This is a genomic window from Bradyrhizobium sp. USDA 376, assembly GCF_054063675.1.
Genome location: NZ_JBSSGN010000001.1, coordinates 5,552,111 through 5,607,613, shown reverse-complemented (window position 1 = coordinate 5,607,613; position 55,503 = coordinate 5,552,111). Strand labels below are relative to the sequence as shown.

55 protein-coding genes and 4 pseudogenes (2 of these 59 only partly in view) are annotated in these 55,503 nt (G+C 64.5%); 22 read left to right on the top strand and 37 right to left on the bottom strand.

Features of this window, described 5'->3' with window-relative positions; translation table 11 throughout:
- From ACVJ19_RS25780 to ACVJ19_RS25765, 4 genes are all read right to left on the bottom strand, one after another.
- On the bottom strand, positions 1-180 hold the 5' portion of the coding sequence (locus ACVJ19_RS25780) for a potassium transporter Kup (protein ID WP_453951910.1). It extends 1,719 nt beyond the left edge of the window; the window shows 180 of its 1,899 coding nt (coding positions 1-180); the start codon lies at positions 178-180; its stop codon lies beyond the left edge, outside the window.
- 256 nt (positions 181-436) lie between these two features.
- A complete protein-coding gene (locus ACVJ19_RS25775) occupies positions 437-1,267 on the bottom strand; it encodes a flagellar motor protein MotB (RefSeq protein ID WP_453951909.1) in 831 nt (276 codons plus the stop codon).
- Between the two features lie 24 nt (positions 1,268-1,291).
- A complete protein-coding gene (locus ACVJ19_RS25770) occupies positions 1,292-2,065 on the bottom strand; it encodes a motility protein A (protein ID WP_407112827.1) in 774 nt (257 codons plus the stop codon).
- A 203-nt stretch (positions 2,066-2,268) separates the two neighbouring features.
- Positions 2,269-3,093, bottom strand: coding sequence for an SDR family NAD(P)-dependent oxidoreductase (locus tag ACVJ19_RS25765; RefSeq protein ID WP_453951908.1), 825 nt, complete (start codon positions 3,091-3,093; stop codon positions 2,269-2,271).
- Between the two features lie 101 nt (positions 3,094-3,194).
- Here ACVJ19_RS25765 and ACVJ19_RS25760 point away from each other — a divergent pair, with 101 nt between their 5' ends.
- Positions 3,195-3,488 (top strand): hypothetical protein, encoded by a 294-nt coding sequence (locus ACVJ19_RS25760; RefSeq protein WP_453951907.1) that lies wholly within the window; start codon positions 3,195-3,197, stop codon positions 3,486-3,488.
- Positions 3,489-3,504: 16 nt separating this feature from the next.
- On the opposite strand, the gene ACVJ19_RS25755 is transcribed toward ACVJ19_RS25760, so the two are convergent.
- The 4 genes from ACVJ19_RS25755 to ACVJ19_RS25740 form a co-directional block, all read right to left on the bottom strand.
- On the bottom strand, positions 3,505-4,224 hold the full coding sequence (locus ACVJ19_RS25755; RefSeq protein WP_038966252.1) for an RraA family protein: 720 nt from the start codon (positions 4,222-4,224) through the stop codon (positions 3,505-3,507).
- 120 nt (positions 4,225-4,344) lie between these two features.
- Positions 4,345-5,226 carry a CDP-alcohol phosphatidyltransferase family protein gene (locus tag ACVJ19_RS25750; RefSeq protein ID WP_453951906.1) on the bottom strand — a complete coding sequence of 294 codons (882 nt, stop codon included), beginning with the start codon at positions 5,224-5,226 and terminating at the stop codon, positions 4,345-4,347.
- Between the two features lie 85 nt (positions 5,227-5,311).
- A complete protein-coding gene (locus ACVJ19_RS25745; RefSeq protein WP_453955207.1) occupies positions 5,312-6,115 on the bottom strand; it encodes a phosphatidylserine decarboxylase in 804 nt (267 codons plus the stop codon).
- The gene (locus ACVJ19_RS25740; RefSeq protein ID WP_453951905.1) at positions 6,099-8,054 is read right to left on the bottom strand and encodes an ABCB family ABC transporter ATP-binding protein/permease; all 1,956 of its coding nucleotides are present in this window, start codon (positions 8,052-8,054) and stop codon (positions 6,099-6,101) included. The genes ACVJ19_RS25745 and ACVJ19_RS25740 overlap by 17 nt, the downstream gene beginning before the upstream one ends.
- 201 nt (positions 8,055-8,255) lie before the next feature.
- Here ACVJ19_RS25740 and ACVJ19_RS25735 point away from each other — a divergent pair, with 201 nt between their 5' ends.
- On the top strand, positions 8,256-8,861 hold the full coding sequence (locus tag ACVJ19_RS25735) for an LOG family protein (RefSeq protein WP_453951904.1): 606 nt from the start codon (positions 8,256-8,258) through the stop codon (positions 8,859-8,861).
- Here the strand turns inward: ACVJ19_RS25735 and ACVJ19_RS25730 are convergent, their stop codons facing one another.
- The 5 genes and pseudogenes from ACVJ19_RS25730 to cysS form a co-directional block, all read right to left on the bottom strand.
- Positions 8,862-9,239, bottom strand: coding sequence for a VOC family protein (locus ACVJ19_RS25730; protein ID WP_453951903.1), 378 nt, complete (start codon positions 9,237-9,239; stop codon positions 8,862-8,864). It lies immediately after the preceding gene.
- Between the two features lie 139 nt (positions 9,240-9,378).
- A complete protein-coding gene (gene cimA, locus ACVJ19_RS25725; protein WP_453951902.1) occupies positions 9,379-10,977 on the bottom strand; it encodes a citramalate synthase in 1,599 nt (532 codons plus the stop codon).
- A complete protein-coding gene (locus tag ACVJ19_RS25720) occupies positions 10,974-11,465 on the bottom strand; it encodes a GNAT family N-acetyltransferase (protein ID WP_453951901.1) in 492 nt (163 codons plus the stop codon). The genes cimA and ACVJ19_RS25720 overlap by 4 nt, the downstream gene beginning before the upstream one ends.
- Before the next feature lie 115 nt (positions 11,466-11,580).
- Positions 11,581-11,724, bottom strand: a pseudogene (locus ACVJ19_RS25715) (CysS/YqeB C-terminal domain-containing protein); the annotation flags it as partial.
- A gap of 372 nt (positions 11,725-12,096) precedes the next feature.
- Positions 12,097-13,203 (bottom strand): annotated as a pseudogene (cysS, locus tag ACVJ19_RS25710) (cysteine--tRNA ligase); the annotation flags it as partial.
- 283 nt (positions 13,204-13,486) lie between these two features.
- Here cysS and ACVJ19_RS25705 point away from each other — a divergent pair.
- Positions 13,487-13,792, top strand: coding sequence for a hypothetical protein (locus ACVJ19_RS25705; RefSeq protein ID WP_453951900.1), 306 nt, complete (start codon positions 13,487-13,489; stop codon positions 13,790-13,792).
- A gap of 154 nt (positions 13,793-13,946) precedes the next feature.
- On the top strand, positions 13,947-15,146 hold the full coding sequence (locus tag ACVJ19_RS25700) for a DUF2865 domain-containing protein (protein WP_453951899.1): 1,200 nt from the start codon (positions 13,947-13,949) through the stop codon (positions 15,144-15,146).
- Positions 15,147-15,200: 54 nt separating this feature from the next.
- Here ACVJ19_RS25700 and ACVJ19_RS25695 read toward each other — a convergent pair whose 3' ends face one another.
- On the bottom strand, positions 15,201-16,109 hold the full coding sequence (locus tag ACVJ19_RS25695) for a DUF2189 domain-containing protein (protein ID WP_456739454.1): 909 nt from the start codon (positions 16,107-16,109) through the stop codon (positions 15,201-15,203).
- A gap of 530 nt (positions 16,110-16,639) precedes the next feature.
- Between ACVJ19_RS25695 and ACVJ19_RS25690 the strand changes: the two genes are divergently transcribed.
- From ACVJ19_RS25690 to ACVJ19_RS25670, 5 genes are all read left to right on the top strand, one after another.
- Positions 16,640-17,473 carry a cytochrome c oxidase subunit II gene (locus ACVJ19_RS25690; RefSeq protein WP_453951898.1) on the top strand — a complete coding sequence of 278 codons (834 nt, stop codon included), beginning with the start codon at positions 16,640-16,642 and terminating at the stop codon, positions 17,471-17,473.
- A 78-nt stretch (positions 17,474-17,551) separates the two neighbouring features.
- Positions 17,552-19,330, top strand: coding sequence for a cbb3-type cytochrome c oxidase subunit I (locus tag ACVJ19_RS25685; protein WP_453951897.1), 1,779 nt, complete (start codon positions 17,552-17,554; stop codon positions 19,328-19,330).
- Positions 19,327-20,031: a cytochrome c oxidase subunit 3 gene (locus ACVJ19_RS25680; RefSeq protein WP_453951896.1), complete on the top strand. Its 705-nt coding sequence runs from the start codon at positions 19,327-19,329 to the stop codon at positions 20,029-20,031. The genes ACVJ19_RS25685 and ACVJ19_RS25680 overlap by 4 nt, the downstream gene beginning before the upstream one ends.
- Positions 20,032-20,045: 14 nt before the next feature.
- Positions 20,046-20,768 (top strand): heme-copper oxidase subunit III family protein, encoded by a 723-nt coding sequence (locus ACVJ19_RS25675; protein WP_453951895.1) that lies wholly within the window; start codon positions 20,046-20,048, stop codon positions 20,766-20,768.
- A 9-nt stretch (positions 20,769-20,777) separates the two neighbouring features.
- Entirely contained in the window at positions 20,778-21,170 is a 393-nt protein-coding gene (locus ACVJ19_RS25670; protein WP_453951894.1) for a cytochrome C oxidase subunit IV family protein, read from the top strand.
- 169 nt (positions 21,171-21,339) lie between these two features.
- On the opposite strand, the gene ACVJ19_RS25665 is transcribed toward ACVJ19_RS25670, so the two are convergent.
- From ACVJ19_RS25665 to ACVJ19_RS25655, 3 genes are read right to left on the bottom strand one after another with little or no spacing between them, the layout of a single operon-like run.
- A complete protein-coding gene (locus ACVJ19_RS25665; protein ID WP_453951893.1) occupies positions 21,340-23,097 on the bottom strand; it encodes an NAD+ synthase in 1,758 nt (585 codons plus the stop codon).
- 20 nt (positions 23,098-23,117) lie between these two features.
- Positions 23,118-23,471, bottom strand: a complete 354-nt coding sequence (locus ACVJ19_RS25660) for a diacylglycerol kinase (RefSeq protein WP_211403330.1) — start codon at positions 23,469-23,471, stop codon at positions 23,118-23,120.
- A gap of 4 nt (positions 23,472-23,475) precedes the next feature.
- The gene (locus ACVJ19_RS25655) at positions 23,476-24,864 is read right to left on the bottom strand and encodes a class II 3-deoxy-7-phosphoheptulonate synthase (protein ID WP_453951892.1); all 1,389 of its coding nucleotides are present in this window, start codon (positions 24,862-24,864) and stop codon (positions 23,476-23,478) included.
- Positions 24,865-25,044: 180 nt separating this feature from the next.
- On the opposite strand from ACVJ19_RS25655, the gene ACVJ19_RS25650 reads away from it, so the two are divergent.
- Entirely contained in the window at positions 25,045-25,941 is an 897-nt protein-coding gene (locus ACVJ19_RS25650) for an alpha/beta hydrolase family protein (protein ID WP_453951891.1), read from the top strand.
- A gap of 7 nt (positions 25,942-25,948) precedes the next feature.
- Here ACVJ19_RS25650 and ACVJ19_RS25645 read toward each other — a convergent pair whose 3' ends face one another.
- A complete protein-coding gene (locus ACVJ19_RS25645; RefSeq protein ID WP_453951890.1) occupies positions 25,949-26,212 on the bottom strand; it encodes a hypothetical protein in 264 nt (87 codons plus the stop codon).
- Positions 26,213-26,398: 186 nt separating this feature from the next.
- Positions 26,399-27,883, bottom strand: coding sequence for an aldehyde dehydrogenase family protein (locus ACVJ19_RS25640; protein WP_453955205.1), 1,485 nt, complete (start codon positions 27,881-27,883; stop codon positions 26,399-26,401).
- A gap of 113 nt (positions 27,884-27,996) precedes the next feature.
- Here ACVJ19_RS25640 and ACVJ19_RS25635 point away from each other — a divergent pair, with 113 nt between their 5' ends.
- Positions 27,997-29,079 (top strand): substrate-binding domain-containing protein, encoded by a 1,083-nt coding sequence (locus tag ACVJ19_RS25635; RefSeq protein WP_453951889.1) that lies wholly within the window; start codon positions 27,997-27,999, stop codon positions 29,077-29,079.
- 78 nt (positions 29,080-29,157) lie between these two features.
- On the top strand, positions 29,158-29,532 hold the full coding sequence (locus ACVJ19_RS25630) for a winged helix-turn-helix domain-containing protein (RefSeq protein ID WP_453951888.1): 375 nt from the start codon (positions 29,158-29,160) through the stop codon (positions 29,530-29,532).
- A 13-nt stretch (positions 29,533-29,545) separates the two neighbouring features.
- On the opposite strand, the gene ACVJ19_RS25625 is transcribed toward ACVJ19_RS25630, so the two are convergent.
- Together ACVJ19_RS25625 and ACVJ19_RS25620 are read right to left on the bottom strand one after the other, a co-directional pair.
- Positions 29,546-29,923 (bottom strand): hypothetical protein, encoded by a 378-nt coding sequence (locus ACVJ19_RS25625; RefSeq protein ID WP_453951887.1) that lies wholly within the window; start codon positions 29,921-29,923, stop codon positions 29,546-29,548.
- Positions 29,924-30,079: 156 nt separating this feature from the next.
- Positions 30,080-30,655: a hypothetical protein gene (locus ACVJ19_RS25620; RefSeq protein WP_453951886.1), complete on the bottom strand. Its 576-nt coding sequence runs from the start codon at positions 30,653-30,655 to the stop codon at positions 30,080-30,082.
- Positions 30,656-30,819: 164 nt separating this feature from the next.
- Here ACVJ19_RS25620 and ACVJ19_RS25615 point away from each other — a divergent pair, with 164 nt between their 5' ends.
- A complete protein-coding gene (locus ACVJ19_RS25615) occupies positions 30,820-31,758 on the top strand; it encodes a LysR family transcriptional regulator (RefSeq protein ID WP_453951885.1) in 939 nt (312 codons plus the stop codon).
- Between the two features lie 54 nt (positions 31,759-31,812).
- On the opposite strand, the gene ACVJ19_RS25610 is transcribed toward ACVJ19_RS25615, so the two are convergent.
- The 5 genes and pseudogenes from ACVJ19_RS25610 to ACVJ19_RS25590 all read right to left on the bottom strand — a co-directional run.
- Positions 31,813-32,397 (bottom strand): TIGR00645 family protein, encoded by a 585-nt coding sequence (locus ACVJ19_RS25610; protein WP_453951884.1) that lies wholly within the window; start codon positions 32,395-32,397, stop codon positions 31,813-31,815.
- Positions 32,398-32,446: 49 nt separating this feature from the next.
- A complete protein-coding gene (locus tag ACVJ19_RS25605; protein ID WP_453951883.1) occupies positions 32,447-33,085 on the bottom strand; it encodes a YjbE family putative metal transport protein in 639 nt (212 codons plus the stop codon).
- A complete protein-coding gene (locus ACVJ19_RS25600) occupies positions 33,082-33,444 on the bottom strand; it encodes a hypothetical protein (RefSeq protein WP_453951882.1) in 363 nt (120 codons plus the stop codon). The genes ACVJ19_RS25605 and ACVJ19_RS25600 overlap by 4 nt, the downstream gene beginning before the upstream one ends.
- A gap of 2 nt (positions 33,445-33,446) precedes the next feature.
- Positions 33,447-33,902, bottom strand: coding sequence for a TerB family tellurite resistance protein (locus ACVJ19_RS25595; RefSeq protein WP_453951881.1), 456 nt, complete (start codon positions 33,900-33,902; stop codon positions 33,447-33,449).
- Positions 33,903-34,336: 434 nt separating this feature from the next.
- Positions 34,337-34,435: pseudogene (locus ACVJ19_RS25590) on the bottom strand (nuclear transport factor 2 family protein); the annotation flags it as partial.
- A 160-nt stretch (positions 34,436-34,595) separates the two neighbouring features.
- Here ACVJ19_RS25590 and ACVJ19_RS25585 point away from each other — a divergent pair.
- Positions 34,596-34,781, top strand: coding sequence for a hypothetical protein (locus tag ACVJ19_RS25585; RefSeq protein ID WP_453951880.1), 186 nt, complete (start codon positions 34,596-34,598; stop codon positions 34,779-34,781).
- Positions 34,782-35,123: 342 nt separating this feature from the next.
- Positions 35,124-36,263, top strand: coding sequence for a hypothetical protein (locus ACVJ19_RS25580; protein ID WP_453951879.1), 1,140 nt, complete (start codon positions 35,124-35,126; stop codon positions 36,261-36,263).
- A gap of 162 nt (positions 36,264-36,425) precedes the next feature.
- On the opposite strand, the gene gor is transcribed toward ACVJ19_RS25580, so the two are convergent.
- From gor to rpiA, 3 genes are all read right to left on the bottom strand, one after another.
- Positions 36,426-37,814 carry a glutathione-disulfide reductase gene (gene gor / locus ACVJ19_RS25575; RefSeq protein WP_453951878.1) on the bottom strand — a complete coding sequence of 463 codons (1,389 nt, stop codon included), beginning with the start codon at positions 37,812-37,814 and terminating at the stop codon, positions 36,426-36,428.
- A gap of 132 nt (positions 37,815-37,946) precedes the next feature.
- Positions 37,947-38,498 (bottom strand): DUF2059 domain-containing protein, encoded by a 552-nt coding sequence (locus tag ACVJ19_RS25570; RefSeq protein WP_453951877.1) that lies wholly within the window; start codon positions 38,496-38,498, stop codon positions 37,947-37,949.
- A gap of 11 nt (positions 38,499-38,509) precedes the next feature.
- Complete coding sequence (gene rpiA / locus ACVJ19_RS25565; protein ID WP_453951876.1) at positions 38,510-39,214, bottom strand: ribose-5-phosphate isomerase RpiA; 705 nt, start codon at positions 39,212-39,214, stop codon at positions 38,510-38,512.
- A 164-nt stretch (positions 39,215-39,378) separates the two neighbouring features.
- Here rpiA and ACVJ19_RS25560 point away from each other — a divergent pair, with 164 nt between their 5' ends.
- From ACVJ19_RS25560 to moaA, 3 genes are all read left to right on the top strand, one after another.
- Positions 39,379-40,068: an HAD family hydrolase gene (locus tag ACVJ19_RS25560; protein WP_453951875.1), complete on the top strand. Its 690-nt coding sequence runs from the start codon at positions 39,379-39,381 to the stop codon at positions 40,066-40,068.
- Between the two features lie 156 nt (positions 40,069-40,224).
- A complete protein-coding gene (locus ACVJ19_RS25555; protein ID WP_453951874.1) occupies positions 40,225-40,713 on the top strand; it encodes a hypothetical protein in 489 nt (162 codons plus the stop codon).
- A 108-nt stretch (positions 40,714-40,821) separates the two neighbouring features.
- Positions 40,822-41,856, top strand: coding sequence for a GTP 3',8-cyclase MoaA (gene moaA, locus ACVJ19_RS25550; protein WP_453951873.1), 1,035 nt, complete (start codon positions 40,822-40,824; stop codon positions 41,854-41,856).
- 173 nt (positions 41,857-42,029) lie between these two features.
- Here the strand turns inward: moaA and ACVJ19_RS25545 are convergent, their stop codons facing one another.
- From ACVJ19_RS25545 to ACVJ19_RS25535, 3 genes and pseudogenes are all read right to left on the bottom strand, one after another.
- On the bottom strand, positions 42,030-44,279 hold the full coding sequence (locus tag ACVJ19_RS25545) for an ABC transporter substrate-binding protein (protein ID WP_453951872.1): 2,250 nt from the start codon (positions 44,277-44,279) through the stop codon (positions 42,030-42,032).
- A gap of 148 nt (positions 44,280-44,427) precedes the next feature.
- Positions 44,428-45,958 (bottom strand): annotated as a pseudogene (locus ACVJ19_RS25540) (aldehyde dehydrogenase family protein).
- A gap of 8 nt (positions 45,959-45,966) precedes the next feature.
- On the bottom strand, positions 45,967-46,839 hold the full coding sequence (locus ACVJ19_RS25535; RefSeq protein WP_453951870.1) for an NAD(P)-dependent oxidoreductase: 873 nt from the start codon (positions 46,837-46,839) through the stop codon (positions 45,967-45,969).
- 107 nt (positions 46,840-46,946) lie between these two features.
- On the opposite strand from ACVJ19_RS25535, the gene ACVJ19_RS25530 reads away from it, so the two are divergent.
- The 4 genes from ACVJ19_RS25530 to ACVJ19_RS25515 all read left to right on the top strand — a co-directional run bounded on the left by ACVJ19_RS25530 (position 46,947) and on the right by ACVJ19_RS25515 (position 51,678).
- Positions 46,947-47,870 (top strand): LysR family transcriptional regulator, encoded by a 924-nt coding sequence (locus tag ACVJ19_RS25530; protein ID WP_453951869.1) that lies wholly within the window; start codon positions 46,947-46,949, stop codon positions 47,868-47,870.
- Positions 47,871-48,143: 273 nt separating this feature from the next.
- Positions 48,144-48,683: a TRAP transporter small permease subunit gene (locus ACVJ19_RS25525; protein WP_145831530.1), complete on the top strand. Its 540-nt coding sequence runs from the start codon at positions 48,144-48,146 to the stop codon at positions 48,681-48,683.
- The gene (locus ACVJ19_RS25520) at positions 48,680-50,281 is read left to right on the top strand and encodes a TRAP transporter large permease (RefSeq protein ID WP_453951868.1); all 1,602 of its coding nucleotides are present in this window, start codon (positions 48,680-48,682) and stop codon (positions 50,279-50,281) included. Before ACVJ19_RS25525 ends, ACVJ19_RS25520 begins: the two co-directional genes overlap by 4 nt.
- A 107-nt stretch (positions 50,282-50,388) precedes the next feature.
- Positions 50,389-51,678 carry a M20/M25/M40 family metallo-hydrolase gene (locus ACVJ19_RS25515; RefSeq protein WP_453951867.1) on the top strand — a complete coding sequence of 430 codons (1,290 nt, stop codon included), beginning with the start codon at positions 50,389-50,391 and terminating at the stop codon, positions 51,676-51,678.
- Positions 51,679-51,693: 15 nt separating this feature from the next.
- Here ACVJ19_RS25515 and ACVJ19_RS25510 read toward each other — a convergent pair whose 3' ends face one another.
- The 5 genes from ACVJ19_RS25510 to ACVJ19_RS25490 form a co-directional block, all read right to left on the bottom strand.
- Positions 51,694-51,990 (bottom strand): type II toxin-antitoxin system RelE/ParE family toxin, encoded by a 297-nt coding sequence (locus ACVJ19_RS25510; RefSeq protein WP_453951866.1) that lies wholly within the window; start codon positions 51,988-51,990, stop codon positions 51,694-51,696.
- The gene (locus ACVJ19_RS25505; RefSeq protein ID WP_453951865.1) at positions 51,980-52,255 is read right to left on the bottom strand and encodes a type II toxin-antitoxin system ParD family antitoxin; all 276 of its coding nucleotides are present in this window, start codon (positions 52,253-52,255) and stop codon (positions 51,980-51,982) included. The genes ACVJ19_RS25510 and ACVJ19_RS25505 overlap by 11 nt, the downstream gene beginning before the upstream one ends.
- 99 nt (positions 52,256-52,354) lie before the next feature.
- Entirely contained in the window at positions 52,355-53,707 is a 1,353-nt protein-coding gene (locus ACVJ19_RS25500) for an ATP-binding protein (protein WP_453951864.1), read from the bottom strand.
- A 1-nt stretch (position 53,708) separates the two neighbouring features.
- Positions 53,709-54,383, bottom strand: a complete 675-nt coding sequence (locus tag ACVJ19_RS25495; protein WP_453951863.1) for a response regulator transcription factor — start codon at positions 54,381-54,383, stop codon at positions 53,709-53,711.
- A 183-nt stretch (positions 54,384-54,566) separates the two neighbouring features.
- Positions 54,567-55,503, bottom strand: the end of a protein-coding gene (locus ACVJ19_RS25490; RefSeq protein ID WP_453951862.1) for a DUF7379 domain-containing protein. Its footprint extends 2,420 nt past the window's final position; 937 of the gene's 3,357 nt are visible here — the last part of the coding sequence; the start codon falls outside the window, past its right edge — the gene reads right to left on this strand; the stop codon is at positions 54,567-54,569.

Sequence of the window (55,503 nt, the reverse complement as noted above, 5' to 3'; positions counted from 1 at the left end):
CACCATGACCCGCGAGACCGGTTCGCCATGGGCCGCGCCCTTCATCGCCTCGTGGAATGCATAGAGCGGCGAGGTGCCGATATCGCCAAAGACGACGCCAATGCTCCCGAGCGTAAGGGCCCAAAAGCCTGATGTGACCGGCCCGTCCTGGGTCTCGGTCGATGTGATGCTCGCCGTCATGAAGGTGGAAAACGCTTCTTCCCTGGATTTGATCCGGCGCCTTTTGACGCTTCCTGCGCGCCTGTCAATCGGACACAGCATAGCAGGCACTGGGCCGGATGCTGTGACGGCGCGGCCACGCTCGTCGCCAGCGCGACGAGATGCCTCAGGTAGGATGGTAGTGCAAGGGGGCTTATCGTTTGGGCATGATCTCCGCGCAAACGCGTCCCGCGTTTGTCGCGAGGGAGAACCGGTACCCACTTCTCCGGATCATGCCCTAAGGCTTCAAATTCGGCGGCAGCGGCGGATCTTCGCGCATCAGCGTGATGGTCACGCGCCGGTTGGCGGCGAGCGAGGGATCGTCCGGAAACAGCGGCTGGGTGTCCGCCTTGCCGGAAACCGCGAAGATGTGGGAGGCCGGCAGGCCCTCGCGCTCGAGGATCTGGCGCACGGCATTGGCGCGGTCGGCCGATAGATCGAAGGCGCCGTATTCGCTGCGGCTCGGCACGAATCCGGCCGCGGTGTGGCCGGCGATGGAGACGCGCAGCGGCGTGGCCTTGAGCGGGACCGCGAGCTTCTCGATCAGACGGCGGGTGCGGTCATAGGGTACCTTGGAGCCGTCGGCGAACATCGAACGGCCGTCCTGGTCGACGATCTCGAGATTAAGGCCCTGCTTGGTCTCCTCGAACATGATGTGCTTGGACATCTCGGTCAGTTCCGGCATGTCCTGCAGGGCCTGCCGCAGCGAGGCCGCGGCGAGCGCGAAATTGCGGTCGATCTTCATCTTGGCGCCCGACGTGCGGTCGCGATCCTCCTGGTCCGGCGTCGGCGTGTTGGAGGCATCCTCGGGCTGGATGTGATCGACGTTCTTCAGCCGCGGGCGCGTCGGCAGGCCGTCGGACTCGACGATGCCGGCGTAGCGCGCCTCGCTCTGCACGCCGAAGGCGTCGCGCATCGAGCCGGCGACGATCTTCAGCTTGTTGGCATCCTGCGTCGAGAACGCGACGAGCATCACGAAGAAGCTCATCATCAGGCCCATCAGATCGGCGAAGGTCACGAACCAGCCGTGACCGCCGCCGTGAGCATCGCCGCGCTTCTTCTTGGCCATCTCTGTCGATCCCGGGGAGCGGCCTTACGCCGGTACCGGCTCGCCGTCGGCGTGGCGATGCTTCTCCGGCAGATATGCCAGCAGCATTTCGCGCACCAAGGTCGGGCTCTTGGAGTCGCGGATCATCAGGATTCCGTCGATGATGAGGGTGCGGTTGGTCTCTTCGTCCAGCAGCTTGCCGTGCAGCTTGTCGGCGATCGGCAGACAGAACAGGTTCGCGACCAGCGCGCCGTAAAGCGTAGCGAGCAGCGCGGTCGCCATGAACGGGCCGAGCTTGGAAGGATCGGTCATGTTGGCGAACATCTGCACCATGCCGATCAGGGTGCCGATCATGCCGAAGGCCGGGGCGCAGTCGCCGATGGCGCGGTAGATCTTGCTGCCCTCGTCGAGATGCATCAGGAAATTGTCGCGGTCGCGCTCGAGATTGTCGCGGATGAAGTCGAGGTCGTAGCCGTCGGCGACGTAGCGGATGCCCTTGGCGAGAAAGGGCTCGTCGGTCTCGACCTTTTCGAGCCCCACCGGGCCCTGCTTGCGGGCGATCTCGGCGATGCGGGCGAGCTCGTCGACGAGGTCGTGCGCCGACAGCCGGCTCATGGTGAAGGCGAACTTGGCGCCGAGCGGAAGGCCGTGCAGGAGCGCCGAGAGCGGAAAGCGGATCATGGTCGCGGAAATCGAGCCGCCAAAGATGATGATCATCGCATGTTCGGAGATGAACATGTGCAGGTCGCCGCCCATGAAGATCATCGCCACGATGACGATGGTGCCCGCAGTGAGCCCGACGCTCGTCATGATATCCATGGAAGACTCCAACGCGAACACAACAACGGCCGTCCTGGCCGCTGGCGCGGCCCAACCCCGAACCGCATCGGAAACCCTAGAGGGCCGCCCTTAAAGCCGCGTAAAGGTTAAGTCCGGACGGTGCGGCCGGCCGTGTCGCAGCCGGTTGCGATCGCCGTCCGGCGACACGAATCTCAATACTTCGGTAACCATGACCGGGCGCGCTAGGACGACAGGCGCGTCAGCTCCAGGCTGAGCGCGCGCAGGCGCTTGCGCGCGTCGGCATCGTAGGCCTGCGGATTTGCGCGCGCCTCGTTCATGCCGCTGAAGAACAATCCGCTCTTATCAGCGACGTCGTCGCCCTCGACGAGGTGCAGGATCGCCGCACCGCCTTGCTCCACCGTGGACATCGGCGTGATGCCACCGGCGCGCACCATCGTGGTGTTCATGTAGGTCGCGGGATGCAGCGCGTTCACGGTGATGCTGGCGCCCTTCAATTGCTGCGCCAGATCGATCGTGAACATGATCTGCGCGAGCTTGCTCTGCGCATAGGCCCGCGAACCGCTGTAGCCCCTGGTAATCATGACGTCGTCGAAATCGATCGGGTGCTGGCCGAGCGAGGCGACGTTGACGATGCGCGAAGGCGCCGCGGTCATCAGCAACGGCAGCAGCAGATGGACGAGCAGGAAACCGGCAAGATAGTTCACGGCAAATCGGAGCTCGTGACCATCGACGCTCACCTGCCGCTGCGGTCCGTCATTCTGCGAGCCGATGCCGGCATTGCTGACCAGAACGTCGAGGCGCTGGTGATCCCGCTTCACGGCCTCCGCGAGCGCGCACGTGCCCGACATCGACGACAGATCAGCCTGGTAGAAAGTCGGAGCGATACCGCCGGCCTTCAATATCTCGTCGCTCAGCGTCTTCGCACGCGCCGCATCGCGGCCATGGATCAGGACCCTCGCACCTTCTTCAGCCAGCCGGCGCGCGACGTAGCGGCCGACGCCGTCAGTGGAACCGGTTATCAGGATCGTTCGGTCCTTCATCGTCATTGTGACGTCCTCGGACTGCGGCCCTGCGTCACATCCGTGACGAGGGATCATGGGGTATTCTGCGTGGGTACGGCATGCTCCATCACAGGAGCCGATTTGCCATGTTGACGCTGTTCAGTCTTCTCACCGCGCTGCCGGCGGTGCTGGCGTTCCACCTGCTCGAGCCGGAACTCGTACTGCCGGCGTTCAGTGTGCTGCTCTTTGTCGAGGCTGCCTTCGCTGTGATCGCAGCACGGTTGATTCACTGCCCCGACAGCGCAGACGACCTTACCCTGTGGGATCTTGCCGGCGGCTTCACCCTGATCGGATGCGCCGCCGCTGTGCTCGGCGAGCCGGATCAGGCCGCCCTGTTTCTGACGGAACAAGGCGATCTACGGCCGGCGTCGCGGCCGTAGATCACCCAATCATCCGTCAGTGGATCTCCGCCGAGCGCTTCAGCGCGGCCTTCAGCTTCTCCAGCGAGAAGTCGGGGCTGCGGGCGATCTCCAGGATCGGCGTCTCGCGGCGGCCGCACAGTTCGGCGGCTTCCGGCAGCTTTGCGGCGACGTCGAGCGGGATTACGATCGCACCGTGCTGGTCGGCGTGGATGAGGTCGTCCGACTTCACGGTCATGCCGGCGACGCGCACCTCGCCGCCAAAGCTCTCGGCGTGCACCCAGGCGTGCGACGGGCCGATCGAGCCGGCGAGCGCCTGGAAGCCAGGAGCCCATTGCGGGATGTCGCGGATCGAGCCGTCGGTGATGACGCCGAGGCAGCCGAGCGCCTTGTGGACGTTGCTCTGCACCTCGCCCCAGAACGCGCCATAGCCGACATCGGGGCCGTCGATGTCCTGGATCACCGAGATGCGCGGACCGTGCCCGGTGCCGACATATTCGTAATATTCGATGCGGCGCTTGGACTGCTCTTCAGCCGGCAGCGAGGATTTCAGCACCGAGCGGATCGCGACCGTGCGGGCATAGCCAACGATCGGCGGCAGGTCGGGAAACGGGCAGACCAGCTGCTTGGTGGTGTAGCCGATCAGCCGGCGCTCGGGCGCCACGATCTCCATGGCGTTGCAGATCGTCGGGGTGTCGTAGCGGCCCAGCGCTTCGAGGACGGAAGCGGGCAGCGGCCCGGTCGCGGTATCAGTCACGGCATTCTCTCCCAGATTGGCGGCTGATTGACGCGATGCCGCCGGCACGGGGCGATATAGCCGAGATCAGGCCTCAACCCAACTCAGAGGGCCTCATGGCAGATATCCGCGCGGGGCTGCTCAGTGCAGCCGTCCGGGCCGGTCCTCGTCGTGCGGCGGCTCCGACAAATTCGCCAGCGTCGGCGCCGAGGGCGGCGACGGGATCTCGCCACCGGACGGCGCGGCGGCTTCCATCGCGCGCGCCTGGTCGCGATAGGATTTGTAGCCGAGCGGCAAAGCGAGAAGATACAGCACCGTGCCGATCGACAGCACGTGCCAGGGATAGGCGATCAGGAGCGCGATGAAGACGATCACCGCCACGAAAGCCGGCAGCACCAGCTCGGGCGGCACGCGCATGCGCTTGGTCTTGCCGGAGAACACCGGCAGGCGCGACACCATCAGGAAGGCGATCAGGAGCGTATAGGCCGCCGTCACCGCCGCGGGCAGCCGGCCAAGATCGAGGAACGCGACATAGATCGGCAGCAGCACCGTGATCGCGCCGGCCGGCGCCGGCACACCAGTGAAGAAATTGGCGGCGAAGGCCGGCTTGTTCGGATCGTCCATGGTGGCGTTGAAGCGCGCAAGACGGAGACCGCCGGAGATCGCGAACACCATGGCGGCGATCCAGCCGGCATTGCCGAGTTCGTGCAGCTGCCAGAAATACAGCATCAGGCCGGGCGCCACGCCGAAATTGACGAAGTCGGCGAGACTGTCGAGCTCGGCGCCGAACTTGGACTGGCCCTTGATCATGCGCGCGATGCGGCCGTCGATACCGTCCAGCGCGGCCGCGAACACGATGGCGTAGACGGCGAGCGACATCCGCCCCTCGATCGACAGGCGGATCGAGGTCAGGCCGGCGCAGATCGCCAGCAGCGTGATGACGTTGGGCACCAGCATCCGCACCGGAATGGGGCGGAACCGCCGGCGGCGTACATCGGGATCTCTCACGTCATAGGGCGTCATGGCTCGTCCTTATCTCAGGGCGAGATATAGCAAGCCCCGTTCGCCTCCGCCATTGCGGCGGAAGGCCCGCAAGGACCGACTTTGGTTAATTGGCGCGGAAGGCGTAGCTCGGGTCGTCGCCGGCAAGGTCGGCCAAAATGGTCTCGCCGGCGATCGCAGTCTGCCCTTCCGAGACCAGCGCCTTGGTGCCGACAGGCAGGTAGACGTCGAGCCGCGAGCCGAAGCGGATCAGGCCGAAGCGCTCGCCGGCGCCGATCGCCTGCCCTTCCCTGACGAAACAGACGATGCGCTTGGCGACGAGCCCTGCGATCTGCACCACGCCGATCCGCGCATTGGGCGTCGAGATGACGAGCGAGTTGCGCTCATTGTCCTCGCTCGCCTTGTCGAGCTCGGCATTGATGAACAGGCCGGGCCGGTAGGCGATGCGGTCCACCCTGCCCGCGATCGGGCTGCGGTTCACGTGGCAGTTGAACACGCTCATGAACACCGAGATGCGCGGCAGTGGCCGGTCGCCGAGCCCGAGCTCGGCCGGCGGCAGCGCCATGGTGATCATCGAGACGCGGCCGTCGGCCGGCGACACGATGAGCCCCTCGCGCACCGGCGTCACCCGCACGGGGTCACGGAAGAACAGCGCGCACCAGACTGTCAGGATCGTGCCGATCCACCCCAAAGGCGACCACAGCCAGAACAGGATCAGGCTCGCCAGCGCAAAGGCGCCGATGAAGGGATAGCCCTCCTTGTGGATCGGCGGGATCTGACGCTGGATCGAATCGAGAATGGACATCGCTATCTGCCGCCTGGAGTTGTTGGCACGCGGGGCTTCCCCGCGCGGTGGGCGCCTGTTTAGGCCAGAGTTGGGACCGGAGACAAGGTCACTCCGCGGCCGCAGGCGTCGTCAGGACGTCGGCGACCGGCGGCGGCTCCCGGTTGGGCGCCTCGCTGGTATCGGCCATTTTGGCCAGTTTCTCGCGCGCCGCCTCGGCCTCGCGCTGCCTGTTCCACATGCTGGCGTAAAGGCCGCCCAGCGCGAGCAGTCTGGCGTGGGTGCCGCGCTCGGCGATCCGGCCCTGGTCCAGCACGATGATCTCGTCGGCACCGACGATGGTCGAGAGCCGGTGCGCGATCACCAGCGAGGTGCGGTTCTTGGCGACGCGGTCGAGCGCGCCCTGGATCTCGTGCTCGGTGTGGGTGTCGAGCGCCGAGGTCGCCTCGTCCAGCGCCAGGATCGGCGGCGCCTTCAACACAGTACGCGCGATCGCGACGCGCTGCTTCTCGCCGCCCGACAGTTTCAGGCCGCGCTCGCCGACCTGGGTCTCGTAGCCCTTCGGCGCCATGCGGATGAAATGATCGATCTGCGCAAGGCGCGCCGCCTCCTCGACCTCGGCATCGCTGGCGTCCCAGCGGCCATAACGGATGTTGTAGCGGATGGTGTCGTTGAACAGCACGGTATCCTGCGGCACCATGCCGATGGCGGCGCGCAAGCTGGCCTGCGTGACCTCGCGGATGTCCTGGCCGTCGATCAATATCTTGCCGCCGGACACGTCATAGAGGCGGAACAGGAGCCGCGAGATGGTCGACTTGCCCGCACCGGAGGGACCGACGATCGCAACGGTCTTGCCGGCCGGCACCTCGAAGCTGATGCCTTTCAGGATCGGCCGCGTCGGCTCATAGGCGAAGCGCACGTCCTCGAACCGCACCGTACCGGCGGTAATGGCCAGCGGCTGCGCGTCGGGCGCGTCCTTGATCTCGGCCTCGCGCCCCAGCACATTGAACATCTTCTCGATGTCGATGATCGCCTGCTTGATCTCGCGATACACCATGCCCATGAAGTTCAAGGGTTGGTAGAGCTGGATCATCATGGCGTTCACCAGCACGAAATCGCCGACCGTGTTGGTGCCGTTGCGCACGCCGATCGCGCACATCAGCATGGTCGCAGTCAGTCCCATCGTGAAGATCACGGCCTGGCCGGTGTTGAGCACGGCGAGCGAGGTATAGGTGCGGACGCTCGCCTCCTCGTAGCGCTCCACCGACCTGTCGTAGCGCTGCGCCTCGCGCGTCTCGGCGCCGAAATATTTCACGGTCTCGTAGTTGAGCAGCGAGTCGATCGCCTTGGTGTTCGCCTCGGTGTCGGAATCGTTCATCTTGCGGCGGATGCCGATCCGCCACTCGGTCGCGATGTAGGTGTAGTACATGTAGACCGCGACCGTGATCAGCGTCGCCACCACGTAGCGCCAGTCGAACTGCCAGAGCAGCACGGCCATCAGCAGCGATACTTCGACGATGGTCGGGATCAGCTGCAGGATCACCATACGCACGATGACCTCGATGCCCTCGCGGCCGCGCTCCAGCACGCGCGTCAGGCCGCCGGTCTTGCGCTCCAGGTGAAAGCGCAGCGACAGCTCGTGCATGTGGATGAAGGTGATGGTGGCGAGCTTGCGCACCGCGTGCATGGCGACGCGGGCGAAGATGCCGTCGCGCCATTGCGTCAGCACCGCCATCAGGATGCGCATCACGCCGTAGCTCGCGGTCAGCAGCAGCGGCGACGCGATCACCCAGAGGTGCCAATTGTCGGCCGCCACAGGCGCGGTGTTGGCGCCGGTCAGTGCATCGGTGGCCCATTTGAAGCTGAACGGCACGGCGAGCGTGATCAGCTTGGCGGCAAGCAGCAGCACCAGCGACCAGACCACGCGCATCTTCAGGTCGAAACGGTCGCCCGGCCAGATATAGGGCCACAGATGCGCCAGCGTGCCCATCAGCGTGGCCCGCTCCAGCGGTCCCCCGGGAGGATCAGGAACGTCGGCGCCGTCGAACGATTGGGGTTGGTCCATCAACAAACCTGAAAGCCCGCCGGATGCGGGCGTCGCTGCGATTAACGATTTTCGCCTGTCATATAGAGCCTTCCCGATGGTCGCGCACCCCGCCAGATGGCGAATCTTCGATTGTTTCTCGCCATTTACCGGTAGATTTCCGGACAGTCCGAATCGCCGATTGGGCTTGACGCCTCTTCGCTGCAATGCATCATGGCACCAATGAGCACTATCAAAACCGTCTGTGTCTATTGCGGCTCCGGCCCCGGAACCAATCCCCGCTTCACCGAAGGCGCCAAGGCGTTCGGCAAAGCCCTCGCCGAGAACAACATCCGCCTCGTCTATGGCGGCGGCTCGCTCGGCCTGATGGGCTCGGTCGCGACCTCCGTGCTCGATAACGGCGGCACCGTCACCGGCATCATTCCCGAATTCCTGCGGTTGCGCGAGAACGCGCTGACCCGCGTGCAGGAGATGATCGTCACTCCCGACATGCACGAGCGCAAGCGGCTGATGTTCGAACGCTCCGATGCCTTCGTGGCCCTGCCGGGCGGCGTCGGCACGCTGGAGGAGCTGGTGGAGCAGCTGACCTGGAAACAGCTCGGCCGTCACGCCAAGCCGGTGCTGCTCGCCAATATCGACAATTTCTGGGAGCCGCTGTTCTCGCTCTTGTCGCACATGCGCCAGACCGAGTTCATCCGCGCCGGCCTGACGGTCGACATCATCAAGGCCGATCGCGTCGAGGAGATCCTGCCGAAGCTGAAGGCGGCCGCGGCACAGATCGCCGAAGAGCAAAAGCAGCTCGCCCCGGAAGTCGCGCGCAAGCTCTGATCAATCCTGCGGGAACGTCACCGCCTCGATCCGATTGCCGTCGGGATCGGTGACGAAGGCTGCGTAGTAACGCACGCGGTCATGAGGACGGATGCCGGGCGCACCGTCGGAAGCGCCACCGGTCGCAAGCGCGGCCGCATGGAATGCATCGACCTCGCCGGTCGTCTTCGCTCGCAGGCAGATGTGCGCGCCGCTTTCCGGCGCGACGCGCGGCAGGGCCTCGCGCAAATTAATCCAGAATTTCGGATAGGCTTTGCCGAAGCCGACCGTCCGCGGCCGCGTGACGAGGCGGGTGAGGCCGAGAGTGGCGAGCGTTGCCTCGTAGAATCTTGCGGCGCGATCGAGATCGCTGACGCCGACGGAGATGTGGTCGATCATGCCTTGCCCTCTCCTCATCCCAACTGTCATCGCCCCGCTCGACCGGGCGATCCAGTACTCCGAGACGCCGCGGCGTTACGGAGAAGCCGCGGCGTACTGGATACCCCGCTTTCGCGGGGTATGACAGCCGTCGTGGGGCTTACGCCGGCGCGCCCGATTTCACGAGCTTGTAGATCACCGAATCCATCAGCGCCTGGAACGAGGCGTCGATGATATTCGGGGATACGCCGACCGTGGTCCAGCGGTCTCCGTTCTCGTCTTCGCTCTCGATCAGGACGCGCGTGACCGCGCCGGTGCCGCCATTGAGGATACGCACGCGGTAGTCGATCAGCTTCAAGCCCTCGATATATTTCTGGTACTTGCCGAGGTCCTTGCGGAGCGCAACGTCGAGCGCGTTGACGGGGCCGTTGCCCTCGGCGGCCGAGATCAGATGTTCGCCCGCGACGTCGACCTTGACCACGGCCAGCGCCACCGTGACGCGTTCGCCGAGCGCGTTGTAGCGCTGCTCGACATTGACGTCGAACTGCTCGACCTCGAAATAATGCGGCACCTTGCCGAGCGTGCGCCGCGCCAGGAGATCGAACGAGGCGTTGGCGGATTCGTAGGCGTAACCCGCGGCCTCGCGCTCCTTCAGCTCCTCGACGAGACGCGTCAGCTTCGGATCGCTCTTCTCGTAAGCAATGCCGGCCCGCTCGAGCTCGGCGATGACGTTGGAGCGGCCGGCCTGGTCGGACACCAGCACCTTGCGATGATTGCCGACCAGCTCCGGCAGCACATGCTCATAGGTCTGCGGATCCTTCAGCACGGCAGAGGCATGGATGCCGGTCTTGGTGACGAAGGCGCTCTCGCCGACATAGGCCGCATGCCGGTTCGGCACGCGGTTGAGCATGTCGTCGAGCGTGCGTGACACTTTCACCAGCGTCGCCAGCTTCTCGGACGTGACGCCGATCTCGAAGGCGTCCGCAAACTCCTTCTTCAATTTCAGCGTCGGGATCAGCGAGCAGAGATTGGCGTTGCCGCAGCGCTCGCCGAGGCCGTTCAACGTGCCCTGGATCTGCCGCGCGCCGGCGCGCACCGCGGCGAGCGAATTGGCCACCGCCTGCTCGGTGTCGTTATGGGCGTGGATGCCGACGTGATCGCCGGGGATGTGCCTGGTCACCTCGGTGACGATGGCCTCGACCTCGTTCGGCATGGTGCCGCCGTTGGTGTCGCACAGCACCACCCAGCGCGCGCCGGCCTCATAGGCAGTCTTGGCGCAGGCGAGTGCGAATGCGGCGTCTTCCTTGTAGCCGTCGAAGAAGTGCTCGCAGTCGAGCATCACTTCGCGGCCAGCCGCCTTTGCGGCGGCGACGCTGTCGCGGATCGAAGCGAGGTTTTCCTCCTTGGTCGTCTCCAGCGCGACCCGCACCTGATAGGCCGAGGATTTTGCCACGAAGCAGATCGCATCCGCTTTCGCTTCCAAAAGGCCAGCGACACCGGGATCGTTGGAGACCGAGCGCCCTGCCCGGCGCGTCATGCCGAAGGCGGTGAAGCGTGCATGATTGAGCTTCGGCCTGGAGCCGAAGAACTCGGTGTCGAGCGGATTGGCGCCGGGATAGCCGCCCTCGACATAGTCGATGCCGAGATCGTCGAGCATCGCCGCGATGACCTGCTTGTCGGTCAGCGTGAAATCGACACCGTTGGTCTGCGCCCCGTCGCGCAGCGTGGTGTCGAACAGATAGAGACGCTGCTTGTTCATGGCGCCGCTCCGAGCGTCTTCTTCATGGTGGTGTTGGCGAGCCATTCGTCGTTGATGGTGACGCTGTTGCGCTGCTGGGCTGTGTAGCCGCGCTTGGCGAAGAAGCCCTCCGCGGTGTCGCTGGCGTCGACCGAGAGACTCTTGGCACCGCGGCCGCCGGCGAGCTTCTCCAGCGCGTCAACCAGCATGGTCGCGATGCCCTGCCCGCTGACGGCCGGATGCACGTAGAGCATGCGGATGTGATCGGCGCCGCGCAGCGAGGCGAAACCGACGGGCGAGCCCTCGAGCGTCGCGATCAGCGTCAGGTCGGACGCGAGCTGCTTGCCGAACTCCTCGTCCTCCGCCGCCTCCATCCAGGCCTGCTGCTGCGCCTCGCTGTAGTCGTCGCCGGTCAGCTGCTCGATGCTGGCGGTGAAGATCGCAGCGAGCACCGGCACGTCATCAGGCAGGAAGGGCCGCAAGGCGGGCTTCGGCAAAGTCTGTCCCATCGTCTTCACCACATCCCATAGAGTTTCAACGCGATCGCCACAGCGGCACCGAGCAGCAGGATCTTCAGCGCGATGTAATAGAGCCAGTGCCGCGGAAAAGGCGTGTCGGGCCGCTTCATCGCGCGACCTCCCAGGTCGTCCCGTCCTTGGAGTCCTTGATCGCAATGCCCATCGCGGCGAGCTGATCGCGGATCCGGTCTGATTCTTTGAAGTCCTTCCGAGCTCGTGCAGCCGCCCGCTCGGAAATGAGCGCATCAACGGCGGCCACATCGAGCTCCGCAGATTTCTCTAATGGGACCAGCTCAATGTAATAGTGATGGCGCTCCTTCGCTTTGACGCCGATCTTCGCTAGCTCAGACTCGGCTTGCTGCACAATGTCGGGAAGATTGTTGGCCATCCCAGCCCTAAGCTTCAGCACATGAGGCATCGCTTCGAAAAGCGAGCCGGGCTTTACGTTCGAACCGGATACGTTCGTGTCCTCGAGAGCACCAATAGTTTCACCATTGAGCAGCCCCAAGAACTCGCAATTCTGAAAGAACTCGGGAGTGAGCCCCTCCGCACTTGACCTTTCCGAGAATTGCTTTCGCAACACAGCGACAGCATTCGGCGTATTCAGATCATCGCGAAGCGAATCGACGAGATCTTGCGTCGGCGTCGGCGCAATTTTTCTGAACTTTCTCTGCTGATAATCGTGTTGAGCTGCGGAGCCCGAGTACATTGCAGCCCAAAGACCAATCTCTTGGCGAGATTGCTCAAGGCGAGCAACGGTCCAATCAATCGGTTGCCGATAATGCGTTTGCAGCATCGAATACCTAATTACGGGCCCCGTCCACGAACCCAGCAATTCGCGAATAGTGACGAAGTTGCCGAGGCTCTTCGACATCTTCTCACCCTCGACCTGCAGGAAGCCGTTGTGCATCCAGGTGTTCGCCATGCGCTCACGGTGGAACGCGCAGCAGGTCTGCGCGACCTCGTTCTCATGATGCGGAAACACGAGATCGATGCCGCCGCCATGGATGTCGAAATGCTCGCCGAGATGCTTCCAGGCCATGGCCGAGCACTCGATGTGCCAGCCCGGGCGCCCCTCAGCCGCAATGCCGGCCGGCGACGGCCATGACGGCTCGCCGGGCTTGGACGGCTTCCACAGCACGAAGTCGGTGTTGCCCTTCTTGTAGGGCGCGACATCGACGCGGGCGCCGGCGACCATCTCGTCCAGCGAGCGATTGGACAGCGCGCCATAGCGCGGCAGCGTGGAGTTGGCCGCGTTCATCGCCTGCGGCGAGAACAGCACGTGGTCGTCGGCGGCATAGGCAAAGCCGCCCTTGAGCAGCCTTTCGATGATCTCGCGCATCTCGGCGATATGCTCGGTCGCACGCGGCTCGACGCTCGGCCTGAGCGCAACGAGCGCATCGACGTCGGCATGAAACTGCCTGCCCGTCTCTTCGGTAACCTTGCGGATCGCCTCGTTCAGCGGCAGGCCGGGAAAGTCGCGCGCAGCGCGGTCGTTGATCTTGTCGTCGACGTCGGTGATGTTGCGGACATATTTGACGTGCGCCTCGCCATAGAGGTGGCGCAGCAGCCGAAACAGCACGTCGAACACGATCACCGGCCGCGCATTGCCGATATGGGCGAAGTCATAGACGGTCGGTCCGCAGACATACATGCGGACGTTCTTCGGATCGAGCGGTACGAACGGCCGCTTCTCCTTCGTCAGCGTATCGTAAAGGCGTAATTCCATATGGACACCCGTCGGCTGTTGGCCGGGCGTCCAGTGCTCTCAATGTGTTTGAGAAAAGACGGCTCCAGCCAGCGAATCGCTAGCTCGTAATCTCGCAAATGATGCAAATGGCGAGGAGACCGTTCATGCGGGAACATATGGGCTATGAGGCCACCTTCCGTCAAGGGAGCCGCGAAAATGCCGCCTTCTGCCCGCAATGCGCGCCGACCCGCCGCAATGGTTCCATTCCCCTTAACCTTTTGAGTTTATTAAGCGCGAGCGGTCTCCAGCCCCCGGTACCCCCATGCGATCCCTGTTCGCGCTCGTCTCCTGTGCCTCCCTCGTCGCGGCCTCCGGCGCATTCGCCGAGACGCGCGTCTTCATCATCGCCAACCAGGCGGACGGCTACGGCGTCGACCAGTGCCTGGCCAGGGGCGACAAATGCGGGGCGCAGGTCGCACGGACCTACTGCCAGTCACGGGATTTTGCCCAGGCATCAAGCTATCGCCGGGTCGATCCCGACGAAATTACCGGCTCTGTCCCCAAAACCGGCGCAAACTGCTCCCATGGCCATTGCAACGAATATGTCGCAATCACCTGCCAGCGCTGAATTCCCTCGGAGCTGGCGGACCTTAGGACCAGTCTTCGGCCCCCGAAACGACGTGACGATGCCGCAGGAAGCGGCTATTGGAGGGCGCGCTTCGGCCCCCAAGTTACTTTGGAAAGTCACTTGGAAAGTCACGCTGGGCCGTGACCTCGCTAGAATGGCGGATATGCCTGAATTTTTGTCTCTCTCCCGTGCCCGCTCCCTCCTTGCCTGCACCGTGCTCCTGAGCACCATCGTGCTCGCCAATGGCGCTTTCGCGCAGGCCGGCCCGCCCGGCCCGCCGCCTCAGCCCGGCCAGAACGGGCTTGGCCCCAATCCGATGTGCGCGCGGCTGGAAGGCCAGCTCGCTGCGCTCGATCGTGGCGGCGGCGGCGGTGATCCCGCGCGCGAAGACCAGATCCGCCGCTATCAGGATTCCCAGGCCAAGCAGCAGGCCGAGCTCGACCGCGTCACGATGCAGGCCAAGCGCATGGGCTGCGACTCCTCCGGCTTCTTCTCGCTGTTCAACGGCCAGTCAGCGCAGTGCGGGCCGGTCAACACCCAGATCCAGCAGATGCGCGCCAATCTGGATCAGATCACCGGCAATCTCGAACGCCTGCGCGGCGGCGCCGGTGGCTTCAGCCCTGAGCGCGACAACCAGCGCCGCTCGGTGCTGATGGCGCTGGCGCAGAACAATTGCGGCCCACAATATGCCAACGCCGTGCAGTCGCAAGGCGGCGGCAACTTCCTGAGCAACCTGTTCGGTGGCAACAACAACCCGAACAATCCGCAAGCCGTGCCGCCCTCCGACCTCGGCCCGCAATCCGGCACCTTCCGCACCGTGTGCGTGCGCACCTGCGACGGCGCCTATTTCCCGATCTCCTTTGCCACCGTGCCGGCGCGCTTCCCCGACGACGAGAAGACCTGCAAGGCGCTGTGCCCGGCCGCCGAGGCCGTGCTCTACACCCATCGCAATCCCGGCGAGGACATGAACTCGGCGGTCTCCATCGGCGGCCAGCCCTACACGGCGCTGCCGACCGCGTTCAAATTCCGCAGCGAGTTCAACCCGTCCTGCTCCTGCAAGGCGGCCGGACAGACCTGGGCGGATGCGCTCAAATCGGCCGACGACAAGGCCGCGGCCGAGCAGCAGGGTGACATCATCGTCACCGAGGAGAGCGCCAGGAAGATGCAGCAGCAGCGCCTCAACAAGGGCGCGCCGCAGCCTGCCAACGCCAAGAAGGGCGCGGCGCCCGCGCCGACGACGGCCACCGCACCGGCCGCGACACCACCGGCAGACACCGGCACGGCTGCGCCGAGTTCAGAGAACAAGCCGATCCGCTCGGTCGGCCCGACCTTCCTGCCGCAGCAGCAGAAGTAGGCCCTAGCCCGTCATGCCCTGCGAAGGCGGCCGCCAGGCGCGGCCGTTTCGCTGTTACTGCTCGCCCTCGCGGCTCCACGGGAAGAGATTGGCCGGAAAGTCCGCTGCATAGCGCTTTCCCTTCGGGGGCGGCGGCAGCTCGTCCGGTGGATTCGGATTGGGCTCGACCACCCGCCGATAGAGGTGCCAGGTGGCATGACCGAGCACCGGCAGAACAACGGCGAGACCGACGAAGAGCGGCAGCGAGCCGATCACGAGCAGCGCCGCCACGATGAGGCCCCATCCGGCCATCGCAACCGGATTCTCCGCCACCGCCCGGAGCGACGTGCGGATCGCGTCGATCGCAGTCGCATGCCGGTCGAGCATCAACGGAAACGACACGACGCTGACGCACAAGGCCACAACCGCGAACAGGAAGCCGACACCGCAACCGACGAGGATGAGCGACCAGCCTTCCGGTGTCGTCAGCACGCGCGTTGCGAAGTCGGGAATGCTTGCGGCCGCCGCGTGACCGAAGATCGTGACGTAGATTGCGTTCGCGACACCGATCCAGGCCCCGAACAGGACCAGCAGGAGCACGCCGAGCTCGACCATGGCACCGAACGACGGCGCGCGCAGCACCTTGATCGCATCCCACGCATCGACCTCCTCGCCACGCTCGCGACGCCGGCTGAGTTCGTAGAGACCGATCGCGGCAAAGGGCCCGATCAAGGCGAAGCCGGCGGCCAGCGGAAACAGTAGCGGCAGCACCGAATAGCCGAGAACCATCCTGAACAGGACGAGACCGAGAACGGGATAAATCACGCACACGATGATCGCGTGGCTCGGCATCGCCTGGAAATCCTCCCAACCCAGGCGCAGGGCCTCGGTCAGGTCGGAAAAGCTGATCTTGCGAATGGGATAGGAGGCCGCTTCGCCGAACACGTGCCGCCTGATGAGGTTGGGGGAGTACAGAGTGGCCATGAACGGACCCTCCCGTGCTGAAAATCGCGGTTTTCGATAACACGCGCTTTTCAGCCACGCGTGTCCGCCTGACGAGCAGGAACCGCGATGGGTCGGGTACGGCAACCCAGGTTCAGCGAACGAGCCTGGCCGGACGGAACCCGTCGCGACCTGCCTCGCAAGCTTAGCGCGCGCGGAGCACAGCTGCACTCACGGTTGGGTGAATTGTGCACCAGCGCAGATTTGTGCGTTGCATCAGCCAGACCCAACATGCGCACCTGATGCCATGCCGATTTGCCGAGCGATGGCAACCACGCCACGTCGGTGCACCTCCATTGCTCTATTGACGCCGGATAGGGCTGGTATCATTTTAGACGCAGACGCCCTTAGAGTTGATGGTCGCGAGCGTTCTCTTTCGCGACCAGTGGAATGGGCGAGGCAAAAGGCCGGCGATGGCAAAGATGCCAACCAAGAAAGGCCAGCCATCGCGACAGACATGAGCTCCGCCCCGGATTCGTATCCGCAGCCTTCGATGGCAAGGATGGATCAGGATGGCTGTCGCACTGATACTGCTTCTGGTCGCAATCGGCTCGGTGCTGTTTCACATCTACAGCCCGTGGTGGTGGACGCCGATCGCCACCAACTGGGCCTATATCGACCACACCATCAACATCACGTTCTGGATCACGGGCTTCGTTTTCGTCGCGGTCATCGCCTTCATGGCTTACTGCGTCTTCCGCTTTCACCACAAAGAGGGAAGACGGGCTGACTACAATCCGGAAAACAAAAAGCTCGAGTGGTGGCTGAGCGTCGGGACCGGCGTCGGCGTCGCGGCCATGCTGGCGCCTGGCCTCGTGGTCTGGCACCAGTTCGTGACGGTGCCTGCGGATGCCACCGAGGTCGAGGTCATGGGCCAGCAATGGCAGTGGAGCTTCCGACTTCCAGGCAAGGATGGAAAGTTGGGCACATCCGATGTCCGCAGCATCGCTGCCGACAATCCGATGGGGCTCAATCGTGACGACGCACACGCGCAGGACGACGTCGTGATCGAGAACGGCGACCTGCACCTCCAAGTGGGAAAGCCGGTCAAGGTTCTGCTCCGCTCGGTCGATGTCCTGCACGATTTCTACGTGCCCGAGTTCCGGGCCAAGATGGACATGGTCCCAGGCATGGTGACCTATTTCTGGATGACCCCGATCCGAACCGGAACGTTCGATGTTCTCTGTGCAGAGCTTTGTGGCGCTGCTCACTATCAGATGCGGGCCAAGGTCATCGTCGACGAAGAGCGTGAATATCACGCTTGGCTGGAGCAACAAAAGACGTTTGCAGAATTGTCGCCGGCAAGAGCCGTCGTGAAGGCGACGTACCAATCCGGCGGCAAGTAGCAAGCTGCCGCCGCGAAGATGAATCGGGTGCATGAGGCCAACGCCTCACCCCCGATGGAAACGACCGAGGAGGTTTCTATGGTCGATATTCCATATGAAGGGGTCGCAGGCGTCCCGCCTGCCGAAGTACCCGATGTCGAGCTTTATCATCCGAGGAGCTGGTGGACACGGTATGTCTTCTCGCAGGATGCCAAGGTGATCGCCATTCAGTATTCGCTGACGGCCTCGGCCATCGGGCTGGTGGCCCTGGCGCTGTCATGGCTCATGCGGCTGCAACTGGGATTCCCCGGCACCTTCTCTTTCATCGATGCCAACCAATACCTCCAGTTCATCACCATGCACGGCATGATCATGGTGATCTATCTGCTCACCGCATTGTTCCTGGGCGGCTTCGGCAACTACCTGATCCCGCTGATGGTCGGCGCCCGGGACATGGTCTTTCCTTACGTGAACATGCTGAGCTACTGGGTCTACCTGCTCGCAGTCCTGGTGCTGGCGTCGACCTTCTTCGTGCCCGGCGGCCCCACCGGCGCCGGCTGGACGCTGTATCCGCCACAGGCAATCCTCTCGGGAACGCCCGGGCAGGATTGGGGCATCGTTCTGATGCTGGCCTCCCTGATCCTCTTCATCATCGGCTTCACCATGGGCGGACTGAACTATGTGGTGACCGTGCTCCAGGCACGCACCCGTGGCATGACCTTGATGCGTCTGCCCCTGACCGTTTGGGGCATCTTCACGGCGACCGTCATGGCGCTGCTGGCATTCCCTGCGCTGTTCGTCGGCTCGGTGATGTTGCTGCTCGACCGTCTCTTGGGAACCAGTTTCTTCATGCCCGCCCTCATCGAGATGGGCCAGCTCAGCAAATACGGAGGCGGCAGCCCGCTGCTGTTCCAGCACCTGTTCTGGTTCTTCGGCCATCCCGAGGTCTACATCGTCGCCCTGCCCGCCTTCGGCATCGTCTCCGATCTGATCAGCACGCATGCGCGCAAGAACATCTTTGGCTACCGCATGATGGTCTGGGCGATCGTGGCCATCGGCGCGCTCAGCTTCATCGTATGGGCACACCACATGTATGTAAGCGGCATGTTCCCGCAATTCGGGTACTTCTTCGCCACCACGACGCTCATCATCGCGATCCCCACCGCGATCAAGGTCTATAACTGGGTGCTGACCCTGTGGCGCGGCGACATTCATCTCACGGTGCCGATGCTGTTCGCCCTTGGCTTCATCATCACCTTCGTGAACGGCGGGCTCACCGGCCTCTTCCTCGGCAACGTCGTCGTGGACGTGCCCCTCTCGGATACCATGTTCGTGGTCGCGCATTTCCACATGGTGATGGGCGTGGCGCCGATCATGGTCGTGCTCGGCGCGATCTATCACTGGTACCCCAAGGTGACGGGGCGGATGCTGAACGACGTGATGGGCAAGTTCCACTTCTGGGTCACCTTCCTCGGCGCCTACCTGATCTTCTTCCCGATGCACTATCTTGGATTGCTCGGGGTTCCGCGCCGGTATTTCGAACTCGGGGACGCGTCATTCATCCCGTCCTCGGCCCATTCACTGAACGCCTTCATCTCCGTAATCGCCTTGACCGTCGGCTTCAGCCAGATGGTGTTCCTGTTCAATCTTGTCTGGAGCCTGTTCAAGGGTGAAGCCTCAGGCGGCAATCCGTGGCGGGCGACGACGCTGGAGTGGCAGACGCCGGAGACGCCTCCAGGACACGGCAACTGGGGCAAGGAGCTCCCGGTCGTGTACCGCTGGGCCTATGACTACAGCGTGCCTGGCGCCGCGGAGGACTTCATTCCGCAGAACCAGCCGCCACGCGCGACGCAGCTCGTTCAGGGAGCTGCTTCGTGAGTGCCATCATCCTGTTCCTGGCTGTGCTTGCGGTGATCGCCGGATGGTGGCTGTCGCAGCAGCGGCTGACGGCCAAGCCCTGGCTGGAGGAAGGCGCGGTCGGCGACTTCCCCGGCGGGGATGCCATGACGTGGCCCGCAGCGAAGGTCGGACTTGGGGTGTTTCTCGCTGTCGCGAGCGCATTATTCGTCCTCTTCATCAGCGCCTACTCGATGCGCATGAGCGTGGTGGACTGGCGGCCGATGCCGGTACCGCGGCTGCTGTGGGTCAACACGGGCGTCCTGGTCCTGAGCAGTGTCGCGCTGCAATGGTCGTACGTGGCTGCTCGGCGACACGATACCGAGACCGTCATGATCGGCCTGCTCGCTGGCGGAGCATGCGCCGTGATCTTCCTCGCCGGACAGCTCCTGGCCTGGCAACGGCTCGGGGCTGCCGGATATTTCGTGGCGTCCAATCCGGCGAATTCCTTCTTCTATCTGTTGACTGCGGTGCACGGGCTGCATCTGACCGGCGGCCTGGTGGCCTTGGGCCGCACCTCAGCCAGGATGTGGCGCGGCGCCGAGATCGCCGACATGCGATTGAGCGTGGAACTGTGCGCCATCTACTGGCACTTCCTGCTGTTGGTCTGGCTTGTCCTGCTCGGTCTTCTCACCGGCTGGACCGATGATTTCGTCGACATCTGCCGCCGGTTGCTGAGCTAGGGAGGCAAGACCAGATGGCTGAGACCGTGCTGACAAATCCGGGCCAATCGCCTGCGCGGCTTGAAGGCTGGCGCGGCATCGCCGCCGACTGGGCGTCGGATCAGCGCGCCTTCAAGAACGTGTCCTGGGGCAAGGCCATGATGTGGATCTTCCTCCTCAGCGACACCTTCATCTTCAGTTGCTTCCTGCTCTCCTACATGACGGCGCGCATGTCGACGACCGTGCCGTGGCCCAACCCCAGCGAAGTCTTCGCCCTCAACATCGCCGGCCAGCACATTCCGCTGATCCTGATCGCCATCATGACGTTCGTCCTGATCAGCAGCAGCGGCACGATGGCGATGGCCGTCAATTTCGGCTACCGCCGCGATCGCGTGAGAACCGCAATCCTGATGCTGGTCACTGCAGCCTTCGGCGCAACCTTCGTCGGAATGCAGGCCTTCGAATGGACCAAGCTGATCATGGAGGGGGTCCGGCCCTGGGGCAATCCATGGGGGGCGCCGCAGTTTGGCGCGAGCTTCTTCATGATCACCGGCTTCCACGGCACCCATGTGACGATCGGTGTGATCTTCCTGATCGCCATTGCGCGGAAGGTTTTCCGCGGCGACTTTGACGTCGAGAGGCGCGGCTTCTTCACGAGCCGCAAGGGGTACTACGAGATCGTCGAGATCACGGGCCTGTACTGGCACTTCGTCGACCTCGTGTGGGTCTTCATCTTTGCATTCTTCTACCTTTGGTGAGGTCGGCGCATGACAAACGCGGCAATACACATGGAAGGACAGCTCCACGCTCCGGCGCATGGCGCAGTCGCAACGGGAGCCGTTCACGCCAAGGGTCAACAGCACCCGATCAGGCTCTACCTCGTGGTCTGGGGCTGGTTGTTCGTCCTCAGCACGTGCTCCTATCTCGTCGACTATTTTGGCCTGCACGGCTATCTGAGGTGGTCGCTGATCCTGCTGTTCATGATGTTGAAGGCCGGCCTGATCGTCGCCGTCTTCATGCACATGGCCTGGGAGCGACTGGCCCTGGCCTATGCCATCCTGTTGCCGCCGATCGCGGTATTGGTATTCGTGTCGATCATGGTGCTCGAATCTGAATACACGCACTTCCTGCGCGTGCTTTTTTTCGCAAGCCCGTCGTAGCACTCACTGAATCCGCACGCTCCACTGTCATGCCCCGCGAAGGCGGGGCATCCAGTACTCCGTGGCAGGAGCCGGTTTCTACAACGTCCGCCGCGGAGTACTGGATCATCCGCCTTCGCGGATGATGACAGATAGACGTGTAGCGAGACCGTCCGCCTCTCCCCCGGCGCTACCCCTCGAACGCGTCGATCGACGCATTGCTGCCGCGCGAGACCAGCGTCTCGTCCGGCGCGGGCAGCCCCTCGCCCTTGTCGCGGAAGCGGTTGGTGATGGGATAGCGGCGGTCGCGGCCAAAGTTCTTAGGTGTCACCTTCACGCCGGGCGCAGCCTGGCGGCGCTTGTATTCGGCGACGTTGAGAAGGTGGTCGATGCGGGTGACGATCTCGCGGCCGAATCCGGCGGCGATGATCGCCTCGAGTGGCTCCTCGCGTTCGACCAGCCGCTCGAGGATGGCATCGAGCACATCGTAGGGCGGCAATGAATCCTGGTCGGTCTGGTTCTCGCGCAGCTCTGCCGTCGGCGGACGCGTGATGATATCAGGGGGAATGACCTCGCCCGCAGGGCCGAGCGCGCCATCCGGCTTCCAGCTGTTGCGCAAGCTCGCCAGCCGAAACACCTGCGTCTTGTAGATGTCCTTGATCGGGTTGAAGCCGCCATTCATGTCGCCATAGAGCGTGGCGTAGCCGACCGACATCTCCGACTTGTTGCCTGTCGTCACCACCATCAGGCCGGTCTTGTTGGAGATCGCCATCAACAATGTGCCGCGGGTGCGGGCCTGGAGGTTCTCCTCGGTGATATCTGGGGGCAGGTTCTTGAAGATGCCGGACAAGATGGTCTCGAACCCGGTCACGGCTTCCGCGATCGGCAACACCTCGTAGCGGATGCCGAGATGGCCGGCGAGCTCGCCGGCGTCGGCGATCGAATGTGCCGCCGTGTAGCGATAAGGCAGCATCACGCCATGGACCTGGTCGGCGCCGAGCGCATCGACCGCGATCGCGGCGCAGAGTGCGGAATCGATGCCGCCGGAAATGCCGAGCAGCACGCCGGGAAAGCCGTTCTTGGCGACATAGTCGCGCAGGCCCAGCACACAGGCTGCGTAGTCGGCCTTGTCGCCCTCGACCTGCTCCGCGATCGGCCCCGTGCAGCGCCAGTCGTCGCCGTTTCTGGTGAAGCGGAGCGTGGCGACGTTTTCCTCGAACGCCGGCAGTTGCGCTGCGAGCGAGAGATCGCCGTTAAGCGCGAAGGACGCGCCGTCGAACACCAATTCGTCCTGGCCGCAAGTTTGGTTGAGATAGACCAGCGGCAGCCCGCTCTCGGTGACGCGCGCGACCGCGACCGACAGGCGTACGTCGTTCTTGTCGCGGGCGTAAGGCGAGCCGTTCGGCACCAGGATGATCTCGGCGCCGGTCTCGGCCAGCGTCTCGACCACGTTCTCGTAGTCCTCGGACTCCTCGAGCCAGATGTCCTCGCAGATCGGCACGCCGATGCGGACGCCGCGCACCGTGACGGGGCCGGCCGCGGGACCGCGCGCAAACAACCGCTTCTCGTCGAACACGCCGTAGTTCGGCAGATTGCACTTGAAGCGAAGGGCGGCGATACGGCCGCCGTCGAGCAGCGCGCAGGCATTGTAGAGCCGGCCGCCCTCGACCCAGGGCGTGCCGACCAGCATGGCCGGACCACCGTCCGCGGTCTCGCGCGCGAGCGCCTCGATCGCGGCGCGGCAGGCGGCCTGGAAGGCCGGCTTCTGCACGAGGTCCTCCGGCGGATAGCCGGCGATGAACAATTCCGGAAACAGCACCAGATCGGCGCCGTCGCCGGCGGCTTGCGCGCGAGCGGCGCGCACCTTCGCGGCATTACCCTCGATGTCGCCCACGGTCGGATTGAGCTGGGCGAGCGTGACCGCGAATGCGTTGAGACGTTCGGTCATGGAGCCCTTTTCAATTCTCGTCAGACGAAACCCAGCCGCTCGACGATGGCGAAGATCCAGAACGCGCCCGCCATCAGCAGCGCCACACCGACGGCAGCGGAGCCCATGTCCTTGACGCGGCCGATCTGCTTGTCGTGATCCATGGTCAGGCGGTCGGCGAGCTTCTCGATCGCGGTGTTGAGCAGCTCGACCGTCAGCACGAACGCGACCGCACAAACCAGTTCGACCGCACGCATCGCCGTCGCGCCGATGAACCAGGCCAGCGGCAGCGACGCGAGGAGCGCAAATATCTCCTCGCGGATGGCCTGCTCCGAACGGAACGCAAAAGCCAGACCGTTGCGGGAATTGATCGTGGCCTTCCAGATTCGCAGCAAGGTCCTAGAGCCCCGCTGCGGCCGGCATCGGCTTGGTCTTGCCGGCGCGTTCCTGCTTCAGCAGCTCGGCGACCAGGAAGGCCATGTCGATGGATTGCTCGGCGTTGAGGCGGGGATCGCAGACCGTGTGGTAGCGGTCGTTGAGATCCTCGTCCGTGATCGCGCGGGCACCGCCGAGGCATTCGGTGACGTCCTTGCCGGTCATCTCCAGATGCACGCCGCCGGCATGGGTGCCTTCCGCGGCGTGGATCGCGAAGAACGACTTCACCTCGGACAGGATGCGGTCGAAGGGGCGCGTCTTGTAGCCCGACGTCGAGGTGATGGTGTTGCCGTGCATGGGATCGCACGACCAGACCACCACTTTGCCCTCGCGCTGCACCGCGCGGATCATGTTCGGCAGATGCTCGCCGACCTTGTCGGAGCCGAAGCGGCCGATCAGCGTCAGCCGGCCCGGCTCGTTGTCGGGATTGAGCACGTCGATCAGCTTCAAGAGCTCGTCGGGCTTCAGCGACGGGCCGCACTTCAGCCCGATCGGATTCTTGATGCCGCGGAAATATTCGACATGGCCGTGATCGAGCTGGCGGGTGCGGTCGCCGATCCAGATCATGTGGCCGCTCGTCGCATACCAATCGCCGGTGGTGGAATCGACGCGGGTCATAGCCTGCTCGTAGCCGAGCAGCAGCGCCTCGTGGCTGGTGTAGAAATCGGTCGAGCGAAGCTCGGGATGGGCCTCGAGATCAAGGCCGCAGGCGCGCATGAAGTTGAGCGCGTCCGAGATGCGATCGGCCAGCTCCTTGTAGCGGCGGGACTGCGGGCTATCCTTGAGGAAGCCGAGCATCCATTGGTGCACGCTGCCGAGATTGGCGTAGCCGCCGGTCGCGAACGCACGCAGCAGGTTCAGCGTCGCGGCCGACTGGCGATAGGCCATCAACTGGCGCTGCGGGTCCGGCACGCGCGCTTCCTTGGTGAAGGCGATGTCGTTGACGATGTCGCCGCGATAGCTCGGCAGCTCGACGCCGTTCACCTTCTCGGTCGGCGATGAGCGCGGTTTTGCAAATTGGCCTGCGATACGGCCGACCTTCACCACGGGAACGGCGCCGGCATAGGTCAAGACGACCGCCATCTGCAGCAGCACGCGGAAGAAGTCGCGGATGTTGTTGGCGCCGTGCTCGGCAAAGCTCTCGGCGCAGTCGCCGCCCTGGAGCAGGAAGGCCTCGCCGGCCGCAACGCGGGCCAGCGCCTTCTTCAGATTGCGCGCCTCGCCGGCGAACACCAGCGGCGGAAAGGTCGCAAGCTGCGCCTCGACGTCGGCCAGAGCCTTGGCGTCGGGATAATCGGGCACCTGTAGCACCGGCTTGCTGCGCCAGGACTCGGGCGTCCACCGCTCGGACATCGCAATCTCTCCGTGAAGCAAAAAGCACAACCTGATCTGTGGGTTGCGAGGGCCGCCTTATACACAGGCTGGCAAAGGACCGCCAGTTGTAAATCCATTTCGCATTGCAAACCCTTGCGGGCAAAGCTGAATTCGCATTTGCTAGGGGTAGCGAGGAAACCGGCAAGACACCTTCCGCCCATGGACGCGGCATTGGACGACGTTTTCATCGACGAGATCAGCTTCCCGGCGACCGACGGGTATGGGCTGGCCGGCACCCTGTTCCTGCCGCGCGGCGCCAAGCGCCACGCCGTCCTGATCAATTCGGCCACCGCCGTCCCGCGCAAGATCTACCGCGGCTTTGCCTCCTATCTCGCCCATCGCGGCTGTGCGGTGCTCACTTACGACTATCGCGGCATCGGCGACTCCCGGCTGCCGGCGATGGTCGGCTACAACCAGCCGAAATCGCTGGTCGGCTTCAAGGCTTCGATGTCGGACTGGGCGGCGCTCGACGTCACCGCCGCCGTGCGCTGGATGCGCGAGCGTTACAATACGTTGTCGCTTGCCTATGTCGGCCATTCCTTCGGCGGCCAGGCGCTCGGGCTGATCGCGAACAACGGTGAGATCTCCCGCGCCGCCTTCGTCGCCTCGCAGGCCGCGACCTGGCGGCTGATGACCTCGCCGGAGAAATACCGCGTCTACGCCTTCATGAATTTCGTCGGCGTGCCGCTGGCCCACGCGCTCGGTTACGCGCCGGGCTGGGCCGGCATCGGCGAGGATTTGCCCAAGGGTGTGTTCCTGCAATGGGCCGAGTGGGTCTCGAGCCCGCGCTATCTGTTCGATTCAAAGCTGCCGGCGCTGGACAATTTCGCCAAGTTCAAGGGCGAGCTGCGCGCGCTGTGCTTCTCCGACGATCCCTGGGCGACGCGGCCCGCCGTCGAGCTGCTCGCGGGCGGATTCACCGCGATCAAGCCGGAAGTGTTGACGGTGAAACCGTCCGACGTCGGCGCCAAGGCCATCGGCCATTTCGGCTTCTTCCGCCCCGAGCACCGCGACACGCTGTGGCGCGGCGTCGCGGAATGGATCCAGGGGGAGTGAAGCTGCGTCAGCGAATGATCGTCGTCAGCGACGAGTAACGCCTGTTCGGCTTGGCGTCGCCCGGCGCAAACTGTGCAAAGGCTTCGCTGACGCGGACCGCCGGCGGCGTGTCGCTCGCGAACCGAAACTCCTTCGGTTTTGGCGCATAGAAGCTGGCGCGGTAATAGGCGTCGTCGAAGCGCGCCTCGCCGACGCCGAACACTGCGTCGCAGGCGAACAGGAGCGCGTACACTCCCGCAACCGCCACGACGATCTCCCTGAAGATTGACATGATGATGCCCTGCCCTTTTGCGGGCAGGATGCAGGTCGGTTCCCAAGCTCTGGTTTAAGGCGCCGTGCTTCTTGTCGAGAGGGTTTGCGGCCGCTGAGCCGAATACAGACAATTTTATCGATCTCGAAAAGGAGCCCGCCTGACCGGACGATCAGGCGGGCCCAGGATTGGCCGATCGGGAGGTTATCAGACGGCCAGATTCATCCACACAGCCTTGGGCTCGGTGAAATTGTCGATCGCGGCGGTGCCGTGCTCGCGGCCGAGGCCGGAGTCGCGCTCGCCGCCCCAGGGCAGGCGCACGTCGGTATAGCCATAGGTGTTCATCCAGACCGTGCCGGCGCGGGCCCGCTTGGCGAAGCGCTGCAGCTTGCCGATGTCGCGGCTCCAGACGCCTGCCGCGAGGCTGTAGGCGGTGCCGTTGGCGATCCGTAGGGCGTCGGCCTCGTCCTTGAACTTGATGACGCTGACGACGGGGCCGAAGATTTCCTCCTGCGAGATCCGCATCTCGTGCGCCACGCCCGCGAACACAGCGGGGCTGATGAAATACCCGCGCTCGCCGACCCGCGTCCCGCCGGTGACGAGGCTCGCCCCTTCCTTCCGGCCGATATCGACATAGTCGAGGATCGATTTCATCTGCTTCTCGGAGATGACGGGGCCGAGCGCCGTCTTGCGGTCGAGCGGATCGCCGATCCTGAGCGATTTCGCGCGCGCAGCCAGCCGCTCGACGACCTCGTCATAGACCTTCTCCTGCACCAGCACCCGCGAGCCGGCCGAGCACACCTGGCCGGCATTGAAGAAGATGCCGGAGGCAGCCGCCTTGCTTGCGGCTTCAAGATCAGCATCGTCGAAAATGACATTGGCCGACTTGCCGCCAAGCTCGAGCGAGACGCGCTTGAAGTTGCCGGCCGCGCCCTTCATGATTCCGCGCCCCACACCGGGCGAGCCGGTGAAGGTGACCTTGTCGACATCGGGGTGATTGACCAGCGCATCGCCGACGACGCGGCCGGGGCCGGTGACGACGTTGAACACGCCCGCCGGCAGGCCCGCTTCCAGCGCGAGCTCGGCGATGCGCAGCGCCGACAGCGAGGTCAGCTCGGCCGGCTTCATCACGACCGTGCAGCCGCAGGCCAGTGCGGGGGCGAGCTTCCACATCCCGATCATCAGCGGGAAATTCCACGGCACGATCGCCGCAACCACGCCGACCGGCTCGCGCATGGTGTAGGTCAGGGCATCGTCGCGCACGGGCACGACGTCGCCGCTGATCTTGTCGGCCCAACCGGCGTAATAAATCAGAGTGTCGACGGCGGCCGGAAAGTCCTGGCGCATCGTCGCCGCAATGGGCTTGCCGGCATCGATCGACTCCAGCTCGATGATCTCCGCGGCGTGTGCCTTAAGCAGGTCCGCCCAGCGCAGCAGGATCTGGCCGCGCTCGGAGGCGCGCATCGTCCGCCACGGGCCTTCGAACGCCCGGCGTGCAGCCGCCACGGCATGCTCGACATCGGCTTCGCCACCCTCGGCGATGGTGGCGATGACCTGCCCGGTGGCGGGATTGAGGGATTTGAAGGTGCGGCCGGAGCTGGCGGAGACGCGGCGGCCGTCGATGAGCAGATGCTGAGGCCGGGCCATGAACTCGGTGGCCGGCGAATGCGCAAAGTCATATGCAACTGACATCATATTTCATCCTGTTCTAGTATGCCAGACTAGGCGTCTATTGGCTGGAGTAAATATGATATGATCTGCAAATGGATGCCGATCATATGAAGTGTAGTTCATAAGGAGGGTCAATGCTTCAGATCGAGATCGAGGCCGTCTGGCGGTTTCGCCGCGAGGGCAGCCCGCGCACCGTCGCCGTCATGCTCGGCGTGCTCAACGAAATCCGGAAGACCGGCAAGATCACCAGCGCCGCCAGCGACGCGCACCTCTCCTATCGCCACGTCTGGAATCTGATCGAGCAATGGTCGGAGTTCTTCGGCACGCCGCTGGTCGAGACCCAGCGCGGCAAGGGCTCAAAGCTCACGCCGTTCGGCGAGCGGCTGGTCTGGGCCGGCGAGCGCATGCAGGCGCGGCTCGGCCCGCAGCTCGACAACCTCGCCCAGGAGCTCGCGAGCGAGATCAAGCCCTTCCTCGAACAGCGCCCCGCCGTGATCCGCGTGCATGCGAGCCACGGTTTTGCGGTCGCAAAACTGCGCGAATTCCTCGACCGCGAGCCCGGCATCGGCGTCGACCTGCGCTATGTCAGCAACCAGCACTCGCTGGTCTCGCTGGCGCAAGGCGCCTGCGACCTCTCCGGCCTGCATCTGCCGCACGGCGCGCTGCGCGCCCAGGGCATCAAGGCGGCGCGCGAATGGCTCGATCCGCGCGAGGATCGCATCATCAGTTTTGTGACGCGCGAGATGGGCCTGATGGTCGCGCGCGGCAATCCGCTGCGTATCGCCTCGCTTCAGGACCTCACCGGGCCAAAGGTCCGCTTCGTCAACCGTGACCATGATTCCGGCACGCGGCTCTTGTTCGATCAGTTGCTCGCAGCAAACGGCATCGACGAAAGCAGGATCAACGGCGCGCAGCAGATCGAGTTCACCCACGCCGCGGTCGCGGCCTATGTCGCCAGCGGCATGGCGGATGCGAGCTTCGGCGTCGAGGCGGCCGCGCGACAGTTCGGCCTCGACTTCATCCGCATCCTCACCGAGGATTATTTCTTCGTCTGCAAGCGCGCGTTCCTGGACACCGCGCCAATGCAGCGCATCCTCGAGATCATCCGCAGCGCCGATTTTCGCGCCGCCGTCGCCACCCTGCCCGGCTACGTGCCGTCGGATACGGGCACCGTGACCGGCGTGAAGGCGTTTCTGGAGATGCACGCCGTGCGGTGACGAAGGACTGCGCGCTCACCTTGTCCACGGCGGGCAAGAGTGGCAATGTCATCAGGCAAAGTCCAAGAGATGCCAATCATGCCGCGCGCGAGCGCCAAACCGCTTCCCCAGTTGAGCCTCCGCATCGACCTCGACGGCGAAGACCGGATCGGCCCCGGCAAGATCGAGCTTCTGGAGCAGATCCGCGCGCAAGGCTCGATCTCGGCGGCCGGGCGCGCCATGGACATGTCCTACAAGCGCGCATGGGACCTCGTCGACGAGATCAACAGGATCTGCGGACATGCCGTGGTCGAGCCGCAGGCCGGCGGCAAGAACGGCGGCGGCGCGATGCTGACTCCATTCGGTGAGAAGCTTGTCGCGCGCTACCGCAAGATCGAGCGCGACGCCGCACGCGCCGTGCACAAGGAGCTGGAGGCGCTCAGGAGCGACATCGCCCGTTCGCGGAAGTCGTGAACACACTCTGCCACTAGTTCGGTCGCACCGTCACTTCCGGCATCGGCTGGGTCAGCGCTTCACCCAACAGGCTTTGCTCGTCCTTCGGAATCGAGAAGCGCACCTTGAAGCCGTCTTCGGTCTCGAGCGTGATGATGCGCTGGGTGGTGTCGGTCGATTGCTCCAGCACCCAGGACGCCAGCGGATAGGCGTAGCGCAGGCTCTGGTCGCCATAACGGACCTTCAGCGCGGCCTCGAGCAGTCCGGGCAGCGTCATGATGAGGGCGCCGACCTGGTTGAGCGAGACGCTGACAGCCGCGGGATTGCCCGTCACGTCCTCGAAGCCCAGCGAGATCGCGCCGCCGTCGGCCGCCACCTCGCAGCTCGTGAGCTGCCTGACTTTGATTTCCATCGAGAGCCCCGAAGCGCAGTTCCGCTATATCCTATAAGATATAGCGATACGTGCGATCGGGTCCAGCCGGTTCTTTTGGAATATCTCGAACCAGCCGGGGGAAGCGTGGCGTCGACTTCTGACGGCGACACGGGCCCGGCAGCGCCACACGGCCGGTCAGACCAGCGGCTCGTCCTTGAGCGCCGACACTACCTGCTCGCCGCGCTCGGTCAGGCGATAGGTCACCAGCGGCCGGCTCGATGGCGGCTTGCGATCGATCTCGACGATGTAGCCGCGCACCATCAGCGCTTCGAAGCTGCCGTAATAGCCGAACATGCTGATCCGGTTCTGCCTGAGCAGCTTGAACTCGCGCAGGAGGCGGATCTCGTTGCCCGAGAGCAGTGAGCGGCGCACGCGCTGCACGAATCGCGCGCGCTGCTCGAACCAGGCCTGATCAGGCAATTCATGCGAGGGCGCCGGGTCGTGCTCGCAAGGGCGCGCCTCCGTCGCGGCGTCGGCCATCACCTGTGGCAGGCATGGCATGCTGCTGATCACCGCTTCCCTGGCGACATCGAGCAATGCGATCGGCCAGCGCCGCTTGTTGTCCACCATGACCGGCGGCGGCACGACGTTGTCGCGCACCAATTGCTCGAAACGGCCGGCGGTCACGCCGACATAGGCGGCCGCCCGTCGGCGATCGACCAGACGGGTATCCGGCCCGTGCTCCAGCTCGCAAGCGATGTTCTCGTCCACCCCGAAATCCCCTGGCGCTTCGTTGCGCAAGGCATGGCGTCTTCCCGGCAGGGCCGGCCAAGCCGGCGGCGAACCTAAGGAGGAGGAGCGCTCTCGAAAAGCAGAGAATTTCGCACATATTGCTGCCGTTTCGGCAACGGCTATAGTCCTCCCAAGGGGACCCCATGCGATTTCATTCACCCGCCATCCAGTACTTCCACGCCGTCCGCCGCACCGGCTCGATCCGCGCCGCGGCGCGCGTCCTGAACGTGGCCTCCTCGGCCGTCAGCCGACAGATTCTCAAGCTTGAGCAAGAGGTTGGGTCACCCCTGTTCGAGCGCAATGCGCGCGGCCTGACGCTGACGACGGTCGGCGAGATGCTGGCCCGGCATGTCATGAACGTGCTCCAGGACCTGGACCGCTTCCGCTCGGACGTCGCATCGCTCTCCGGCGCCTGGAGCGGCACCGTCAGCATCGCCTGCATCGAGTCGCTCACGGAATCCGTCCTGCCTGACCTGATCGCGTCCCATCGGGGCCGGGCCCGCCGTGTCAGCTTCACCACCGAGGTGAAGGGATCGTCGGACGTGCTGGAGTCCTTAAGCCGCGGCGAAGCCGACATCGGCATCGCCATGGCGCTCCGCCACCCGCCCGACCTGCGGCAGGTCGCCTTGAAGCGGTTTCGTCTCGGCGCCGTGGTCGCACGCGAGCATCCGCTGGCGCGCCGCAAGACGGTGACGCTGGAGCAATGCCTCGCCTTCCCCGTCATCAACGCGCTGCCGGAGCTGTCGATCTATCATCTGCTGCAGCCGCTGATCGCGCAGCTCTCGGAGACGCCGGAGCCGGCGATTCAGGCCAACTCGATCGACCTGATGCGCGAGCTCGCCGCACGCGGCGTCGGTGTCGCCTTCCAGACCCAGCTCGGCATCGGCCGGCTGTCACGCGACAGCCAGCTCGTCTTCCTGCCGCTCGACAATGCCGGCAGCCCGGTCTGGTCCGACCTCGGCATCTATGTCCGCGCCGAGCGCACCCTGCCCGCCTACACCGAGTCGTTTCTTCAGGAGTTGGTGCGCGAGCTGGGCGAGCGCGAGCGGCGCGAGAACGCGACCTATCCTCAGACGTCCTAGCGCTCTCGACGCAGCACCGCGGCGCGTCTCGCACTCAAAGGCGGCCCCTTATGCTCAGCCGTGGCTTGCCTGCTTGCGGTGGCCGGTCTCGCCGAGGCGGTCGACCCAGGCAATGCCGATCGCCGAGAGGATGAACGTCAGGTGGATCAGCACCTGCCACATCACGCCGGTCTCGGTGAAATTGCTGCGCGTCGTACCGAGATTGCCGGCCTCGATGAAGGTCCTGAGCAGCGAGATCGAGGAGATGCCGATGATCGCCATCGCCAGCTTGATCTTGAGCACGCTGGCATTAACGTGGCTCAGCCATTCCGGCTCGTCGGGATGGCCGTTCAGGTTCAGCCGGGAAACGAAGGTCTCGTAGCCGCCGACGATCACCATGATCAGGAGGTTCGAGATCATGACGACGTCGATCAGCCCGAGCACGACCAGCATGATCTGCTGCTCGCTGGCGTCGAACGAGTGCGCAACCAGGTGCCAGAGCTCTTTCAGGAATAGCAGCACATAGACGGCCTGCGCGACGATGAGGCCGACATAAAGCGGCACTTGCAGCCAGCGCGAACCAAAGATGAGCTGGGCGAACGGACCGATTTGCGGTCGCGGCACGGCGTGCGCCGAAGGTGCTTTGCGTTCGGACGTCATGGATTACTCCGGATTGGAGGCAGGAAGCGTCGCCTCAGAAGAATTGCGCTCAGAGACTTGCGATGACCGGCGCAAGCTCGAGCGAGCCGCGATATATCATCTCGAAGGCGACGTAAATGATGATGGCAAGACCGACATAGGCGATCCAGCGCTGCTTCTGGAGCACGCGGCCGAGCAGGTCAGCGGCAACGCCCATCATCGCGACCGACAACAACAGGCCGAAGGCCAGGATGTAGGGATGCTCGCGCGCGGCGCCCGCGACCGCGAGCACGTTGTCCAGCGACATCGAGACGTCGGCGGCGACGATCTGCACCGCGGCCTGGCCGAAGGTCTTGTGCGGTACAGGCGCAGCATCCGCGGCGCCGCGATGGCTGAACGCGAGCTGGTTGGAGTGCGCGGCCTGCTCGCGAATCTCGCGCCACATCTTCCAGCACACCCAGAGCAGCAGCACGCCGCCGGCGAGCAGAAGGCCGATCACCTGCAGAAGCTGGGTCGCGATGCCGGCAAAGGCGATGCGCAGCGCGGTTGCAGCGGCAATGCCGACGATGATGGCGCGACGGCGCTGCGCGGCCGGAAGGCCGGCGGCGGCAAGGCCGATGACGACGGCGTTGTCGCCGGCAAGCACGAGGTCGATCAGGACGACTTGAAGCAGCGCACTCAGCGCGTCGGCGGTGATGAATTCAGTCATGGTTGATCATTTTTCGGTGTAGACGGATCGAGCCAATGCGGCTTGCGCCGCTCGATCCAGTCGAAGACCTTTGAACGGGAGGAGCGCAGCGTCGGCACGTCCTCGGCGAGCAGCGCAAGGCCAAGCGGCAGCATCCAGACGCCGAGCACCGGCAGGAAGGAGAGCACGCCGCCGACGACGAGCAGCGCGCCCGAGGGGATCCGCACCCAGCGGCTGGAGGGCTTGAGCAGATAGGTGACGGTGTCGCCCATGCGCGGCGGCAGGCGGTGGACGAGCTTGTCGAGGCGCGGATCACCGCCAGCCATCTGGCTAGCCGCGCCCTCGATCCCGGTCGTATGCTCGTCCGATGCCGTGCTCATGCTCACTCCTTTGGGGCGGTGCTCACCGCATCCGGCCCGACCTGCTTTGCCCGCGGCAGCACCAGCGTCAAAAGCCGCAGCAGCTTGATTGCCTGCACTTCATGGGGATGCACGTCCTCGTCGGCGGCCGCGACGCGCTCCGACAACTCCATCAGATGCGATGAAAGCGGCATGTTCGAAACCGGCCGCAACGTGTCGATCACCACGTTGGCAAAGTCCGGCTCCTCCAATCGTTCCGCCAGCTCGTCGAACATTGACAGCAGCCGCTCATCGCTGATGTGCGGCGCCAATCCGCGATCCCTGATGAAGCGGATCACCTCGTCGCGCTCGACCGGCGAGACGCGGCGGTCGGCGACCGCGACCAGCGCGCCGGCAATGACCAGCGCCACCGCGGCCTGCTCGTTCAGGCTGGACGGTTCGGTGATCTCGGTCGGATTTGAGAATTTGGCGTCAGACATCGTTGCTCCTCGTTTTGCGCGAATGGCCGCGCGGAGCTGCGATGGGAACGGCGGGTCGGAGGAACTCGAGAAGGCCCGACAGTCGGCCGATCCATCGCATTCGCGCGGGACAGGTCATCCGACATCGCGAGGTTTGCCGACATCTGTCGGCGTCCTCGCCAGAGGGGCCCGGATTCTTGTTCGCTCAGAAATAAAGATGGGTCTGTCGGAATCAAGGCGACGTGACTGCGACCAGCCGCCGCATCGGTTCCGTGTTACCATGTTTGGTTAAGCAGTTGCGGACTTACGCACCTGATCACATCCTCGCTGTCATCGCCCGCGCAGGCGGGCGATCCAGTACTCCGAGACGTCCGTGATTATCGAGACGCCGCGGCGTACTGGATTCCCCGCCTCCGCGGGGAATGACAGCGGAGTGCGGAGCACGCAGCTCGCTCCCGCTCGACGAGATGCGCACGGGATGCTGACAGATCGCACCGCTCACCGAAATATTGCGTTTCCCGCGCGACCAATCCGTCACGGAATTCCATGATGCTCGGACGACACAACGACGACATCGCAACCGTGTCACGATGGATCGCTACGATCTCAGAAACGAGCGCTCCGATGGAGCGCAGCGCGCCTGCGCCGTCATAGCGCCCGCGCAAGCTTCGGTAGCGAAAAGGTCGTCCTGAGTTCGAGATCGTGGAGAATCGCATGCACAGCATCACCTCCTGCACCGGCTGCGGCCATGCGCTTGTCCCGATGCTGACGGCCAAGGGCCGCGTGGAGCTGAGCTGCCTCTGGTGCGAAGGCATCGACGCGCGTGCGCTGGACATGGCGAAGTGGGCGGACAGCCCGTCCGGCAAGCCCGAGCGCACCGTCCGTCAGTCATTCGAATGAGCCCGAAGGCTGAGCCGCCGGCATTTGCCGGTCCCGCGACCTGCACGACTGCATGGCCTTTGCAGGACATGCCGACAAATTAGACAAAATGCGTCCCTCGACCGGACTTGCGGGTTTTGCGAACGGGCCCCGCAGGCTGGCGAACCGCGTGATCTAACCTCAGGTGCAACCTCGATTTTTCTCTCGCCGCGCGAAGCCGCAGAGCCCGCGCGCTGCGCCGCACGCCGACTGGCCCAAAATTCGCAAGACATCGTCACGCCGGATTCCCTGCCCTCCCACGACAAGGAGCAGCAAGATGCGTGCGCCCAGCTCCGGGATGACGGCCTCACATCGGAGAATGCCATGAACGTGCATGCTGCGGGCGATCTCAAATTCACCGGGCTCACCCGCCCGAACGGCTCACCGCTTCGCCTGAATGACAGGGATTTCGTCGCGATCGACCGCGACAAGAATGCGAAATACGAGGCGACCTACCGGCCGCAGGCGCTCTATAACCGCGCCAACGAGGGCTTTCACGCCAACAACGAAACCTTCCTGCTGCACGAAGTCGCGACCAACCTGCCGATCTACCGCCCGGATACCGGCCCTACCGATTTCCACCTTCATCTTCCGCCGGGCGGCTTTCAGCTCGTGCTGGTCACATCGGGCGCATTCACCTTCGACTATGACGGGCGCTGGTACAATGTCGGCCCCGGCGCGGTGATGCTGCAAAGCGCGATCGTGCATCGCCAGCTGTTCTACACATGGTCGGGCCTGTCGACCGAAGAGAACCTGAAGACGCCGCAGACGGTGGTGCCCGACCCGATCTCGATGGGCTATTCCGGCAAATTCCTCGAAGCCTTCATCACCGATCCCACCACCTTTCCGAACCCGACCATCGTCGGCCCGGACCAGATCAACGAAGACGAAACGCCACGCGTGGCCTGGAGCCATCCGCTGCATGACCGCCCGGCCAATGCCGGCTTCTGGCTTCAGGACCCCCTGGCGCTGGACGCGCTGTTCAAGCCGCTCACCGATGGCTCTGTCAAATCGGCCATGCCGGTTTACGTGCGCGATATCGGCATCGAGATTCCGAGCGGGCATCTCGTCACCGGCCACATCATCGCGACCGACCCGCGTGGCCACGCACTCTTGCCGAAGAGCACGTCTGCCACAGCGGACGCGACCTGTTTTGCCAAGGGCGAGGTCGTGATCTACCGCGTCATTCGCGGCACGGCGGAGTTCAGGAAGAAGTCCGGCGAGAGCTTCGAGCTTTCCGCCGGCGACGTGGTGACGGCGGGCAAGGAGTCCATCAGCCTCATCGGCGTCGGCGAGAACACCCAGGTCCTCCGCCTCGGCCTGCTCAAGGGCATGAACGAGCTTCGCAGCTGGACCCCGACACAGCGCGACGAGATCGACGGCCTCGCCGGTCAGATCATCACCCATAAGGACGTCCGTCCCCTGCGAACCGAAGGCAAGCCGGTCGGATATCTGTACGGATAGGCGCGCATCTCGTTTGCTGCCATCCTTCGAGACGCTCGGCTGCGGCGGGCCCTCAGGATGAGGTCGCGTTTTGCGGCGAAATCTTAGACCCTCATGGTGAGGAGCCCGCCACAGCGGGCGTCTCGAACCATGCAGGCCGAGTTCGTCCGGCGGACGATAGCCCTACTCCGCCGCCTGACGCACGTGGCGCGCGGTCGGGGTGCGCATCGTAACGAGCTCTTCGGCCGCGGTCGGATGCAGCGCGATGGTCGCGTCGAAATCCGCCTTGGTCGCCTTCATCTTCACCGCGATCGCCACAGCTTGCGTGACCTCGGCGGCGCAATCGCCGACGATGTGGCAGCCGAGCACGCGATCGGTCACGCCGTCGACAACAAGCTTCATCAGCACGCGGGTGTCGCGGCCGGACATCGTCGCCTTGATGGGGCGGAACGTCGTCTTGTAGATGTCGACATGGCTGAACTGCGCGCGCGCCTCGGTTTCCGTCAGACCAACCGTGCCGACCTCCGGCTGCGAGAACACGGCCGTCGGGATGTTGGCGTGATCCACCTGCACCTCGCGCTTGCCGAACACGGTGTCGGCGAAGGCATGGCCCTCGCGGATCGCGACCGGCGTCAGGTTGAAGCGGTGAGTGACATCGCCGATGGCATAGATGCTGTCGACCGAGCTCCTGGAGAAATGATCGACCGCGATGCCGCCATTCTTCGGATTGATCGCGACGCCGGCGTTCTCCAGACCGAGATTGGCGACATTGGGATGGCGGCCGATCGCGAACATCACCTGGTCCGAGGCGATGCTGGAGCCGTTCGACAGATGGGTGGTGAAGTCCTCCCCGTGGCGGTCGACCTTGGTCACCGTGCAGCCGGTGAGAATGGTGATGCCCTGCTTCTCCATCTCGGCTCGCACATGCGTGCGGACGTCCTCGTCAAAACCGCGCAGGATGTTGTCGCCGCGATAGATCACGGTGACGTCGGAGCCGAAGCCGGCAAAAATGCCGGCGAATTCCAGCGCGATGTAGCCGCCGCCCTGGATCACGATCCGCTTCGGCAGCCTCGCAAGATGGAATGCCTCGTTGGACGAGATCACGTGCTCGATGCCGGGAATCGCGGCGCCGTGGTTGGGCGCACCGCCGGTGGCGATCAGGATGTACTTCGCCCTGATCTTGCGGTCGTTCTCGAGCAGGCGGACAGTGTGCTTGTCCTCGATCACCGCACGGCTCTTGACGATCTGCGCGCCCGACTTCTCGACATTCGTCGTGTAGGCCGCTTCCAGCCGCGCGATCTCCTTGTCCTTGTTGGCGATCAGCGTCGCCCAGTCGAAGCTCATGGACGGAATGGTCCAGCCGAATCCGGCGGCGTCCTCGATCTCGTGACGGACATGCGAGCCGATCACGAACAGCTTCTTGGGCACGCAGCCGCGAATCACGCAGGTGCCGCCCATGCGGTACTCTTCCGCGATCATCACACGGGCGCCGTGACCGGCCGCGATGCGGGCGGCACGCACGCCGCCCGAGCCGCCACCGATGACGAAGAGGTCGACGTCGAATTCAGCCATTGTCCACTCCGACCTCTTCTTTCAGCGCATGATCCGGAGAAGTGTGCAGCGGTTCTCCAACAGGATCATGCGCAAATAACGAGCCTGAAGCGCGATGACGCGCTTCAGGGATCTCTGACTAGATAGGTACTGTCAGATTTCCTTGCCACGCTTGCGCATCTCGGCGCGGAAGGCCCCCATCACGGTCTCGGAGAAGTTCTGGGCCCAGGAGTTCATGAAGGCCATGCTCAGCCCGATGGCGCGCGGCTCGGCGTCGATCAGCTTCTTGCCCAGCGGCGATTTGTAGAAGGTGACGAGCTCCTTCAGCTCCTGCTCGGTGAACTCGCTGGCATAGATCTGCGCCATGCCTTCGCCGATCTCGTTCTGCCGGCCCTGGAGCTGCTGGGCCACGATCGGGGCAACCTCGGCGAGGTCCTTCTGGTAGTTGAGGTTCTGCTGGGTCAGCGCGATCTTGGTCTTCTCGACGAGGCCCGGCACGGCGCCTTGATACATCGCCGTGGCGTTCTTGATCTGCAGGATCTCCTTGGCCGCGGCAATCGCCGCCGGCGAGGCCTTCGGCTGGGCCGGCGCGGCGGCCGCCTTGGGCTGGGCCGGGGCCGCCTGCTGCGCAATCGCCGGGACCGCCGAGACGGCCAGGCCAGCAGCAAGGGTCGCGGCCGGCAACAATTTCAAAACGCTCTTCATTCCTAGTCTCCTTAGGGCTTTCGCCGTTCAATCACGCGGATTCCCTCGCCGCCCGCCAGAACGGCCGAGCTGGCCAAGTCGATGAACAATCCATGCTCGACCACGCCGGGAATCGCGCTCAAAGCCTTGGCGAGGCTCGCGGGATCCGCGATCCGTCCGAGCTGGGCATCGACGATCCAGTGGCCGCCGTCGGTGACGAAAACGTGGCCGTCTTTGGCCTTGCGGACCGCCATTTGCCCGGAAACGCCGCAGTCCGCAAATGCCTTCTCGATCGCGCGGCGCGTCGCGCCAAGCCCGAACGGGATGACCTCGACCGGGAGCGGAAACTTGCCGAGCGTCGGCACCCATTTGCTGTCGTCGGCAATCACGATCATGCGATCCGAGGCAGCCGCCACGATCTTCTCGCGCAGCAGCGCACCGCCGCCGCCCTTGATCAAATTGAGCTCAGGATCGATCTCGTCCGCGCCGTCAACGGTGATGTCGAGATGGTCGATCTCATCCAGCGTGGTCAGCTTCACGCCGCAACGCTCCGCGTCAGCGCGCGTCGCCTCGGAGGTCGGCACGCCGATCACCTTGAGCCCGGCAGCCACCCGCTCGCCGAGCAGCTCGACGAAATGCTTTGCGGTCGAGCCGGTGCCGAGCCCGAGCTGCATGCCGTCACGCACCTCTTCCAGCGCACGCGCCGCCGCCTGCCGCTTCAACTGGTCCATGTTCAATTTTGCGCCCGCCTCTGGCTTGAGAGTGCCGCCGGTATAGCCGCTTGCGGCGGCCTATGTAGCCTCGTTTTCCCCGCGGGAACAGACCTCTGGACCAATCTTATAAGGTGAACTTATGCCTTCGGCCCTTGCGCCGATCCGGCCGGCCCGATAGCGCTTGGCCCATGACCTCGCCCTCCACGACCGCCCCCTACACCCTCGTCTTCGATCTCGACGGCACGCTTGTGGATACGGCGCCCGACCTGATCACCGCGCTGAACTACGTGCTCGACCGCGAAGGCCTGCCGCCGGTCCCGATGCAATCGGCCCGCAACATGATCGGCGCCGGCGCCCGCAAGCTGATCGAGCGGGGGTTGGAGGCCGAGGGCCGCACCGTCAGCCTCGCCGACATGGACCGGATGACGGCGGATTTCATCGCCTATTACGCCGAACATATTGCGGTCGAATCCCGGCCCTTCGAGGGGCTCGAGGCGGCACTCGATCATTTCGCGGCGCAAGGCCATCGCCTCGCGGTCTGCACCAACAAGCTGGAATGGTTGTCCAAGCGGCTGCTCGACCAGCTCGACCTCAGTCGCCGCTTCGCGGCGATCTGCGGCGCCGACACTTTTGGTGTCCAGAAGCCCGATCCGACGATTTTCCGGGAAACGGTGGCGCGGGCCGGCGGGGATGTGAAGGCCAGCATCATGGTCGGCGACGCCGGGACCGACGTCGGGGTGGCCCGGCGGGCCGGGGTTCCCGTGATCGGGGTCAGCTTCGGCTACACGGACGTGCCGATCGCCGAGCTGAAGCCGGACCGGCTGATCCATCACATGCGCGACCTGCCGGCGGCCGCAAGCAGTCTGATGACCGCCTAGAGTTCGGCAAGCCCCTGAAATCCCAGCAAAAAGCCGAAGATGCCCCGCATTAACCAACTATTAACTATGCGCGGCGCGCCGGTTGCCTGCCCTCGGCGACGCCCCTAAGGTCCGCCCGGGGATGTGGCGGTTCGTCGCAGTCAAAGTGGGTGGTTCATGCGTCGTGTGATCGCGATTGCGCTAGCGGGGGCGAGCCTCCTGGCGGCAACAAGTCTTGGCGGCTGTTCCTCGATGTCCTGGGACATGTTCAAATCGGCGCCGCCGACCGTCCAGGTCCGGCTAGAATCCAATCCGCCCGGCGCTGACGCCTCGACCTCGCTCGGTCCGGGCTGCAAGACCCCCTGCTCGGTCTCGGTTCCCGCCCCGGACGCGCCGTTCACGGTCGCCTTCGCGCTGCCCAAGTACCAGCCCGCGAGCGTGCCGGTGAATGTGATCAAGAATCCCGGGGATTTCACCACGCCCGCCGCGGTCACCACCGACCCCAATCCGGTGTTTGCGGAGCTCCAGCCGGCCACCCCGCCGAAACCCGTCCGCAAGCCGCACCGGCCGAAGAAGCCGAAGCCGGCCGCGACCGCCGCGGCGCCGGCCGACGCTGCGCCCGCAGCCGGCTCGCCGTTCCCCGATCCGAACGCAGGCAAGCGCTGAGTTACGTATACCACCCGATTGTCCTAGCCGCGTCCGATGCTTAGATTGCTTCCAGAGCACCGCTGAAGCAAAGGTGCGCCCGTCGCCGTAAGTGACAAGGCATTTGGTATGAACGGATCTTCTGCGAATCCCCGCGCCGCGCTGTCGAGCGCGATGACCGATCCGTTCGGACGGACGATCACTTACCTGCGCGTTTCCGTCACCGACCGCTGCGACCTGCGCTGCTTCTACTGCATGTCGGAAGACATGACGTTCCTGCCCAAGGCCGACCTGCTGACGCTGGAGGAACTCGACCGGCTCTGCTCGGCCTTCATCGCCAAGGGCGTGAAGAAGCTGCGACTCACCGGCGGCGAACCCTTGGTCCGCCGCAACGTGATGTCGCTGGTGCGCTCGCTGTCGCGGCATCTCCAGAGCGGCGCTCTGAACGAGCTGACGCTGACCACCAACGGCACGCAGCTGGCAAAACATGCCCGGGAGCTCGCCGATTGCGGCGTCCGCCGCATCAACGTCTCGCTCGACACGCTCGACCCCCAGAAGTTTCGCGAGATCACCCGCTGGGGCGAGATCGACAAGGTGCTGGAAGGCATCGAGGCCGCGCGGGCCGCAGGGCTCGCCGTGAAGATCAACGCGGTCGCGCTGAAGAACCTCAACGAGGACGAGCTTCCCTCACTGATGCGCTGGGCCCACGGCAAGGGCATGGGACTGACCTTGATCGAGGTGATGCCGATGGGCGAGATCGGCTCGGGCCGTATCGACCAGTACCTGCCGCTGTCGCTGGTGCGCGCGCGCCTCGCCCAGCAGTTCACCATGACGGATCTTGCCGAGTCCACCGGCGGTCCGGCGCGCTATGTCAGCGTCGCCGAGACCGGCGGCAAGCTCGGCTTCATCACGCCGATGACCCATAATTTCTGTGAATCCTGCAACCGGGTGCGCATCACCTGCACGGGGACGCTGCACACCTGCCTCGGCCACGAGGACGCCTCGGACCTGCGCAAGCCTCTGCGCGCGTCTGATGACGATGAGCTGCTGGCCGCTACGATCGACCGCGCCATCGGGCTGAAGCCCAAGGGCCACGATTTCATCATCGACCGCCGCCACAACCGCCCCAGCGTCTCCAGGCACATGAGCGTCACGGGCGGCTGAAGCATGATCCGGCGCCGGAGGGCCGCGTTAGCGCGTCTAGCAGACCGATGTCCGGTCATCCCCCGAGAGCGGCGAAGAGCGGACATTCTCTGAAGTCGCAGATGGGCCAGATCCGGACTGATGCTGCGAATTTCAAGAAGGTGTGGCGCACCGGCGAGGTATCAACGCGTGCCTCACAAGGCATAACGCCGGTAGAGCACGACGATGACAGCGAGCACCGTCCCGGCATAAATGACCTGCGCTGCGTGATCCAGAACAACAGCGGCGCGCTTTCGGCCGGTGGCCCGAAGTTTTTCATGTTTGTAGCCCGCCAACATCGTCATCAGGCATAGTACAAAGAAAATGTAGAACATCTCCTCGACCACCACCGTGTATCCGACATCGCCGATCTGGCTGCTCACCGCTACGAGCAGCACCGCGCTCGCCAGGATCGAGGTCACTGGGATCGTCACGCGTTCACGAAACATGGTTTCGGGAAAGAACAGCGTCGCGAATACGACGAGCACGAGCAGGAACATCGGCAGCAGGTTCTTCAGCATGTAGATGGAGGAGCTGCGGCGCAGCACGATGGTCGCATCGAATCCTGCGAATTCCGTCATTGCCTCGGCATCGAACAAAGACGCCTTGCCGAGCGTCGATCCGCTGGACATGGATTCGACGAAATAGTTCAGTCCGAGAAATCGCCAGAGCGGAAGTCCGGAATAGGCCCCGTCCTCGGCCCGCGAGCTTCCGTCGTCGGCAAGGCGCAAGCCGAACCGATCGATGACATAGGTGATGAGTTCCCGCCGCTGTTCCGTGTTCTGGAAATGCAGACGCAATTCCTGCGTGTCGAACGGATAATCATGGAGATCGAAACGGGCCTTGAAATCGCCGTTGATGCGATAGAGCCGATAGCTCAGGCCGTCTTCCTGTCCAGCCTGAATCGGCCGAGCTGCATCGAACGCCCCGCGATCCAGCAAGGCCGGGAATTCGACGTGCGTCTGCGCCTCATCGTCGCCAGCGAACCGCATCCAGAGATAGAAGTCGACGTTGAACGAATTTTGCTTCACGTCGATCCGACTGACGCGAATGATGTCGATGCCGGTATAAACGACGCGTTGAATCCAATAGCGCCGTCCCTCGAACGCGATGACATGGCCCTTCTCCCGTTCGGCGTCGAGGTCGATTCCATCCGGCTGATCGATGCGCACGAGTTGCAGCGGCGCCGTGACGAACCGGCCGTAACGGAAGAAACCCATTCGGATCGGGCGCGGAATGTCGCGGTTCGCGTTGAAATAGAGCCGCCCCGTCAGCCCGACGACCGCCGATTTCGGACTGTTGATCGCGGCCAGTGCGAGGCGCACCCGGTCGCGATCCGCAACCTTGCTGTCGGATGGTTTCTGAATCCCCTGCCCCATAAACCGGCGATGTACGGCAGCTCGTCTCAGCGCGTCGATCATCAGGCGCGCGGCGTCATACGAGCCACCGCCAACCCAGCTTGGGGAGGTTCCCGCTCTCGCTTTGTAGCCGGCGGCGAAAGCCTGCGCCGCCACGCCGGCGCTGTCGAAAATCAGCGACGATGCCGCATACAGATTCTCACTGAAGAAACCCGGACGCGTTTGTTCCTCGGGCTCGTTGACGAAATTTCTCAAATAGCTTTCGCGGCCCGCGCCCTGAGTTGTGATGATCGTCCCCTTGATGCCGCGGCGACGCAGCGCCTTGACGATGTCTGCGATATAGTCGGCTGCCGCGCCGACGACGATGACACCGGGACCGGGCTCCTGCGTGGCAGCGTCCAGCACCTCATCCATCGATCGGATCTGACCGGCTGCGACGTCCAGTCCGAACACACGCAACTGCTCCGCCGGATAGGCCGCCGCAAATCCACGCTCAAAACTCTTGCCGTAGGAATCGCGCGTGTGAACAAGACGGACTCTTGGCTCCTTCATCACGGCGCGCAGATGTTCCGCGATCGAGCGCGCCTGTGCGGAGACCGGCGACAGCGCACGGAAATAGTAATCATTGGTGGATGTCAGATCGTCGGCAGCCGCGCTTCCCGTGAGCGCAGGAATCCGCGCATTCTTATATGCCGGCGCTGCCGCGAGCGATGCGGAGCTGAGATAATGGCCGAGCACAGCGACGCATGGGCTGTCGGCGATCGCCTGCGCATTCGCGCGCGCCACGGCTGGATCGCTTGCGTCGTCGAACAGAACGAGTTCAATCGGCCGTCCGTTGACGCCACCCTTGGCGTTCACTTCGTCGATAGCAAGCTGCATCGCGATCAGGCTTTCCGTCCCAGCCGGGGCGGATGGGCCAGAGAGCGAATTGGCGAACGCGATGCGAATAGGCTCCGGGCGAGTCCAGAGGATGGCGGCCCAGGCGACGCCGAGCACCAGGGCGACGCCCGCAACAACGGCAAGCCACATGATAAGCCGCTGCTTCATCGTCGATCCTCGCATCGGTCGGCATAAGCCGAGATTCTCCAGATCGAGGCCTCAGTCAGGTGGAGATTGCAGCCGCTGAGAGCGTTTTTCAAGCCTGCCCGATCGCCCCCGGCAAGATCTACGACCGCTCAAACAATAGCCTAAAGCCTTACTCCCGAATCCCCAGCGCGTAGCCGAAGCCCACAGCCGGCTCGGCCGCTGTCTCGACCCAGACGCTCTTGACCTGCGTGTACTCGAAGAGTGTCTCGACCCCGCTCGAACGGCCGTAGCCGCTCATGCCGAAGCCGCCGAAGGGCGATGCGACGTTGATGGTCTTGTAGGAGTTGATCCAGAACGTCCCCGCCCCTGACTTGCGCGGCGACCCGATGTGCGCGCCCGACGTCGCTCGTCCAGACCGCACCTGCGAGACCAAAATCGCTGTCATTGGCGAGCGCGATCGCTTCCTCCTCGGAATCGAACGGGATCGCGGCGACGACAGGCCCGAAGATCTCGTCGCGGGCCACCGCCATGTTGTTGCTGACGTCGCGCAGCACAGTCGGCGCGACGAAGAAGCCGCCTCGCCCCGTGCTGCCGTCGCTGCCGGTCGCAAGCGTGGCGCCTTCCGCGAGGCCCTGCTTCACCATGCTGAGCACGCGGGCGTATTGCCGGGCATTGTTGATCGGCCCGACCTCGGTCTCCGCCGCATCGGGCGCGCCGACCTTCAGCTTCGCAGCACCGTCGGCGACCATCCTGACGAAGCGATCATAGACCGAGCGCTCGACCAGCAGCCGCGAGCCGGCAACGCAGCTCTGGCCGGCGCCGGCGAAGATCGCCGCCTGCGCACCGATGGCCGCGCGTGCAAGATCGGCATCGGCGAACACGATGTTCGCAGACTTCCCACCGAGTTCGAGCACGCAAGGCAACAGCCGCTTGGCTGCAGCTTCTGCGATGAGCCTACCGGTCGGCACTGACCCGACGAACACGACTTTCTTCACCGCCGGCTGGCCGAGCGCGGCCTGCCCCGTCGTGTGGCCGTGGCCTGCGAGCACGTTGACGAGCCCGACCGGCAACCCGGCCTGCTCGGCGAGATGCGCCAGCGCCATTGAGGTGAGCGGCGTCAGCTCCGACGGTTTCAGCAGCACGCCGTTGCCCATCGCAATGGCGGGTGCGACCTGCCAGCCGCAGGTGAAGATTGGCGCATTCCAGGGCGTGATCTGGAGCACGACGCCAACGGCTTCGCGCCGCGTGTAGTTGAGATGGCTCGACGGCACCGGGATCACGTCGCCATGGAATTTGTCGGCCCAGCCAGCATAGTACTCGAACATCTCGGCGACCTTGGCGACCTCGACGCGCGTATCGCGGATCGGCTTGCCGGCCGAGAGCGACTCAAGGCGCGCCAGCTCCTCAGCCTTTCCCTGAATGGCCCGCGCGATCGCCTGCATGACGCGTCCGCGGGCCGCGCCGGTGAGCCGCGACCAGCCGGCTTGCGCTGTACTGGCGGCCGCAGCCGCCTCGGCAACGACCGCCTCGCCGGCATCACGATAGGCATAGAGCGGCGCGCCGGTTGCGGGATCATCAACCGTGATGACCTCGCCCGCTCCGAGAGCGATACGGCCCGCCACGTGAGAACCGATCGCCGTGCAATCGGGCCAGAACGGCGCGAGGGCATCGCGCAGCCGCGTTTCGATGAAGGAGGTCATGGTGTCACTCACATCCTGCCGAGCTGAGTCTCGACGATCCTGTTGAAGTCTTCGCCGTCACCGATTGAGGCGGCGCTTTCCGACCAGATCCGCGCGGCCTCCCCCGCGATCGGCAAGTCGAGCGCGAGCTCGCCGATGAGCTGGCTCGCCAGGCGCACGTCCTTGCGCATCAGCTTCATGGTGAAACCGGAATCGAACGCGCCGTTCAGCACCCAGGTCGGCAGATTGACTTGCGTGACGCCGGACCGGCCCGAGCCGGCATTGAGGCCTTCGAGCAGTCGGGCCGGATCGACCTCGGACGCGCGCGCGATCCGCATCGCCTCGGCAGCGGTCAGCAGATGGGCCGCACACAGCAGATTGTTGATGATCTTGCAGACATGCCCGGCTCCGACCGATCCGACATGGACGCGCTTCGCACTCATGTCGGCAAGGACCGGCTCGACCGCGGCCACATCGGCATCCGCACCGCCGATCACCATGGTCATGGTGGCGGTGATGGCGCCCTTCGGGCCTCCGCTGACCGGCGCGTCGACCATGGACATGCCATGCGCGGCGAGCGCCGCGGCAAGCCGGCGGGTCGTCTCGGGATGGGATGTCGAGGTGTCGACCACGCGCAGGCCGGGTCGCGCATGGGTGATGATTCCGCCCTTGCCGGCCACGACGGCATCGACGATCTCGGCGGTCGGCAGCGAGAGGATGAGCAGATCGGCGCGGGCGCAAAGCGGCCCGACACTCTCGAACACCGCAACACCTCCCGATGCGAGCGCGCCGCGCGCCTGTTCCGAGGCGTCGGTCCCGAGCACCTCATGCCCGGCCCGCATCAGCGAGAGCGCCATGCCGCGCCCCATATTCCCGAGCCCAACGACGCCGACGACCGCCATGTCCTGTCCCTCATCCTGCGAGTGCCCGCAAAACCATAGGGATCCGGGCCTGGACTGGGCATCAGCGGCGCAGTTGCTTAATGTTGCCTCATAGGCAACACTTCGGCATGAGCAATGCACTCGACGAGAACCGGCTTCGCTATCTGTTCGAGGCCGTGCGCTACGGTGCCGTCCGCGCTGCGGCCGACGCGCTCGGGGTGAACCCGTCGGTGGTCAGCCGGCAGATCGCCCTCCTGGAACGGGAGCTCGATGCCGCCCTGCTTGATCGCCACAGCCGCGGCGTGCGGCCGACCGAGGCCGGCGAGCTCCTGATCGCGCATTATCGCCGCCACACCGTGGACCGCGACGACACCCTCGCCCGCTTGCGGGAACTCCAGGGGCTGCACCGCGGTCACATCGACCTCGTGCTCGGCGAAGGCTTCGTCGCTGATTTCATGGGCGGCGCGCTCGGCGAGTTCTGGCGCAAGCATCCACGGTTGACCATTTCGCTGGAACTCGCCGGCACCAGCGAGGTCATTCGCGCCATTGCCGACGACCGCTGCCATATCGGGCTCGTCTATCATCCGCCTCAGGATCCGCGAATCCGCTCCTGCGCCGCCATCCGGCAGCCGATCTGCCTGATCGCGCGCCCCGACCATCCGCTTGCGAAGCTCCGCCACCCGGTCAAGCTACGGGAGATTGCCAGGCACACGCTTGGGATCATGCATGCGGGTTACGGCACGCGTCAGTTGCTCGCGATGGCCGAAACGTCCGAGAAGATCGGTCTCTCGCCGAAGCTGACCACGACCTCGATCAGCATCTTGAGAGATTTCGTCCGCTCCGACCTTGGCGTGACCCTGCTACCGGCGTTTTCAGTGGCCGCGGACCTCGAGGACGGATCGCTGGTCGCCCGCCCCGTCGACAATGTGCTGCTCTCCTCGGCAGAAGCCCACATCATCACCCGGTTGGGCCGCGAGCTGCCGAACGCGGCCAGCCAGTTGCTCAGATTCCTGATCGGCCGGATGAAGGCCTTCCAGGCCGGCCGCCGCTAACCTAAGCTTTTGACCACGCGTCAATTTGTCCATTTTCCGATTGACGGCAGGTGAAGCCGCTGGTTTGGTGCGACCGCCTTTGCTTGCCCGGCAGCAATAAGCCGGCCCGCCCGTTGGCGGTCGCGGTCAAGACGGCAAGGCACGAGGGGAGGACTGACGCCGCAACGCATTTCGGAAAACGAGCCCTGCGGTCGCGTGCTTTTCGCATGCGGACCGAGCGATGCGTGCTGATGCTGCTCCCGTGAAGTTAGACCGCGACGGAGAAAAAATAAGATGCGTCCATTGCTGGCGGTGAGCAACGCCATCGACCTTCTCAATGAGAAGATCGGCTACGTCTGTAACCTCCTGGTGCTTCTGTCCTGCCTGGTCAGTGCGGCCAACGCCATGATCCGCTACGCCTTCAGCTACTCCTCCAACGGCTGGCTGGAGATGCAATGGTACATGTTCGCGATCCTGGTGATGTTCGGCGCGTCCTACACCTTCAAGCGCAACGAGCACGTCCGGGTCGAGATCTTCTATCTGCTGCTGTCCGAGCGCGGTCAGCTCCTGCTCGACCTGATCGGCACGCTGTTCTTCCTCATCCCCGCCTGCCTCCTGCTCGCCTATCTGTCCTGGCCGTTCTTCATGCAGGCCTATGACGTCGGCGAGATGTCCGGCAATGCCGGCGGCCTGATCCGCTGGCCGATCAAGTTCGTGATTCCCGCCGGCTTCGTCCTGCTGGCGCTCCAAGGTGTTTCCGAAGTCATCAAGCGCATCGCGGCTCTCCAGGGCTATGTGACGATCGACGCCAAGTACGAGAGGCCGACCCAATGATTACGCTGGAAATGATGCCGCCGCTGATGTTCGGCGGCCTGGTTCTGGCGATGCTGATCGGCTTCCCGGTTGCGTTCACGCTTGCCGCGGTCGGCCTGTCCTTCGGCTTCCTCGCCATCCATCTCGGCTTCTTCGACCTCAACTTCCTCCAGGCGATTCCCGGCCGCGTGTTCGGCAGCGTGCTCTCCAACGAGCTGCTGCTCGCGATCCCGTTCTTCACCTTCATGGGCGCGATATTGGAGCGATGCGGGCTCGCTGAAGACATGCTGGATTCGATGGGCCAGCTGTTCGGCCCGGTTCGCGGCGGCCTCGGCTATTCCGTGATCATCGTCGGCTTCATCCTCGGCGCGATCACCGGCACGGTGGCGGCGCAGGTGATCGCCATGGCGCTGATCTCGATGCCGGTGATGATCCGCTACGGCTACAACATGCGCTACATCACCGGCGTGCTGGCTGCCTCCGGCACCATCACGCAGCTGGTGCCGCCCTCGCTGGTGCTGATCGTGCTCGCCGACCAGCTCGGCAAGTCCGTCGGCGACATGTATCTCGGCGCCTGGGGCCCCTCGGTGTTCCAGATCATGCTGTTCGCCGGCTACACCTTCATTCTCGGTCTGATCAAGCCGGGCCACGTGCCCCCGGTGCCGAAGGAGGCCCGCACGCTGACCGGCTGGGCGCTGTGGAAGAAATGCCTGATGGGCATCATCCCCTCGGCCGTGCTGATCTTCGTCGTGCTCGGCACCATGATGATGGGCCTCGCGACGCCGACGGAAGCCGGCGCGATGGGCGCGGTCGGCGCCATCGTGCTCGCCGCGATCCACCACAAGGACTTCACCTCGAACGATCGCAAGGTGCTGGCCGCAGGCCTGATCGCCGCCGGCATCGGCACCATTGTCGCGATCCTGTACAGCGAGAACTTGATCTTCAAGCTCGCCTTCGCGGTGACCTATCTCGCGGTGGCATGGATCTGCTTCCAGGCCGCGCGCATTCCCGACCTGCGCGACCTCATCAAGCAGGGCTACGAGTCCACCATGCGCCTCACCTGCATGGTTACCTTCATCCTGATCGGCTCGACCTGCTTCTCGGTGGTGTTCCTCGGCGTCTCCGGCGGCGTCTGGCTCGAGCATCTCCTGACCTCGCTGCCCGGCGGCGTCTGGGGCTTCCTGATCTTCATCAACCTCTTCATCTTCTTCCTGGCGTTCTTCCTCGACTTCTTCGAGATCGCCTTCATCATCCTGCCGATGATCGCGCCGATCGCGCAGAAGATCCTCGCCCCGGTGGTGGGACCGGACGCGGCGCTGATCTGGTTCGGCGTGATGCTGTGCGTGAACATGCAGACCTCGTTCCTGCATCCGCCGTTCGGCTTCGCGCTGTTCTACCTGCGCGGCGTGGCGCCGAAGGAAGTGAAGAGCTCCGACATCTATTGGGGCGCGATGCCCTGGATCGGCCTGCAGATGATCATGGTGCTGCTGGTGATCATCTTCCCGTCCGTGGTGACGGGCCTGCTCGACAAGCCGCTCAACGTCGATCTCGACAAGGTCAAGATCGAGGTCCCGCAGATCGAGCTGCCGCCGCTGGATCTGGGCCCGCCGCAGAAGTAAGTGCGCTCTTTCTTCTCCCGCAAGGGAGAGGGAAGAACCCCGACGCGTGACAAGCGCCGCGAACACAGGCATACCGGGCCCATCCTTCAACCGATGGACCGCCGCGCATGCCCCGATCGCACCCTGTTCCCTCGCTCGTCGCTCCGTTGATCGCCTCGCTGTGGCTGGCATGTGCCGCCACTGTCACGCACGCCGAGCCGGCGGCGGACGTCCACGCGCTGGCACAGAAGGAGCAGCAGCCGCTGCTCGACACGCTGCGCGATCTCGTTAGCATCGAATCCGGCAGCAGGGACATCGACGGCCTGAACCAGATCGCCGGACGGGTGGCCGACCAGCTCAGACAGCTCGGCGGCACTGTGGAGATCCTGCAGCCCACCGACATCTATCGCCTCGACGACACGCCCGAGAAGATCGGTCCGGCCGTGCACGCCGTGTTCAAGGGCACCGGCAGCAGGAAGATCATGCTGATCGCCCATATGGACACGGTGTACCTGAAGGGCATGCTGAAGGACCAGCCGTTCCGCATCGACGGTGACAAGGCCTATGGCCTCGGCATTGCCGACGACAAGCAGGGCGTCGCGCTCATTCTCCACACCGTGGCGATGCTGCAGAAACTGAACTTCAGGGAATACGGCACGCTCACGGTGCTCACCAATGGCGACGAGGAGATCTCCTCGCCTGGCTGGCGCAGCACCATCACAAAATTCGCCTCGGATCAGGACGTGGTGTTCTCGTTCGAAGGCGGCGGCACCGACGGCACGCTGCGGCTCGCCACCAGCGGGATCGGCTCGGCCTATCTTTCGGTGATCGGCAAGTCGTCGCATGCCGGCGCAAGGCCCGAGGGCGGCATCAACGCACTCTACGAGCTCTCGCACCAGGTGCTTCAGATGAAGGACCTGTCCAAGCCCGAGCAAGGCCTGAAGCTGAACTGGACCGTCTCCAAGTCCGGCACCAACCGCAACGTGATCCCGGCCGAAGCCACGGCCCAGGCCGATGCGCGCGCGCTCAAGGTCTCGGATTTCGACGAGCTGGAGAAGGCACTTCAGGACAAGATCAAAAATCGCCTGCTGCCCGACTCCAAGGTCGAACTGAAATTCGAGGTGCGTCGCCCGCCGCTCGAGGCCAACGACGCTTCGCGCCGCGTGGCGGCCTACGGCAAGACGATCTATCAGGAACTCGGAATGCCCCTCAAGGTCGACGAGAAGGCGACCGGCGGCGGCACCGACGCCGCCTTTGCCGCGCTCAAGACCAAGGGCGCGGTGGTCGAAGGCATGGGCCTCTCGGGCTTCGGCGCGCATTCCAACGATGCCGAATATGTGAAGCTCGACACCATCGTGCCGCGTCTTTACCTGACCACGCGCATGATCATGGACTTGTCCAACGGCAAGGTGAAATAATCCTCTCGCCGCCGCTCATAAATCGTCTTCGAAATTCCGACCGGCATACGCTATTGTGACGATCTCGACCTGGGTCTTTAGGACCCGGAACGCAATCGTCACGCGCCGCTCGAACCCAATCGTGCGCAAGCCAGGCAGGAGATCGTTACGGCTCGTGCCACGCTTGGGAAAGGTGGCGAGTGCCATGCAGGCTTCCTCGATGCGATCGATATAACCGCCGGCGACTCGATAGCCCGCACGTTCTGCGATGTATTCGTAGAGGCCAATCAGATCGGCCTCGGCCTCCGGTCGGAATACGACCTTAAGCGCCACGCTTGGCGGCCTTTGCGCTCCTCGCGTGGCGAGCGCGCAAACGCTTGAAAACGTCTGCCGCCGGAACGCTGGCGCGTGGATCCTTGATCGATGCCTGGACCTTGGCGGCGAGATAGTCGTCGAGAGCGGCATCCTGCCGGTCGAGGGCGCGAAGGGCCGAACGCAAGACTTCGCTTGCCGATGCGTACTCCCCCGACTTCAACCGGGCTTCAAGGCTCGCAAGTTGCGGGCCAAGGGTAATCGTGATCGGCTTGCTGGTGCGCATGCGACGTCCTTTCACCCTTGCTTATAGCACATGGTATGACAGTGTCATACAAGAGTTTTTTGCCAATCGGATGAGCCCCCTCTCCTAATGGGGGAAAGCTCAAGGGGCGGTTTTATCCGCCAACCGAAACCGCAGCGTGAACTCCGCGCCGCCTCCGGGAAGGTTCTCCACCGCCACCGTCGCGGCGTGATCGTCGGCCACGCCGCGCACGATCGAGAGTCCGAGGCCGGCGCCGTCGCTGCGCTGGCGGTCGCGGCGCCAGAAGCGCTGGAAGATCAAATCGCGCTCGGCTTCCGCAATGCCCGGGCCGCAATCGCGCACGCGCACGGAGCCGTCCTCGCCGACCTCGACGTCGACCGCGGTGTCCGTTGCGGTGAACTTGATGGCGTTTTCGGCGAGGTTGAAGATCGCGCGCTGGAGCATCTCGGCATTGCCGTGGATGAGCACCGGCGCATCGGTGCCCTTCAGCGCGATGTCCTTGTGCTGGGCGAGCGCGAACGGCGCGATCGAACCGACAACCTCGGTGCAGACGGCGCGCAGATCGGCGGTCTCGCCGGGGTCGAGGACCAGCGTGTCGAGCTCGGCGATCTCCAGGAGCTGCGCGACGATGCGGCTGATGCTCTCGATGTCGGCATGCAGCGCTTCTCTTGCCGCGCCGTCATGCAGCGTCTCGATCCGCGTGCGCAGGATCGTGAGCGGCGTGCGCAATTGGTGCGCGGCATCCGCGGTGAACTGGCGCTGCACCCGAAAGCCATCCTCGAGGCGGTCCAGCGCCTGGTTCACGGCGGTAACGAGCGGCATGATCTCGCGCGGGATCTGCTCCGTCGGCAGGCGGATGTCGGTGCGCGCCGGGCCGATATTGCTGGCTTCCTCCGAAGCCTTCCACAGCGGCGCGATCGCGCGGCGGAAGATGATGATGTCGGTGGCGAGCAGGACCAGCAGGCTCGGGATGGTGATCCATCCCACCCGGCGGAAGAAGTTCGAGATGATGTCGTCGATGATGACGTCGCGGTGCGAAAGGTCCTCGGCGACGCGAATGCGCACCGTCCTGCCCTCGATCACGCGGCTGACGCCGGCGCCGGAAATCGTCTCGGACAGACGCGGCGGCGTGGCATCGCCTGACTTTCGCCGCGAGGAGAACAACACGCGTCCGTCCTCGTCGCGGATGTCGTACAGGTACCGGCCATAGGCTTCCGAATAGAGACCTCGCAGGCTGTCCGGCAGAATGAACGTCAGCGTACCGTCCGGCTGCGGGACGATGCGCTCGGCGAGCACCTCGGCCTGCGCGCGCATGGCGTCGCGATGCAGCTGGTCGACCTCCGAGTTGAGCAGCCAGAACAGCACCAGCGGCAGGAAGATCGCGACCACCGCGACCGCGACGATGTGCAGGAACACGATGCGCCAGATCAGCGATTTGAACGTCGGCCTGGCGGATAACCGGGCGGCCGGCACGCTATTTCTCCTCGGCCATCAGATAGCCGACACCGCGGATGGTGTGGATCACGACCTTGGCGCCGTGCTCGGCGAGCTGCTTGCGCAGCCGCGAGACGTAGACCTCGACCGCATTGGAGGCGACCTCGCCTTCGAGGCCGAAGATGTGGTCCTCGACGTTCTTCTTCGGCACCACCCGCCCCTGCCGGCGCAGCAGGATCTCGAGCACCGAGGTCTCCCGCGCGGAGATGATCCGGGGCTGGTCGTCGACGAAGATCTGGCGGCTCTCGGTGTCGTAGACGAGGTTGGCGAGACTGAGCGAGCGGCCGAGCAGCTGGCCCGGACGGCGCAGGATCGCCTCCAGCCGCGCCACCAGCTCCTCCATCGCGAACGGCTTTGCGAGATAGTCGTCGGCGCCGCTGCGCAGGCCGCTCACGCGATCCTGCAGGCCGCCGCGCGCCGTCAGCACCAGCACCGGCAGCGGTTCCATCTGCCGGCGCAGTTCGCGCAGCACCGACAGGCCGTCGCCGTCGGGAAGACCGAGGTCGAGGATCATCGCGGCATAGCTGACGCTGCTGACCGCCTCGCGCGCCTCGGCCGCGCTGCCCACGATGTCGCTCTCATAGCCGGCCGCCGACAGCCCGGCGGCCACGAGCCGCGACAGTTCGGCATTGTCCTCGACGATCAGAAGGCGCATCGCGTTTCCCGCCGGATGTTCCGGTGTCACAGCACGGCTCGCGCCGCATCTAGGCTCTCTTCCCCCATTCGTCCGGTTTCGGCCAGCGAAAAAGCACCCGGCAGGCCGGCCCCGAAGGTCCTGTCAGGTTCATGTAAGCTGATCCGGCGCGCTCAGAGGGCGACGGATATATCCCGGTTCGGGCTAGGGAGCATCCGCGGCGCGCGCAAACGGATTGCCATACACGGAATAGGCCAGCCAGGTCAGCTCCTTCCGGTTCTTGGCGACCTCGCGCGCGGCGCGGACGGCATCGACCAGCGTCTCCCCCTGCTTGAGCGAACGATAGAACGCCTCGGCAAAGCTGTAGGCCAGCTTGTCGTCGACCGACCAGAGCGCGCCGACCAACGCGCCCACGCCGCGCTCTGAGTACGGCCGCAGGAACGCGTCGACGAAACCGGCGACACCTCCGCCGATGCCGCGCCCGGCGCGCCCGGTCTGGCAGGCGTTGATGAACACCATCGGATTCGGTCCGCTCTCGGCGAAGCGGGCATACGCCTTGACCTGATCCGCCGAGAGCGAATCCTGCGCAAAATTCCCGTCAACCTTGGTGCCCGTCATCAACAGGTCTGCCGTCATCACCGCCCGCTGTGCCGCCTCGCCATGGCAGGCAAAATGCAGGACGTCGCAGTCCCTCGCATCCTTCTGCAGGAAGCTGGTCACCGCGATGCTCTCGGCCGTCACCTCGCGGGGGCTGCCGAACAGCTTGGCCAGCATCTGACGTTCGGCATCGGCGCCTTCGAGCCGCAGGCCGGGATCGACATAGGCCGGGATCACGTAGTTGACGCGATCATTGCGCATGGCGAGTTGCGGACCCGGCCACGGCGTGCTGTGCAGCCAGCGCACCAGCCCCCATTCCGCGAGGAAGCCCTTCCCGTCCGGCCCGGACTTCCGATCGTTGATGTAGAGCAGCTCCCAGGGAATGAACGGCTCCTCCGAGATGACCTGGATCGCGCGGATCGCGTCGCGGTGGGTCCACAACGCCTCGCGGACCCTGTCCGGCAACAGCTCGTTTGCCATGACGATTCCGTTGGCCTGCAGGCGCGACAGGAACTGGTCATACAGGCGGTTTGTTGCGAGCCAC

Bases quoted from the DNA above. Each gene is read 5' to 3' on its own strand.
- ACVJ19_RS25585 (WP_453951880.1), top strand. From the start codon at position 34,596: ATGCACAGCATCACCTCCTGCACCGGCTGCGGCCATGCGCTTGTCCCG.
- ACVJ19_RS25695 (WP_456739454.1), bottom strand. From the start codon at position 16,109: ATGGCCACTCTGTACTCCCCCAACCTCATCAGGCGGCACGTGTTCGGC.
- ACVJ19_RS25525 (WP_145831530.1), top strand. From the start codon at position 48,144: ATGCGTCCATTGCTGGCGGTGAGCAACGCCATCGACCTTCTCAATGAG.
- ACVJ19_RS25495 (WP_453951863.1), bottom strand. From the start codon at position 54,383: ATGCGCCTTCTGATCGTCGAGGACAATGCCGAACTGTCGCGGCTCGTG.
- ACVJ19_RS25610 (WP_453951884.1), bottom strand. From the start codon at position 32,397: ATGACGTCCGAACGCAAAGCACCTTCGGCGCACGCCGTGCCGCGACCG.
- ACVJ19_RS25545 (WP_453951872.1), bottom strand. From the start codon at position 44,279: ATGAAGCAGCGGCTTATCATGTGGCTTGCCGTTGTTGCGGGCGTCGCC.
- ACVJ19_RS25650 (WP_453951891.1), top strand. From the start codon at position 25,045: ATGGACGCGGCATTGGACGACGTTTTCATCGACGAGATCAGCTTCCCG.
- ACVJ19_RS25730 (WP_453951903.1), bottom strand. From the start codon at position 9,239: ATGATCGACCACATCTCCGTCGGCGTCAGCGATCTCGATCGCGCCGCA.
- gor (WP_453951878.1), bottom strand. From the start codon at position 37,814: ATGGCTGAATTCGACGTCGACCTCTTCGTCATCGGTGGCGGCTCGGGC.
- ACVJ19_RS25675 (WP_453951895.1), top strand. From the start codon at position 20,046: ATGGCTGAGACCGTGCTGACAAATCCGGGCCAATCGCCTGCGCGGCTT.
- ACVJ19_RS25595 (WP_453951881.1), bottom strand. From the start codon at position 33,902: ATGTCTGACGCCAAATTCTCAAATCCGACCGAGATCACCGAACCGTCC.
- ACVJ19_RS25640 (WP_453955205.1), bottom strand. From the start codon at position 27,883: ATGTCAGTTGCATATGACTTTGCGCATTCGCCGGCCACCGAGTTCATG.
- ACVJ19_RS25555 (WP_453951874.1), top strand. From the start codon at position 40,225: ATGCGTCGTGTGATCGCGATTGCGCTAGCGGGGGCGAGCCTCCTGGCG.
- ACVJ19_RS25615 (WP_453951885.1), top strand. From the start codon at position 30,820: ATGCGATTTCATTCACCCGCCATCCAGTACTTCCACGCCGTCCGCCGC.
- ACVJ19_RS25505 (WP_453951865.1), bottom strand. From the start codon at position 52,255: ATGCGCACCAGCAAGCCGATCACGATTACCCTTGGCCCGCAACTTGCG.
- ACVJ19_RS25605 (WP_453951883.1), bottom strand. From the start codon at position 33,085: ATGACTGAATTCATCACCGCCGACGCGCTGAGTGCGCTGCTTCAAGTC.
- ACVJ19_RS25750 (WP_453951906.1), bottom strand. From the start codon at position 5,226: ATGACGCCCTATGACGTGAGAGATCCCGATGTACGCCGCCGGCGGTTC.
- moaA (WP_453951873.1), top strand. From the start codon at position 40,822: ATGAACGGATCTTCTGCGAATCCCCGCGCCGCGCTGTCGAGCGCGATG.
- ACVJ19_RS25685 (WP_453951897.1), top strand. From the start codon at position 17,552: ATGGTCGATATTCCATATGAAGGGGTCGCAGGCGTCCCGCCTGCCGAA.
- ACVJ19_RS25570 (WP_453951877.1), bottom strand. From the start codon at position 38,498: ATGAAGAGCGTTTTGAAATTGTTGCCGGCCGCGACCCTTGCTGCTGGC.
- ACVJ19_RS25700 (WP_453951899.1), top strand. From the start codon at position 13,947: ATGGCGGATATGCCTGAATTTTTGTCTCTCTCCCGTGCCCGCTCCCTC.
- ACVJ19_RS25720 (WP_453951901.1), bottom strand. From the start codon at position 11,465: ATGGGACAGACTTTGCCGAAGCCCGCCTTGCGGCCCTTCCTGCCTGAT.
- ACVJ19_RS25705 (WP_453951900.1), top strand. From the start codon at position 13,487: ATGCGATCCCTGTTCGCGCTCGTCTCCTGTGCCTCCCTCGTCGCGGCC.
- ACVJ19_RS25655 (WP_453951892.1), bottom strand. From the start codon at position 24,864: ATGTCCGAGCGGTGGACGCCCGAGTCCTGGCGCAGCAAGCCGGTGCTA.
- ACVJ19_RS25515 (WP_453951867.1), top strand. From the start codon at position 50,389: ATGCCCCGATCGCACCCTGTTCCCTCGCTCGTCGCTCCGTTGATCGCC.
- ACVJ19_RS25635 (WP_453951889.1), top strand. From the start codon at position 27,997: ATGCTTCAGATCGAGATCGAGGCCGTCTGGCGGTTTCGCCGCGAGGGC.
- ACVJ19_RS25770 (WP_407112827.1), bottom strand. From the start codon at position 2,065: ATGGATATCATGACGAGCGTCGGGCTCACTGCGGGCACCATCGTCATC.
- ACVJ19_RS25630 (WP_453951888.1), top strand. From the start codon at position 29,158: ATGCCGCGCGCGAGCGCCAAACCGCTTCCCCAGTTGAGCCTCCGCATC.
- ACVJ19_RS25645 (WP_453951890.1), bottom strand. From the start codon at position 26,212: ATGTCAATCTTCAGGGAGATCGTCGTGGCGGTTGCGGGAGTGTACGCG.
- ACVJ19_RS25625 (WP_453951887.1), bottom strand. From the start codon at position 29,923: ATGGAAATCAAAGTCAGGCAGCTCACGAGCTGCGAGGTGGCGGCCGAC.
- ACVJ19_RS25600 (WP_453951882.1), bottom strand. From the start codon at position 33,444: ATGAGCACGGCATCGGACGAGCATACGACCGGGATCGAGGGCGCGGCT.
- ACVJ19_RS25735 (WP_453951904.1), top strand. From the start codon at position 8,256: ATGAGCACTATCAAAACCGTCTGTGTCTATTGCGGCTCCGGCCCCGGA.
- ACVJ19_RS25760 (WP_453951907.1), top strand. From the start codon at position 3,195: ATGTTGACGCTGTTCAGTCTTCTCACCGCGCTGCCGGCGGTGCTGGCG.
- ACVJ19_RS25520 (WP_453951868.1), top strand. From the start codon at position 48,680: ATGATTACGCTGGAAATGATGCCGCCGCTGATGTTCGGCGGCCTGGTT.
- cimA (WP_453951902.1), bottom strand. From the start codon at position 10,977: ATGAACAAGCAGCGTCTCTATCTGTTCGACACCACGCTGCGCGACGGG.
- ACVJ19_RS25665 (WP_453951893.1), bottom strand. From the start codon at position 23,097: ATGACCGAACGTCTCAACGCATTCGCGGTCACGCTCGCCCAGCTCAAT.
- ACVJ19_RS25740 (WP_453951905.1), bottom strand. From the start codon at position 8,054: ATGGACCAACCCCAATCGTTCGACGGCGCCGACGTTCCTGATCCTCCC.
- ACVJ19_RS25775 (WP_453951909.1), bottom strand. From the start codon at position 1,267: ATGGCCAAGAAGAAGCGCGGCGATGCTCACGGCGGCGGTCACGGCTGG.
- ACVJ19_RS25580 (WP_453951879.1), top strand. From the start codon at position 35,124: ATGAACGTGCATGCTGCGGGCGATCTCAAATTCACCGGGCTCACCCGC.
- ACVJ19_RS25560 (WP_453951875.1), top strand. From the start codon at position 39,379: ATGACCTCGCCCTCCACGACCGCCCCCTACACCCTCGTCTTCGATCTC.
- ACVJ19_RS25765 (WP_453951908.1), bottom strand. From the start codon at position 3,093: ATGACGATGAAGGACCGAACGATCCTGATAACCGGTTCCACTGACGGC.
- ACVJ19_RS25670 (WP_453951894.1), top strand. From the start codon at position 20,778: ATGACAAACGCGGCAATACACATGGAAGGACAGCTCCACGCTCCGGCG.
- ACVJ19_RS25690 (WP_453951898.1), top strand. From the start codon at position 16,640: ATGGCTGTCGCACTGATACTGCTTCTGGTCGCAATCGGCTCGGTGCTG.
- ACVJ19_RS25535 (WP_453951870.1), bottom strand. From the start codon at position 46,839: ATGGCGGTCGTCGGCGTCGTTGGGCTCGGGAATATGGGGCGCGGCATG.
- ACVJ19_RS25530 (WP_453951869.1), top strand. From the start codon at position 46,947: ATGAGCAATGCACTCGACGAGAACCGGCTTCGCTATCTGTTCGAGGCC.